The following is a 57274-nucleotide window of genomic DNA, read 5'->3' on the forward strand; positions in this document are numbered from 1 at the left end:
AAATGGCGATCAAGGACTTCCTCGAAAAGAATCAGAAGGGCCTTCGCGTCTCCCACCTGCTCCAGGCATGTGTGGACGAGTTCAAGGAGAACGAGGACCTGCCCAACACCACCAACCCGGACGACTGGGCCCGCATCTCCGGCAAGAAGGGCGAGCGGATCGTGTACATCCGTACGCTCGTCACCGGAAAGCAGGGCGCGGACACCGGACGCTCCATCGACACGGTGGCGAACACCGGTCAGTACCTGTAAAACGCGGGCGGCTGCGGGTGCCCCTCGGCGGGTACCCGCAGCCGACGCTTTTCGGGGCCACGGTTGGAGCAAGGCAATGACGCAAATGATCTCCCCACCAGCGCAAAGGCGTTCTAGGCTCTTTCGTACCGCCGAGTCGCGCAGTGCGGGGACGGGCACCGCACACGCAACCGAGCACCAGCGGTATCTGAGCGGCGTCCACGACCGAGGCCGCCGCCGGGCAAGGAGGGCCGCATGACCGTACGGCGAGTAATGGGCATCGAGACGGAGTACGGGATCTCCGTCCCCGGCCACCCCAACGCCAATGCCATGCTCACCTCGTCCCAGATCGTCAACGCCTACGCGGCGGCGATGCACCGGGCCCGCCGGGCCCGCTGGGACTTCGAGGAGGAGAATCCGCTGCGGGACGCGCGAGGCTTCGACCTCGCCCGCGAGGCCGCCGACTCCAGCCAGCTCACCGACGAGGACATCGGCCTGGCCAACGTCATCCTCACCAACGGGGCCCGGCTCTACGTCGACCACGCGCACCCCGAGTACAGCGCGCCCGAGGTCACCAACCCCCGGGACGCCGTCCTCTGGGACAAGGCCGGCGAGCGGATCATGGCCGAGGCGGCCGAACGGGCCGCCCAGCTTCCCGGGGCGCAGCCGATCCACCTCTACAAGAACAACACCGACAACAAGGGCGCCTCCTACGGCACGCACGAGAACTACCTGATGAAGCGGGAGACCCCCTTCTCGGACATCGTGCGCCATCTGACCCCGTTCTTCGTCTCCCGCCAGGTCTTCGCCGGCGCGGGCCGCGTCGGCATCGGCCAGGACGGCCACGAGCACGGCTTCCAGCTCAGTCAGCGCGCCGACTACTTCGAGGTCGAGGTGGGCCTCGAGACGACGCTGAAGCGCCCGATCATCAACACCCGCGACGAGCCGCACTCCGACGCCGAGAAGTACCGCCGGCTGCACGTGATCATCGGCGACGCGAACCTGTCCGAGATCTCGACGTATCTCAAGCTGGGCACGACGTCCCTGGTGCTGTCGATGATCGAGGACGGCTTCATCGCGGTCGACCTGGCCGTCGACCAGCCCGTACGCACCTTGCACCAGGTCTCGCACGACCCGTCCCTGAAGCGTCTGGTCACCCTGCGCAGTGGTCGCACGCTCACCGCGGTCCAGCTCCAGATGGAGTACTTCGAGCTGTCCCGCAAGTATGTGGAGGAGCGGTTCGGCGCGGACGCCGACGACCAGACGAAGGACATCCTGGCCAGGTGGGAGGACACCCTCAACCGTCTGGAGAACGACCCGATGAGCCTGGCCGGCGAGCTGGACTGGGTCGCCAAACGGGAGCTGATGGAGGGCTACCGGCGCCGGGACGACGTCGACTGGGACGCGCCCAGGCTGCACCTGGTCGACCTCCAGTACGCCGACGTACGCCCCGAGAAGGGCCTGTACAACCGCCTGGCGGCCCGCGGGCGCATGAAGCGGCTGCTGGACGAGGCCGAGGTCGAGCGGGCCCGCACGAAGCCGCCTGAGGACACCCGCGCGTACTTCCGCGGGCGGTGCCTGGAGCAGTACGCGGACGACGTGGCGGCGGCCTCCTGGGACTCGGTGATCTTCGACCTGCCGGGCCGGGACTCGCTCCAGCGGGTGCCGACGCTGGAACCGCTTCGCGGAACGCGTAATCACGTGAAGGAGCTGCTGGACCGCTGCCGCACGGCGGAAGACCTGGTCAGGGTCCTTTCCGGCGGCTGAGGGTACTCGAGCGGAGTCGGCCGGGCAGGGTGGAAAGTCCCGGGCCCGGGAATCATCGAGGTGGTCCCCGTACGTTGGAGCAACTGCGGGGCCATTGTCAGACCCGGCTTGTAGGGTCTGATCTTGACCGAGCAACTGTGTCGGGCGAACCGAGCGGGGTGAGGGTTATGGCGACCAAGGACACCGGCGGCGGGCAGCAGAAGGCCACGCGTTCCACCGAGGAGGTCGAGGAGCAGACGCAGGAAGCGCAGGCTTCCGAGGACCTCAAGGAGCGCCAGGAGAAGCTGAGCGACGACGTGGACTCCGTGCTGGACGAGATCGACGACGTTCTCGAGGAGAACGCCGAGGACTTCGTGCGGTCCTTCGTGCAAAAGGGCGGCGAGTAGGCCGCTGCTGCCTTCACTTCGAAGGTCGACAGGGCGGGTGTGAGGCGAACCGACGGTAGATGAGGCGTCGCGCGCGGTGCGGTGATTCCGCGCCGCGCGCGGTGTCCCCCGGGCCGTCGGACACGGCCTGCCGGGGCCCCTCCGGCCCTCGTTCTGCGGTTTCCGCAGAGTATGTGGATCACCGCCGAAGGGCGGGTAGGGTCCGTGGCGTACGTGCTCCAGCCGCAGCGCTGGGGCGGTTTCGAAGATCGGCCCGGCGGCGTACGGCGGGCTGCCGCTTATGTGGAAGGAATCGTGTGGAAGCCAACACTCGTGGCACCGGGCGTCTACCAGCTGCCTTCCTGACGCCTGGATCCTCTTCGTTCATGGACTTCCTCGGGGAGCACCAGCCGGAACTGCTCCCGGGCAACCGGCAGCTGCCGCCGGTGCAGGGCGTGGTCGAGGCGCCGCACGGCACGACGATCGTGGCCGTGACGTTCCCCGGCGGCGTCGTGCTGGCCGGCGACCGGCGGGCCACCATGGGCAACGTCATCGCGCAGCGGGACATCGAAAAGGTGTTCCCGGCCGACGAGTACTCGGCGGTGGGCATCGCCGGTACGGCGGGTCTGGCCGTGGAGATGGTGAAGCTGTTCCAGCTGGAGCTGGAGCACTTCGAGAAGGTCGAGGGCGCCCAGTTGTCGCTGGAGGGCAAGGCGAACCGGCTGTCGACGATGATCCGGTCGAACCTGGGCATGGCGATGCAGGGTCTGGCCGTGGTGCCGTTGTTCGCCGGGTATGACGTGGACCGCGGCAGGGGCCGGATCTTCTCCTACGACGTGACGGGCGGCCGGTCGGAGGAACAGGGCTTCGCGGCGACGGGTTCCGGCTCGATCTTCGCGCGCGGTGCCATGAAGAAGCTCTTCCGGGAGGACCTGAGCGAGGAGCAGGCCACCACACTGGTGGTACAGGCTCTGTACGACGCGGCAGACGACGACTCGGCGACCGGTGGTCCCGATGTCGCCCGCCGGATCTACCCGATCGTCACCGTGATCACCGAGGACGGCTTCCGCCGGCTGACCGAGGACGAGTCCTCCGAGATCGCCCGGTCGGTGCTGGAGCGGCGGCTGGAGCAGCCCGACGGTCCGCGCGCGGCGCTGCTGTAGCCGGCGCGGCGCGGTTGTTTTGTTGTCAGGTGATCCAGTGACTTCGACAGAAAGGGACGGATAACCGGTGTCGACGCCGTTCTATGTCTCACCCCAGCAGGCCATGGCCGACCGGGCGGAGTACGCCCGCAAGGGCATCGCCCGTGGCCGCAGCCTGGTCGTGCTGCAGTACGCCGACGGCATCGTGTTCGTCGGTGAGAATCCGTCCCGTGCGCTGCACAAGTTCAGCGAGATCTACGACCGGATCGGCTTCGCGGCCGCCGGCAAGTACAACGAGTACGAGAACCTGCGGATCGGCGGCGTGCGCTATGCCGACCTGCGGGGTTACACGTACGACCGTGAGGACGTGACGGCCCGCGGTCTGGCGAACGTCTACGCCCAGACGCTGGGCACCATCTTCTCCAGTGCCGGCGAGAAGCCGTACGAGGTGGAGCTGGTCGTCGCCGAGGTCGGGGAGACGCCCGAGGGCGACCAGATCTATCGGCTGCCGCACGACGGCTCGATCGTGGACGAGCACGGTTCGGTGGCGGTGGGCGGCAACGCCGAGCAGATCAGCGGGTTCCTGGACCAGCGGCACCGCGACGGCATGACGCTGGCGGAGGCGTTGCAGCTGGCCGTGCAGGCGCTGTCGCGGGACACCAACGGGAGCCAGCGGGAGATTCCGGCGGAGCGGCTGGAGGTCGCGGTGCTGGACCGGACGCGTCCGCAGAAGCGGAAGTTCAGGCGGATCGTGGGGCGTGAGCTGTCCCGGCTGCTGGAGGCCGGGGAGTCCAGCGCGTCTGCCGAGGCCGAGGCCGAGGCCGGGGAGGCAGGCGAGGAGTAGGACGCGGCCTGCTCGCCGCGTGCCTGTGGGTTCGGGCCGGGCGGTTGTGCGGTCTGTGCGGCGCCGTGGGTGGATGCCTGCGGCGCCTGTGCGGATGGGGTGGGGTGCGCGTCTCATGCCTGCGGCACCGCTGCGGGTGGTCGGGGGTGCGCGTAGCGCCTTGGGTGTGGGGGGTGGTTCGGGGCCGCGCCGGGGGGTGTCCGTCCTCGGAACGTCGCGGAATCGGTCTTTTACGGGGGTGCCCGTGTTGACGCGACAACCGCTGCGGGCGGACACCCCCCGACACGTCCCCTTCCCGCCGCGGGCGGCTGCGGGTAGCGCCCCGGCCGGTCGTCGCTTCCCGCCGTGGGCGACTGCGGGTGCGGGCCGCCCGGCCGCCGCGACGCCGGGTGCCGGTACACCGCCGGCGGTGTTTCGTGCGCGGGGGCGGTGCTCCTCGCGCCGGGCTGTGGGACGTCCGCCGCCCGGGTGGGCGGACGACGTCTCCGTTCAGCGGCTCGGTGGTGCCGTGGAGCCCCGTAGCACCAGCTCCACCGGGATGTCCCCGCCCTCGGGGGCGCGGCCGTCCAGGACGGCCAGGAGCGCCCGCATGCCCCGCTCGCCGAACAGCTCCGCGTCCAGGCGGACGGTGGTCAGCTCGGGGTCGATCGCCGTGGCGAGGGCGAGGTCGTCCAGGCCGGTGACGGACACGTCCTCGGGAATGCGCAGCCCGAGCCGGCGCAGTGCCTTGTACGCGCCGGCGGCCAGTTTGTCGTCGTCGCAGACCACCGCCGTCGGGAGCGGGCCGGAGTCCGTCAGCGCGGCCTCCACGGCCGTCCGCGCGCCGTCGATCGAGATGGGGGCGCGGACGGTCCGCAGGCCGGTGCCGGGGACGGCGGCCAGCCGGGCGGCCAGTTCCCGGGCGCGTACCTCGAACGTCCACGAGGCCACGTCCGCCGCGAGGTGGAGCACCCGGCGGTGGCCCAGGGACAGCAGATGATCGGCGACCTGGCGGATGCCGTCGGCGATGTCCAGGTTCACCGTGGCCGCGCCCAGGCTGCCCCCCGGGTCGCTGTCCAGCATGACCAGGGGGAGCTGGTCGCCGCGGATCGCGGTGAGCGCGTCGGCGGCCATGGAGGAGGCGATGACGCCGTCCAGGGCGGCCTGGGCCGAGGCGAAGGGGTCCCTGGCCGGGCCGATGCCTTCGGGGGAAGGGTAGAGGACGACGCCGAAGCCGTGTTCGGCGGCGACCCGTGCGGCGCCGGTGTAGACGCCGGCGAAGAACTCCGTGGTCAGGGCCGGGACCACCAGGAGGACGGTGCGGGTGCGGCCCAGGCGCAGGTTGCGGGCGGCGAGGTTGGGGCGGTAACCGAGGTCCGCCGCGGCCTGGCGGACGCGCTGGGCCGTCGTCTCCGAGACGCGTCCGCGCCACTTGTCGCCGAGGACCAGGGACACCGCGGCCTGGGAAACCCCGGCGGCCTGGGCGACGTCCCGGCTCGTCGGGCGTGTGCTGCCTCGTGCCACCGTGGGCCTGCTCTTTCGTCTGGACTGGTGAACAGCGGACATGGTACGTATGAGTGCGGTAGTTATACGTAAAACGTGGTGTCGGCGAGGGGAGTACGGGGTGGGCACGAGGTATTTCGAGATCCTCCGGGCGCGGCATGCCGTCCGGCTGCTCGCCGGCACGCTGGTGGGGCGATTGCCCAACGCCACCGCCGCCATCGCGATCGTGCTGTTCGTGCGGGCCGAGGGCGGGACGTACAGCCTGGCGGGGGCGCTCGCGGCCGTGTACGGCGTCGCCAACGCCGTGGGGCAGCCCGTGCTGGGGCGGCTGGTGGATCTGTACGGGCAGCCCCGGGTGCAGCTGCCCGCGGCCCTGGTGTCGGCCGCGGCGATGGCCGTCTTCGCGTTCTCGGGCGTCGAGCCGTTCGCGGCCGCCGTCGCGGCCGTGGCGCTCGCGGGACTCTTCACACCGCCGCTGGAGGGCGGTCTGCGGGCGTTGTGGCCCAGTGTCCTGCGCAAGGAGGACCAGGTGCACACGGCGTACGCCATGGACGCCGTGGCCCAGGAGGTGATGTTCACCGTCGGGCCGCTGCTGGTCACGGTGTGCGTGTCGGTGTGGTCGGAGCAGGGCGCGTTGCTGGTGCTGAACGTGGTGGGCGTGCTCGGCGCGCTGTCCGTGGTCATGTCGCCCCCCTCGCGCGCGTGGCGCTCCGCCCCGCGTGAGGCGCACTGGCTCGGCGCCCTGCGCTCGCCGGGGCTGCTTGCCCTGCTCGCCGCGTTCCTGTTCGTGGGGAGCGCGCTGGGCTCCATCACGGTGGCCGCCGTGCCCTACGCGGACGAGCACGGCGGGGACGTCGTCTACGGCTGGCTGATGGCCGCCCTGGGGCTCGGGGCGCTGATCGGCGGGACGGTGTACGGGGCCCGCCAGTGGACCGGTGAGCCCGCGCGGCGACTGCGTGTGCTGGTGGCCCTTCTGGCGGTGTGTTACCTGCCGCTGATGCTGATGCCGGGCGTGGTGGCGATGGTGCTGCTCACCGTGGTGGCGGGGCTGTTCCTGGCGCCCGCCATCGCCTGCGCGTTCGTCCTGGTCGACCGGCAGGCGCCGCGGGGCACGGTCACGGAGGCGTTCTCCTGGCTGGTGACGACCTTCACCGTGGGTGCGGCGGTGGGCACGGGACTGGCGGGGCCGGTCGTCGAGGCGGGCGGGGCGCTGTGGGGCTTCGCCGTGCCCGGTGCGGCGGGGGCCGTGTCGTTGCTGGTGCTGATGGCCACCGGGCGGGTCCTCGCAGCTCCCGCCGGGGGAGCGGTCGTTGCGGCTTCATCGGAAAATGATCCGAACCGTGCCGTCGAACCCCGTTTCAGTTCAGGGGATCGGGCGTAATGTTCACTCATGGACCGCCGCATTTTCGGGCTGGAGAACGAGTACGGCGTCACGTGCACGTTCAGGGGACAGCGCCGCCTGTCGCCTGACGAGGTGGCGCGGTACCTCTTCCGCCGTGTCGTGTCATGGGGCCGCAGCAGCAATGTCTTTCTGCGCAACGGCGCCCGCCTCTATCTCGACGTCGGGTCACATCCGGAATACGCGACACCCGAATGTGACAACGTGATCGAGCTCGTCACCCACGACAAGGCGGGCGAGCGCATTCTGGAAGGACTCCTGGTAGACGCGGAACGACGCCTGCACGAGGAGGGAATCGCGGGCGACGTCTACCTCTTCAAGAACAACACCGACTCGGCGGGCAACTCCTACGGCTGCCACGAGAACTACCTGGTGGCCCGGCACGGGGAGTTCTCGCGACTCGCGGACATCCTCATCCCGTTCCTGGTGACCAGGCAGCTGCTGTGCGGCGCCGGCAAGGTGCTGCAGACGCCGCGTGGCGCCGTGTACTGCGTCAGCCAGCGGGCCGAGCACATCTGGGAGGGCGTGTCCTCGGCGACCACCAGGTCCCGGCCGATCATCAACACCCGCGACGAGCCGCACGCCGACGCCGAGCGCTACCGCCGGCTGCACGTGATCGTCGGCGACTCGAACATGTCCGAGACGACCATGCTGCTCAAGGTCGGCGCCACCGACCTGGTGCTGCGCATGATCGAGGCGGGCACGGTGATGCGGGACCTCACGCTGGAGAACCCGATCCGGGCGATCCGCGAGGTCAGCCACGACATCACCGGCCGCCGCAAGGTCCGGCTGGCCAGCGGCCGCGAGGCCTCCGCCCTGGAGGTGCAGCGGGAGTACTACGAGAAGGCCGTGGACTTCTGCGAGCGCCGCGGCATCCGCAGCGGGACGGTCGAGCGGGTGCTGGAGCTGTGGGGCCGCACGCTGGAGGCGATCGAGACCGAGGACCTCGACCGCATCGACACCGAGATCGACTGGGTCATGAAGTACAAGCTCCTGGAGCGGTACCGGACCAAGCACAACATGACCATGTCGCACCCGCGGGTCGCGCAGATAGACCTCGCCTATCACGACATCCACCGGCGTCGTGGCCTGTACTACCTGCTCGAGAAGAAGGGCCAGGCGGCCCGGGTCTGCAACGACTTGAAGATCTTCGAGGGCAAGTCCGTTCCCCCGCAGACCACTCGGGCCCGGCTGCGCGGCGACTTCATCCGCCGGGCCCAGGAACAGCGCCGGGACTTCACCGTCGACTGGGTCCATCTCAAGCTCAACGACCAGGCCCAGCGCACGGTGTTGTGCAAGGACCCGTTCCGTTCCGTGGACGACCGGGTGGAGAAGCTGATCGCCGGAATGTGAGCCGGGCTCCGTCCGGGTGACGTGTGGCACGCGCACCCGCACGTGGTTCCGGAACGCCACACGGGCGCCGTACGTTTCCCGTACGGCGCCCTGCTCACGCGTAGAGTTGCGCGCACGCCATCACCGACGACCGACCGATAACGAGGCCCCCACCGTGCGCCGACGCTCACTCCTCATCGCCGTACCCGCCGGACTGGTCACGCTCGCCGCATGCGGCGACGAAGGGGCCGATTCGAGCAAGGCCAGCGACAGCGCCTCGCCCTCGGCGCCGACCACCTCCGCGCCGCCCGCGCCGAAGATCGTCGACGGTCCGCTGCCCGCGATCATGGCGGGCACCGGGTTCGACGAGAAGCCCACCGTCGCCAAGGGCAGCGGCGAGCCCTCGGACCAGCTCGCGGTGAAGACGGTGATCAACGGCAACGGCAAGACGGTCGCGGAGAACGACTTCGTGGTGGCGAACTACCTCGGCCAGATCTGGGCCAGCGCGAAGGTGTTCGACAGTTCCTACGACCGCGACCCGATCGTCATCCAGCTCGCCCAGGGCAGCATCATCGACGGCTGGCGGTACGCGCTCGCGGGCAGGAAGACCGGCAGCCGCGTCGAGTTCTCCGTGCCCCCGACCTGGGGCTACGGCGAGCAGGGCAACGAGCAGGCGGGCATCAAGGGCGACGACACCCTGGTGTTCGTCGTCGATGTGAAGGACACCTTCAACGCGAAGAGCTCGGCCAAGGGCGAGGAGGTCCCGCAGAACGACGCGGCCCTGCCCAAGGTGGGCACCAACACCGACGGCAAGGCGCCCTCCATCGAGCTGCCGAAGACCGCCGCGCCCAAGAAGCTCGTGGCGAACTACGTCATCGAGGGCGACGGTCCCGAGGTCGCCGCCCAGGACAGCGTCCTCGTGCAGTACAAGGGTGTGCTGTGGGACGGCGGCGAGGAGTTCGACTCGACGTACAAGCGCAAGCAGCTGGCCTCGTTCTCGCTCCAGCAGGTGGTCAAGGGCTGGTCGCAGGGCCTGACCGGCAAGAAGGTCGGCAGCCGCGTCCTCGTCGTCGTCCCGCCCGACCTGGGATACGGGGACAACCCGCCGCAGGGCAGCGGCATCGAGAAGGACTCCACCCTGGTCTTCGCCGTGGACATCCTGGCGAAGCTCTGACGCCCGGGGGATGAAACACTGACACGCGTTGCCTTTTCGCAGACAAGCAGGAGCTGAACACGTGAGCATCGACAAGCCCGAGATCGACTTCCCGGGCGGCGAGCCCCCGGCGGACCTGGAGATCAAGGACATCTGGGAGGGCGACGGCCCCGTGGCGCAGGCGGGTCAGACCGTCACCGTCCACTACGTGGGTGTCGCCTTCAGCACGGGCGAGGAGTTCGACGCCAGCTGGAACCGCGGCACTCCGTTCCGCTTCCCGCTGGGCGGCGGCCGGGTCATCGCGGGCTGGGACCAGGGCGTGCAGGGCATGAAGGTCGGCGGCCGCCGCCAGCTGACCATTCCGGCGCACCTCGCCTACGGGAACCAGAGCCCGACCCCGGCGATCAAGCCGGGCGAGACCCTGATCTTCGTGGTCGACCTGCTCGGAGTCTGAGCGGGAGCCTGAACGGGTCCGACCGGACCCGATCACCTGGGGCCCATGCCTGTCCGGGCATGGGCCCTCCGCTTTTGCCACGCCCTCGGGGGGCGGTACGGTCATCCGTTGTAAGCACCATAGGGAGAAGGGCGTCGATGGCCATTGCCAAGGCCGAGCGGCTGATGAACCTGGCGCTGTGCCTGCTGGGGACGCGGCGGCCGCTCAGCAAGCACGAGCTGCGCCAGTCCATCGAGGCCTATCTGGAAGCCGGGTCCGACGACTCCTTCAACCGCATGTTCGAGCGGGACAAGGACGACCTGCGCGAGCTCGGCCTGGTCATCGAGACCGTCGAGAACCTGGACGGCGAGGTGGGCTATCTCGCCCGCCGTGACAGCAACCGCCTGCCGCCCATCACCCTGGACGCCGAGGAGGCCGCCGCCCTGGGGCTGGCCGCCAAGGTCTGGCAGCAGGCCCGGCTGGCCGGCGCGGCCAGCGGCGCCCTGCAGAAGCTGCGCGCGGCCGGACTGCCCGAAGACGTCGATCCGTACGAGGCGCACGGCGCGCTGGAGCCGCGCATCCCGGTGCACGAGGCCGCCTTCGAACCGCTGATGCTGGCCTGCCGGGACCGCCGCCCGGTGATCTTCGACTACCGCAAGGCCACCGCCGCCCGCCCCGAGACCCGGCATGTCGAGCCATGGGCCCTGGAGTGCTGGCGCGGCCACTGGTACCTGGCGGGCTTCGACCGCGACCGCGGCGCGGAGCGCGTCTTCCGGCTGTCCCGGATCACCGGCAAGGTCCGCTCGCGCGCGGCGCGTTTCACCGCGCCCGTGCCGGACGTCGTCACCGTGCGTGAGACGGTCGCGAGCTGGGCGGGGGAGACCGCCGACCGCTCCGCGCTGATCCGGCTGCGCTCCGGGGCGGGGTACCCCCTTCGGGCGAAAGCCACCGTCGTGCGGGAACTCGGCGACGGCTGGGACGAGTTGGAGATTCCGTACGGGCACGGACTGGACGCCTGGCTGGTGGAGTTCGGGCCGGACGTGGTGGTCGTCGAGCCGGCCGAGCTGCGGGCCGACGTGGTGGACCGGCTGCGTGCCGTCGCCAAGGGCTGAGGGGGAGCGGACAACACAGTGGCAGGCAAACCGGTCAGGCCCGTGAACGCCATCGACCAGACCCGGCGGATGCTGTCGTTGGTGACGTATCTGCGTGAGCGCCCCGGCGCCCGGGTCGAGGACGTGGCGCGCGCCTTCGGCATCACCGAGGACGAGCTGGTCTCCGACCTCGACGTGCTGCCCATGTGCGGCACCAGCTTCCGCGGCGGGGACCTGCTCGACATCGACACCGACGGTGAGCGCATCTGGTGGCACAACCCGGCCGCGCTCGGGGCGGACGCGGCCGAACCGCTGCGACTCGCCGCCGACGAGGCGACCGCGCTGCTGGTCGCCGCCCGGGCCGTGGCGACCCTGCCGGGCCTGCGCGAGAGCGACCGGCAGGCGCTGCTGCGGGCGACGGCCAAGGTGGAGACCGCGGCCGGCGAGACGGCCGGCGCCAGCTCGCGCCTGTCCGTCACCTTCGAGTCCGAGGGCGGTGTCTTCGCCGACGTCGACCGTGCCATCTCCGAGCGCCGCCGCCTGTGGATCAGGTACTACTCGCCGGCCCGCGACGAGGTCACCGAGCGCGAGATCGACCCGATCCGCCTGGTCAGCGTCGGGCACACGTACGTGGAGGCCTGGTGCCGCCGTTCCGAGGCGCGGCGCACCTTCCGGCTCGACCGGGTCGCCGAGATCAAGATCCTGGACGAGCCGTCGGCCCCGCCGGAGATCGAGCTGCGGGACCTGTCGGAAGGGCTGGTGCAGCCCGCCGCCGAGGACCCCGAGGTCGTGGTGGAGGTCGGCCCGGGCGGCCGCTGGGTCGCCGAGTACTACCCGCACGACAGCGCGGAGGAGCTGCCGGACGGCGGGCTGCGCATCGCCCTGCGCACCCCCGACCCGGCGTCGCTCAGACGTCTTGCCCTGCGGCTGGGGCGTGACGGCCGGATCGTCGCCCCGCCCGCGCTCGCCGACAGCGCCCGCCAGGCGGCCCGGGAGGCGCTGGCGGCCTATGACGCGGCGGTCGAGCCGGCCGGTGCGGGACCGCGGGCGGAGACCCCGGTGGGGCATGTGGCGCATGCCGGGCAGGACGACAGGCAGGAGCGAGCGCTTTGAGCGAGTCGGCGGGATCCTCGGCGGCGGGCATGACGGTGGCGGCCGCGTTCTCCGGGATGAGAAGCGTGACCCCGGTCGTCTTCAGAGCGGGCTGCCCCGACTGCCGAGGCCGCTTCGAGCTCGCCGCGAGCGCGCTGCGGCTGGCCATCGGCGCCAGCAGCCGTACGACGTTCTACTCGTTCACCTGCCCCCAGTGCGGCGCGGCCGTCCGCAAGCCGGCGGGGGAGCGGATCGTGGAACTGCTCACGGGCGGCGGGGTCAGGACCCTGCGGCTGCACTCCACCGCCTAGGTCGTTTAGGTCCGGGTCCGCGGGACGGTCTAGGCTTCCCGTCATGTTCTGGCCGATGTTCGCGGTAGCCGTGGGGTTCCTGGGTCTCGCTGTTCTGGCGGTGTTCGCCGTGCGGGTGTTCGTCGAGGCACAGCGACTGGGCCGGCAGGTAAGCGACTCGGCCCACCGCATCAGCCGGGCGGCCGAGGACCTGGAGCGGGCGGCGGCGAGCGCGGCCCGGTCCGTGGACGCGCTGTGAGGAACGGCAACCTGTCACCCCGCCGCCGCGGCCGGGTACGCTGCTGAAGCGGCCCGGAGAACGAGGCCCGGGCACGGGCGGGAGTACGCACGGGATATGCACGGGGATTGCCTCACGTTTACCCCTGAGCGTTACGATCGCTGCACAACACGGTCGATCGGACGCATGTCCGACCGGTCGGACAGCGCCCCACCACAGCCGCCTCGGTGAGAAGGTAAAGACTTATGTTCGGAAAGCTCGGAGCCCCCGAGATCATTCTCATTCTCGTCGTCATCATCCTGCTGTTCGGCGCGAAGAAGCTTCCGGACATGGCGCGGTCGCTCGGCAAGTCCGCGCGCATTCTCAAGAGCGAGGCCAAGGCGATGAAGGAGGACAGCAAGTCCTCCGCCCCCGCCGACCCGCCGAACCCCGGCGAGCAGCCCCCGTCCCAGCGCACCATCCAGGCGGCCCCCGGCGATGTGACCAGCTCCCGCCCGGTCACCGAGCCGACGGACACGACCAAGCGTTGACGCAGGGCCGGTGACCTCCGGCCCGCCGCACGAGATGGGAACGTGGGTTGCTGAAGTCTGCCCGCAGCACGGAGAAGGACCCGGAGGGGCGGATGCCCCTGGCGGAGCACCTTCGTGAGCTGCGCAACCGGCTGGCGAAGGCGCTGCTGGCGATCGTCGTCGTCGCCGTGGTCGCAGCCTTCTTCTACAACGACATCATCAACTTCTTCACCAAGCCGATCCTCGATTCGGTCGGTTGCAAGGAGTCCTTCGAGGAGCTGGCGAAGGCGGCCGACGGCGAGAGCTGCGCCCGGATCACCATCAATGGTCTGCTGGCGCCCTTCACCCTGGCCCTGAAGGTGTCTTTGATGGCCGGCATCGTGCTGGCCTCCCCGATCTGGCTCTACCAGCTGTGGGCCTTCATCGCCCCAGGCCTGCACAAGCACGAGAAGAAGTACGCCTACGTCTTCGTCGGCACGGGCGTTCCGCTCTTCCTCGGCGGCGCCTACTTCGCCTACCTGGTGCTGCCCACCACCGCGAAGGTGCTGATCGAGTTCACCCCGTTCGGCGTCGACAACCTGCTGCCGCTGGACGAGCTGCTGGACCTCGTCACGCGCATGGTGGTCGTCTTCGGCCTCTCCTTCGAACTGCCGCTGCTGCTGGTGATGCTCAACTTCAGCGGGGTGCTGAGCGGCAAGCGGATGCTCGGCTGGTGGCGTGGGATGATCTTGGGCATCACCCTGTTCGCGGCCATCGCCACGCCGAGCACGGACCCGGTCTCCATGCTGGGACTGGCCGGACCGATCTGGTTGCTGTACTTCGCCGCCGTCGCCATCGCGCTGCTCAACGACCGTCGCAGGAGCCGCCGCGAGGCCCTCGGGCCCGCCGACGACGAGGCCTCCGAGCTGGACCTCGTCCCCGAGGACATCGGCGAGATCGAGCCCGTGACCACCAGCCGGGCGCTGCCGGAGCAGACCCGCACGGACCGGGTCAACGGCTACGACGACGTGACCTGAGGCCGCCAGCCGCTCTGCCCGCCCCGCGCGCACGGCGCCCGGGGCGGCGCGCTTTCCGCGCCGTGCCGGAGGGCCGCGGAGCCGTCCGGCAGTCGATCCGGATAATGATCGTCCTGTTGTCGGTGCGGCCCGGTACGCTCGAAAGCACGATGACAGAGGATCTCTCACCGGCCGAGCGGTACACGGCAGCCCGCAGGCGCGCTGCCGAGCAGGCCACCGCGCTCGCTTCCTTCCGCGAGATGTACGACTTCGGCCTCGACCCCTTCCAGATCGAGGCCTGCCAGGCGCTCGAGGCGGGGAAGGGTGTCCTGGTGGCCGCGCCCACCGGTTCCGGCAAGACGATCGTGGGCGAGTTCGCCGTCCACCTCGCCCTGCAACAGGGCAAGAAGTGCTTCTACACCACGCCGATCAAGGCACTGTCGAACCAGAAGTACGCCGACCTGTGCCGCCGCTACGGCACGGACAGGGTCGGCCTGCTCACCGGCGACAACAGCGTGAACTCCGGGGCGCCGGTGGTCGTGATGACCACCGAGGTGCTGCGCAACATGCTGTACGCCGGCTCGCAGACCCTGCTCGGCCTGGGCTACGTGGTCATGGACGAGGTGCACTACCTCTCCGACCGCTTCCGCGGTGCCGTCTGGGAAGAGGTGATCATCCACCTCCCCGAGTCGGTGACACTCGTGTCACTGTCGGCGACCGTGTCCAACGCCGAGGAGTTCGGTGACTGGCTCGACACCGTGCGTGGCGACACCGAGGTGATCGTCTCCGAGCACCGGCCCGTGCCGCTGTTCCAGCACGTGCTCGCCGGCTGGCGGATGTACGACCTGTTCGAGGAGGGCGAGGGCCACAAGAAGGCCGTCAATCCCGACCTGATGCGCATGGCGCGCATGGAGGCGAGCCGCCCGTCGTACCAGGACCGCAGGCGCGGCCGGTCGATGCGCGAGGCCGAGCGGGAGCGGGAGCGCCGGCAGCGTTCGCGTATCTGGACGCCCAGCCGGCCGGAGGTCATCGAGCGGCTCGACGCCGAGGCACTGCTGCCCGCGATCACCTTCATCTTCAGCCGCGCCGCCTGCGAGGCCGCCGTCGAGCAGTGCCTGTACGCGGGGCTCAGGCTCAACGACCAGGACGAGCGGGCCGAGGTCCGCGCCCTGGTCGAGGAGCGCACGGCCACCATCCCGTCCGAGGACCTGCACGTCCTGGGCTACTACGAGTGGCTGGAGGGCCTGGAACGGGGCATAGCGGCCCACCACGCGGGCATGCTGCCGACCTTCAAGGAGGTCGTCGAGGAACTGTTCGTGCGCGGCCTGGTGAAGGCGGTCTTCGCGACCGAGACCCTCGCCCTCGGCATCAACATGCCGGCCCGCTCGGTGGTCCTGGAGAAGCTCGTCAAGTGGAACGGCGAGCAGCACGCCGACATCACCCCCGGTGAGTTCACGCAGCTCACCGGACGGGCAGGGCGCCGCGGCATCGACATCGAGGGCCACGCGGTGGTGCTGTGGCAGCGCGGCATGAACCCCGAACACCTCGCGGGACTGGCCGGCACGCGCACGTACCCGCTGCGCTCCAGCTTCAAGCCGTCGTACAACATGGCGGTCAACCTGGTGGAGCAGTTCGGGCGGCACCGCTCGCGCGAGCTGCTGGAGACCTCCTTCGCGCAGTTCCAGGCCGACCGGTCCGTCGTCGGGATCTCCCGGCAGGTGCAGCGCAACGAGGAGGGCCTGGAGGGCTACAAGGCCTCCATGACCTGCCACCTCGGCGACTTCGAGGAGTACGCGCGGCTGCGCCGCGAGCTGAAGGACCGCGAGACGGAGCTGGCGCGGCAGGGCGCGACCCAGCGGCGTGCCGAGGCCGCCGTCGCCCTGGAGCGGCTCAAGCCCGGCGACGTCATCCACGTTCCCACCGGCAAGTACGCGGGCCTGGCCCTGGTGCTGGACCCGGGCCTGCCCGCCGGGAGATCCAACGGCCACCGCGGCTTCGAGCACCACGACGGCCCGCGTCCGCTGGTGCTGACCGCCGAGCGCCAGGTCAAGCGGCTGGCGTCGATGGACTTCCCGGTGCCCGTGGAGCCGCTGGAGCGGATGCGGATCCCGAAGTCCTTCAACCCGCGCTCCCCGCAGTCCCGGCGCGACCTCGCCTCCGCGCTGCGCACCAAGGCCGGGCACATCCCGGCCGAGCGGCACCGCAAACGGCGCTCCCAGGCGGCCGACGACCGGGAGATCGCCCGGCTGCGCAAGGCCATCCGCGCCCACCCCTGCCACGGCTGCAGCGACCGTGAGGACCACGCCCGCTGGGCCGAGCGCTACCACCGGCTACTGCGCGACACCTCGCAGCTGGAGCGCCGCATCGAGGGCCGCACGAACACCATCGCGCGCACCTTCGACCGCATCGTCGCCCTGCTCACCGAGCTGGACTATCTGCGCGCCGACGAGGTCACCGAGCACGGCAAGCGGCTCGCCCGGCTCTACGGCGAACTGGACCTGCTGGCCAGCGAATGCCTGCGCGAGCGGGTATGGGAGGGGCTCGCTCCCGCCGAACTCGCCGCCTGTGTCTCGGCGCTGGTGTTCGAGTCCCGGGTCGCCGACGACGCGATGGCGCCCAAGCTGCCCTCCGGCAAGGCGAAGGCCTCCCTCGGTGAGATGGTGCGCATCTGGGGCCGGCTGGACGCCCTGGAGGAGGAGTTCCGGATCAGCCAGACCGAGGGCGTCGGGCAGCGGGAACCGGATCTCGGCTTCGCCTGGGCCGCGTACATGTGGGCGTCCGGCAAGGGCCTGGACGAGGTGCTGCGCGAGGCGGAGATGCCGGCTGGCGACTTCGTGCGCTGGTGCAAGCAGGTCATCGACGTGCTGGGCCAGATCGCCGCGGCCGCCCCGGCGGAGGGGTCGACGGTCCCGAAGAACGCGCGCAAGGCGGTCGAGGGGCTGCGGCGCGGCGTGGTGGCCTACTCGTCGGTCGGCTAGGACGGGCCGGCGGCCCGCTGATCGATCCGCCGGTTGATGTCTTCCCGGGCGCCCGAGCTGAGTTGCTCGGGCGCCCGCGTCATGTCCGGGCCCGCCGGTTCACTCGTTACGGTGAGTGACTTTCGTACGTTCATGCGCAGATACTTTACGTGTTCGAGCCGCTTCAAAGCGTGCAAATGGACCCGAGGTTACCCCCTCCCCGGTGCCCGTTTCAGGTGCTTGCTGAATATGACACGGCGATGATCCGCTCGGACTAAGCTCGCCCGCAGCGCGCCGAGTTGAGGTGAATTCGCGCGCTTGTTCCCAATACCCAGAACAGTCCCATCAATCCCATGACATACCCCCGTGCAAGCTCCCCCATCCCCAGCCGACTCCTTTTCAGAGGGCCTACATGGTGAGTGTTGCTTCCCCTCCCGACAGCCGTGAACTCCCCTACCTACGCGTGCTGTTGCTCCCGGCGATAGTGATGGCCGCGGTGACCGGGGCCGCCGTCGCCGTGGTGACCGAACCGGCCCGGATCGCCGTCGGCATCTGCGGCGCCGTCGCCACGCTCCTGGTGACCGCCACGGCCGCCGAGGCCGTGCGCCGCGGCCGGGCCCTGCGCGCCCTGCGGACCGACCACGCCCGTCACACCGCGTATCTGGAGCGGCGGATCGCCGGCCACGACGCGGAACTGATCCGCCTCGGCCGGGACATCCTGCCCTCCGCACTCGCCTACATGCGCCAGGGCAACCACCCACGGGACGTGATGACACGCCTGGGGCTGCTCGACCCCTCGTTCACCACCCTCGGCGAGCCACAGCTCGCGCTGCTGCGCCGGGTCCTGGACATCATCGACCACGAGGACACCGCGCTGGAGGCCTCGCAGCGGTCCTTCGTCGACATCGCCCGCCGGGTCCAGGCCATCGTCCACCAGCAGGCCAACGAACTCCGCGAGATGGAGGAGGACCACGGCCGCAACCCCGAGGTCTTCGACGACCTGCTGCGCATCGACCACGGCAACGCGCTGATCGGCCGGCTCGCCGACTCCATCGCCGTCATCGGCGGCGGCCGGCCCGGACGGCAGTGGCCCTCCCCGGTGGCCCTCTACAGCGTGCTGCGCGGCGCCATGTCCCGGATCCTGGAGTACCGGCGCATCGACCTGTCCTCCATCGCCAAGGTCAACATCAAGGGCACCTCGGTCGAGCCGGTCATCCACGCCGCGGCGGAGCTGCTGGACAACGCCACCCGCTACTCGCCGCCGAACACCAAGGTGCACGTCACCGCCACCGAGGTGCAGACCGGCGTCGCCATCGAGATCGAGGACGCCGGCGTCAACCTCAGCGAGGACGCCCGCCTGCGGATCGAGGGCATGCTGGAGAGCGCCAAGGCGGGCACCGACCTGGCGGAGATCAGCGGTAACCCCCGTCTGGGCCTGGCCGTCGTCGGCCGACTGTGCTCGGCGTTCAACATGCAGGTCTCGCTGCGGGCCTCCGCGTACGGCGGAGTGCGCGCCATCCTCGTCGTGCCGAGCGAGATGATGACCACCGAGCCCGGCGTCGGACTCGCCCACGGCATCGGGGCGACCTCGCTGCCCTCCCCGGGCCCCGACGCGCTCCCGGGTCCCCAGCGCCGGCCGAAGAAGCGCCGCCCGACCAGCCCGAAGATCCCCGACTCGGTCTCCTTGGAGGACGACGTCCCCGAGGTCACCGAGTGGACGGCGGGCGGCCTGCCGCAGCGCCGCAGCCGGGTCAAGATGCCGCTCAGCCAGCGGCTCGCCGAACAGGCCAAATGGGAACGGGAGGACGCCGAGCGCGAGGCCCGCCAGGCCGCCGAACGCGCCCGGAACGCCGCCTGGTCGACTCCGGAGCCCGAGCCGGAGAAGGAAGAGGACGAGACCCCGCCTGGACTGTGGGTCGAAGCCTTCTGGGAGGGCCTCAAGGGCGACCCGGACCCCAACGCATTCACCCAGCCGCCCAATGAGCCGGCCCACGCCCCGGCCGACGACGAGGGGGACCCCAAGTGATCCAGCAGCAAGGCAAGTTCGACTGGATGCTCAAGCAGCTCTACGACGGTGTCCCCGGCATCGAGATGATCGTGGTGCTGTCCGCCGACGGACTGCGTATCGCCCGCTACTCCGGCGACCCGGACGCCGCCGACCGCGTCGCCGCCGCCTGCGCGGGCCTGCAGAGCCTGGCCGGGGCCGTCGCCGAGGAGATCCCGACCAGCGACGGCAAGATGAAGCTGGTCATCATCGAGATCAACGGCGGCTACTTCTACCTGATGGCCGCGGGCGCCAACGCCTATCTGGCCGTACTCTCCGACATCCGCTGCGAGCCCGGCATGATGAGCAACCGCATGCGCGACCTGGTCGCCCGCATCGGTCCGCACCTGACCAGTCCGGCCCGGCGCAACGGGCAGACCGTATGACTCCTCCCCGGCGCCAACGGCGACAGCCCAGACCGGAGCCGCCCGCCCCGCCTCCGGCGGCAGACCCGCCGCCCAAGAAGGGCGAGAAGAAGAACCCCGAGCGGTTATACGTGATCGGCGACGGGGACGGCGAGCGTGCCGAGATCGATCTGGTGACGCTGATCGTGGCGCGTACCGACACCCCGCCGGCCTCCGCCACGCCGGAGCAGGCCGCCCTCCTCCGGCTGTGCGTCGCGCCCCTGTCCGTCGCGGAGCTGTCGGCCTACCTGAATCTGCCGTTCAGCGTGGTGACCATGCTGCTGACCGATCTGCTCACGGCAGAACTGGTCCAGGCGCGCGCCCCGATCGTCCGCCAGAAGGTCGCCGACCGTTCCCTCCTCGAAGCGGTGATGCATGGACTTCAAAGACTCTGACACGATTCCGGGCCCACGAGCGGAGGACCGGCTTCCGCACTCGGCCGAGGCCGCCGTGAAGATCGTCATCGTCGGCGGCTTCGGCGTCGGCAAGACCACCATGGTCGGCTCGGTCAGCGAGATCAGACCGCTGACCACCGAAGAGACCATGACCCAGGCCGGCATCGGCGTCGACGACAACTTCGGCTCCCCCACCAAGACGGCCACCACCGTCGCCATGGACTTCGGCCGCATCAGCATCACCGACCAGCTGGTGCTCTACCTCTTCGGCACACCCGGCCAGGAGCGTTTCTGGTTCCTGTGGAACGGGCTGTTCGAGGGCGCCCTCGGCGCGGTCGTGCTGGTGGACACCCGCCGGCTGGAGGTCAGCTTCGACGTGATGGGGCGGCTGGAGGAACGCGGCGTGCCGTTCGTGGTGGCCGTCAACACCTTCCCGGACGCTCCCCGGTATCCCCTCGCGGAGCTGCGCACGGCTCTCGATCTGTCCGAGGAGATCCCGATCTTCGAGTGCGACGTGCGCCGCCGGGCCTCCAGCCGGGACGCCCTGATGACCCTGATGCGTTTCCTGCACTCCCTCGCCATGACGGGCGCGCTCACCTGACCCGCGCCCCCCGACTCTGCTCAGCTCTCTCATCAGCTTCGGAGCGACCACTGTGACGGCTGAATCCCACTCCCTGACCCGACCGGGCGACCCCGCGCCCGGCCCACCCCCCGGCTGCCCCGCGCACGCCCTCGGCCCCGGCGGGCTGCACCGGCTGCACGAGGTGGAGGACCTGGACGAGCTGTACGTCAGGCTCCGGGCCGAACACGGCCCCGTGGCGCCCGTGCTGCTCCACGACGACGTGCCGGTGTGGGTGGTCCTGGGGCACGCCGAGAATCTGCACCTGGTGTCCACGCCCGCGAAGTTCACCCGGGACAGCCGGATCTGGACGCCGCTCAAGGAGGGCATGGTCAAGCCCGACCACCCGCTGATGCCGCACATCGCCTGGCAGCCCATCGCCTCGCATGCCGAGGGGGACGAGCACAAGCGGCTGCGCGGCGCGGTCACCGGCGCCATGTCCACGATCGACTACCGCGGCCTGCGCCGCCACATCCGGCGGCACAGCCAGATCCTCGTCAACAAGTTTTGCGAACAGGGCCGGGCCGACCTGGTCGGCCAGTTCGCGGAGCATCTGCCGATGGGCGTGATGTGCGAGATCCTCGGCATGTCGGGCGAGTACAACGACCGGCTGGTGGAGGCCGCCCGCGACGCGCTCAAGGGCACCGAGACGGCGATCGCCAGCCATGCGTACGTCATGGACGTCCTGGAGCGGCACACCGCCCGCCGCCGGGCCCGGCCCGACGAGGACTTCACCTCCCACCTCATCAACCACCCGGCACGGCTCACCGACGACGAGGTCCGGGAGCACCTGCGGCTGGTCCTCTTCGCCGCCTACGAGGCGACCGTCAACCTCATCTCCAACGTGCTGCGCGTGGTGCTCACCGATCCGCGGTTCCGGGCCCGGCTCAGCGGCGGCGAGATGACCGTGCCCGAGGCGGTCGAGCAGTCCCTGTGGGACGAGCCGCCGTTCAGCACCATCTTCGCCTACTTCGCCAAGCAGGACACGGAGTTGGGGGGCCAGCGCATCCGCCGGGGCGACGGCCTGCTGCTGGGTATCGCGCCGGGCAACGTCGACCCGCGGATCCGGCCCGACCTCGCCGCCGGCATGCAGGGCAACCGCTCCCACCTCGCCTTCGGCGGCGGCCCGCACGAGTGCCCGGGCCAGGACATCGGCCGTGTCATCGCCGACGCGGGTGTGGACGCGCTGCTGATGCGGCTGCCGGATGTGCAGATCGACTGCGACGAGGAGGACCTGCGCTGGCGGTCCTCGATCGCGTCCCGGCACCTGGTGGAGCTGCCGGTGCGGTTCGAGCCCAAGGCGCAGCAGGAGGTGACGATGCCGCCGAGCCACTCCCCGGTCCCGATGCGGCAGAGCATCTGGCATGTCGGCGTGCCGCCGCTGCCGGACCCGTTGACGGTGCCGTCGCCGTCCGAGCCCGTCGCCGAGCCGTCCCTGTCTCCGTCCCTGCCGCCGGCCGAGCCGCCGGCCCCGGCGGAAGCCGAGCCGCCGGTGCCGGAAGCGGTACCGCGGCCTGCCTCCGGGCCGGACCGGCCGCGCGGGGCCTGGCAGCGCTTCCTGCGCTGGTGGCGCGGCTACTGACCCGCGGCCCAGGCGTCGTACGAGGTCCAGGCGGCCAGGGCACGGCCGCTGCGGAACCGGTGCTCCCGTCCCGTGACCGGGTCGGTGAACTCCAGCTCGCGGGCGAGTAGTTGCAGCGGGCGCCGGAAGTCACCGGCCGGTACGGGGGCGGTCACCTCGGGATAGAGCGGATCGCCGAGGATCGGCACGCCGAGGGCGCTCATGTGCACCCGCAGCTGATGGGTCTGCCCGGTGCGGGGCACCAGGCGGTACCGGCCCAGCGCGCCGGCCGGTCCCGTCCGCCGCTCGAGCAGTTCGATCCGGCTCTCGGCGTTCGGCTCGCCGGCTACCTCCCGGGCGGCGGGCACCCCGCGTTCCTTCACGATCCGGCTGCGTACCGTCCGGGGCAGGGCGAGGCCGGGGTCGTACGGGGCGACGGCCTCGTACTCCTTGCGGACCCGCCGGTCGCGGAACAGCGACTGGTAGGCGCCGCGCTCCTCGGGCCGGACCGTGAACAGCAGGAGCCCGGCGGTGAGCCGGTCGAGGCGGTGGGCGGCGGTGAGCGTGGGGATGCCCAGCTCCCGGCGCAGCCGTGCCAGCGCGGTCTCGGCGACATGGCTGCCGCGCGGCGTGGTGGCCAGGAAGTGCGGCTTGTCGGCGACGACGATGTGCTCGTCGCGGTGGACGACGTCGACCGGGAAGGGCACCGGCACCTCGGCGGGCAGCTCCCGGTGGAACCACACGCAGGCCCCCGGCAGGTACGGGGTGTCCGCCGCCACCGGCCGCCCGTCCGCGCCGACGATCAGCCCCGCGTCCAGCATCCCGGCGACGGCCCCCGGTGCCGCGCCGGTCAGCCGCTCCACCAGATGCTCGCCCACCGTCGCCCACGGTCCCTCGGCGGGCAGCCGCACCCGCACCGCGTCGACCCCGTCGCGCTGGGGGAGCGGCGAGGGAGGCGGAGGGGTACGACGGTGTCTCATCGCGAGCCAGAGTACGAGGAGGTGGACCGGGCCCGGTAACCGCGAGGCGCACGGCGTGCGACCGGTGCGGCGGAGGGACCGGCGGCAGCTCGCCGGGGGTCGCAGCGGGGCCCGGCGGCGCCGGCCGGAGGGCGCTGGACCACATCGGCCTCCACCGTCCGGACTGCGCCTGTAACTGCCGCGCGCGGTGCGCCGTGCGCCACGAGGCGTCCGCACGCGCGGGCGCGGCGAGACGGTGCCCGGGCATCGGTGACCGGCGCCGGGCGCCGGCTGCCGGGTGCCACTGGACGGCGGAGCGGTTGCCGGGTGCCGTTGTGCGGCGGTGCCGGGCGGTGGGTGCCGGGTGCCGGGTGCCGCTCCGTAGCGGTGGCGGGCGGTGGGTGCTGCTCCGAAGCGGTACCGGGTACCGGGCGCCTGGCGCCGGGTGCCGTTGTGCGGCGGAGGCGTGTGCCGGGGTGCCGCTCCGTAGCGGTGGCGGGTGCCGGGGTGCCGCTACGCGGCGGAGGCGGGGGCCCGGTGCTCCTGCTCCGCCTCGATACGGGCGTTCCACTCCCGCTTCGACGCCTGCCAGCCGTCCTCGTTGTGGCCGAGCCGCCAGTAGCCGGAGATGGACAGGTCCTCGCGCGCGATGCGGTGCTCCACCCGCAGCAGCCTGCGCAGCTCCTTCACGCAGCCCGCCTCGCCGTGCACGAACGCGTGCACCCGGCCCTCGGGGAACCGCAGGCTCCGTACGGCCTCCACCAGCGCCTGACCGACCGGGCGGCCCCCGCGATGCAGCCAGACGACCTCCACCGCGGAGTCGATCTTCTGCTCCTCCTCGGGGCCGGCCACCTCCACGAAGGCGAAGGCCCGGGCTCCCTCCGGCAGGGCCTCCAGGGACCGGGCGATCGCGGGCAGCGCGCTCTCGTCACCGGCGAGCAGATGCCAGTCGGCGGAGGGGTCGGGGGCGTAGGCGCCGCCGGGGCCCAGAAAGCGCACGGTCTCGCCCGGCCGGGCGCGCAGCGCCCAGGGGCCGGCCAGGCCCTCGTCACCGTGCACCACGAAGTCCAGGGTCAGTTCCCGGTGCTCGGGGTCCCACTGGCGCACGGTGTACGTCCGGGTCACCGGCCACTGTTCGCGCGGGAACTCCTCGCGGATCCGCTCCATGTCGAACGGCTCCGGGTAACTGGCGCCCCCGGAGGGGAAGAGGAGCTTGACGTAGTGGTCGGTGCAGGTGTCCGCCGAGAAGCCGGCGAGTCCCTCGCCGCCGAGGACCACGCGCTGCATGCGCGGGGTCAGCCGTTCGGTGCGGAGCACCCGCGCCGAGTACGGCTTCCGCGGCTTGCGTCCCGGTCGGTCTGCCATGACGGCCTCCCTGTCCCTGAGTTAGGCTCACCTGAGTTAGGTTTACCTAAGTTAGCACCTCCCGGTCGCTCGGTGCTCCGCGGACACGAACGGACTCGCCGGCGCGAGCGGGACTCGAGGTGCCGGTGGTTCCCGCGCGTCGGAGAGACGCGAAGGCGCACCGTACGCGTTCCCGTGGCCCGGGTCCTGATGCCACCGCGCGGTCGATGTCCGTGCCCGGCGGCACGTTCACGCGGTGAGCGTCGCCAGCAGCCGCTCCAGCGATCCGCCCAGGCCCCAGCGGGCGGCCAGCTCCTCCAGGGCGGCCCGGTCGCGCGGTGCCCGCGGCAGCGCGGTGTCGACGTCGGGCAGCGGGACGTCGTCGGCGACGCGGACGACCTTGGGGGCGACCGCGAGGTAGGGCCGGGCCTCGGTCAGGCGCTTGCGCTGGGTGGGGGTGAGCTTCGCGCGCGGGTCGTCGACCGCGGCCAGGATGCCGGCCAGGTCGCCGAACTCGGCCAGCAGCTTGGCCGCCGTCTTCTCGCCGACGCCGGCGACCCCGGGCAGGCCGTCGCTGGGGTCGCCGCGCAGCAGCGCCAGATCCGCGTAGCCGCGTCCGTCGACCCCGTACTTCTCCCGCAGCACCGCCTCGTCGGTGAGCTGGAGGGTGCCGACGCCCTTGAGCGGGTAGAGCACCCGCACACCGCGGGCGTCGTCGACCAGCTGGTACAGGTCGCGGTCCCCGGTGACGATGTCGACCGGGCCGGCGGCCCGCGCCGTGTAGGTGCCGATCACGTCGTCGGCCTCGTAACCGGGCACCCCGACACGGGCGATGCCGAGCGCGTCGAGGACGGACTCGATGACCGGCACCTGCGGGGACAGCGTGTCGGGCACCTCCTCCTCGTCGGGTCCCGCCTCGTGCTCCTCGGCGACGCGGTGCGCCTTGTACGAGGGGATCAGCTCGACCCGCCAGTGCGGGCGCCAGTCGGCGTCCATGCAGGCCACCAGCTGGTCCGGGTGGTGGTCCTTGACGAGGCGGTCGATGAAGTCGAGCAGTCCGCGCACGGCGTTCACAGGCGAGCCGTCGGGAGCCTTCACGGACTCCGGGACGCCGAAGTAGGCGCGGAAGTAGAGGGAGGCGGTGTCGAGAAGCATCAGTCGTCCGGTCACCTTCCGCATCATGCCGCAGGCCGGAAGCCCGCACCGTGAAGACCGTGTGAAGCGGATCACTGTTGTGTTTGCCCGAGAGGGATCGGGGGAGGAGCGCTGCCGGATCGAAGCTGGTTGAAAACTTCAACTGTTAGCCAGTCTTCGCTTTCCTGTTTCTGTCCCCGAGACAAGAGGTCAGCGTGTCAGCGAGGCTAGAAGCCGAACATCTGTACAAGGTGTTCGGCAGAAAACCGGGCCAGGCAGTCGAGCGACTGCGCAAGGGAGCCGACCGGGAGGAACTGCGCGCGGACGGCACCACGGCCGCCGTGATCGACGCCTCCTTCACCGTGGAGCCCGGCGAGATATTCGTCGTCATGGGCCTGTCGGGGTCCGGCAAGTCCACGCTGCTGCGCATGCTCAACGGCCTGCTGGAGCCGACCGCGGGTCACGTCCGCTTCGGCGGCGAGGACCTGACCGAGCTGGGCGAGCGCCGGCTGCGCGAGGTCCGCTCCAAGAAGATCAGCATGGTCTTCCAGCACTTCGCCCTGTTCCCGCACCGCAACGTCCGTGACAACGCCGCCTACGGCCTGGAAGTGCAGGGCGTGCCCCGCGCCGAGCGCGAACGCCGCGCCGACGAGGCGCTCGCCCTGTGCGGCCTGGCCGGCTGGGAGAAGTCCTGGCCGGACGAGCTGTCCGGCGGCATGCAGCAGCGCGTCGGCCTGGCCCGCGCGCTGGCCACCGACGCCGACCTGCTGCTGATGGACGAGTCCTTCAGCGCGCTCGACCCGCTGATCCGCCGTGACATGCAGGACCAGCTGCTGGAGCTGCAGAAGACCCTGAAGAAGACGATCGTCTTCATCACCCACGACCTCAACGAGGCCATGCGCCTGGGCGACCGCATCGCCGTCATGCGCGACGGCCGGATCGTGCAGATCGGCACCGCGCAGGACATCCTCATGCGGCCCGCCAACGAGTACGTCGCCTCCTTCACCCAGGACGTCGACCGCTCCCGGGTGCTCACCGCCGGTGCCGTCATGGACACCCCCGTCAGCGGCGACGAGGCCGACTGCGGCTGCGAGACCGCGACACCCGACACGCCGTTCACCGAGCTGTGCGCCATCAGCGCGCGCGTGCCGCACCCCGTGGCGGTGCTCGACGGCGCCGACACGCTCGTGGGCGTCGTGCCCCGGCAGCGGCTGGTGGGCTTCATCGGCGACGAGCAGGCGGCCCCCGGAGCCTGCGACGCCCCGAAGGACAAGGGCGGCGAGAAGGTGATGGCCCGTGCCTAGGATTCCGCTCGGCGACTGGGTGAACAGCACCGTCGACTGGCTGCTCGACAACGTTTCCTGGCTCTTCACGTTCTGCAAGAGCGTCTTCACCGGCGCCTACGACGGCATCAACACCGTCCTCCAGGCGCCCGAGCCGCTGCTGCTCGCCGGCATCTTCGCGGTGCTGGCGTTCTGGCTGCGCGGCACCCTCGCCGGTGTCCTCTCCTTCGCCGGATTCGCCTTCATCGACTCCCTCGGGCTGTGGGAGGACGCGATGGTGACGCTGGCGCTGCTGCTGGTCGCCACGATCATCGCGTTGGCGGTCTCGGTGCCGGTGGGCATCTGGGCGGCCCGCTCCGACCGGGTCAGCGCGCTGGTCCGGCCGGTCCTGGACTTCATGCAGACCCTGCCGGCGATGATCTACCTGATCCCGGCGATCCTGTTCTTCGGCACCGGCTCCGCCCCGGGCATCGTCGCCACCCTGATCTTCGCGCTCGCCCCGGGCGTGCGCATGACCGAACTGGGCATCCGCCAGGTCGACAAGGAGCTGGTCGAGGCCGCCGAGGCGTTCGGCACCACTCCGCGCAACACCCTGCTGCGCGTCCAGCTCCCGCTGGCGCTGCCCACCGTGATGGCGGGCGTCAACCAGGTCATCATGCTCGGTCTGTCCATGGCCGCGATCGCCGGCATGGTCGGCACCGGCGGCCTCGGCGGAGCGGTCATGGAGTCCATCGGCCAGCTGAACGTGGGCCTCGGCTCCGAGGCCGGCGTCGCCATCGTGATCCTGGCGATCTACCTGGACCGGATGACCAGCGCCCTGGGCACCGAGGTGTCCCCGCTGGGCCGCCGTGCCGCCGCCAAGGCCCGCGCCGCCAAGAACCTGAAGATCTGGTCCTACCGTCCCCGTCCGCAGGTCGCCGTGATCGGTGTCGTGGTCCTCGGCCTGGTGGCCGGCGGCATGGGCATGTTCGGTGGTCCCGGTGACGCCGGGAAGACCGCCGGCGGCAAGAACGTCGGCCAGGGCAAGAAGATCAGCATCGGCTACATCCCGTGGGACGAGGGCGTCGCCTCCACCTTCCTGTGGAAGGAGATGCTGGAGCAGCGCGGCTACGAGGTGGAGGTCGAGCAGTTCGAGGCCGGGCCGCTGTACACCGCGCTGGCGCAGGGCGACATCGACTTCCAGACCGACTCCTGGCTGCCGACGACCCACGCGCAGTACTGGAAGAAGTACGGCGAGCAGCTCGACGACCTCGGCTCCTGGTACGGCCCGACCTCCCTGGAGCTGACCGTCCCCGCCTACATGAAGGACGTCGACTCGCTGGCGGACCTCAAGGGCAAGGCCGACCTCTTCGGCGGCAAGATCACCGGCATCGAGCCCAGCGCCGGTGAGATGGCCCTGCTGAAGAGCAAGATCCTCAAGGAGTACGGCCTCGACAAGGAGTACAAGGTCGTCGACAGCTCCACGCCGGCGATGCTGGCCGAGCTGAAGCGGGCCTACAGCAAGCAGGAGCCGATCGTCGTCACGCTCTGGTCGCCGCACTGGGCGTACAACGACTACGAGCTCAAGAAGCTGAAGGGCCCCAAGGGGGCCTGGGGCGAGGGCGACGGCGTGCATACGCTGTCCCGCAAGGGCTTCGCCGACGAGAACCCCACCGTCGGCACCTGGCTGAAGAACTTCTCCATGACCGAGCAGCAGCTCACCGGTCTGGAAGCCGAGATCAACAAGGCCGGCAAGGGCATGCAGCAGGAGGCCGTCCGCGGCTGGCTGAAGGACAACCCCGGCCTGGTCGACAAGTGGGCCCCGGTCAAGGGCGGCTCCGGCGCCACCCCGGCGGAGGCCAAGCGCCCGCTGGACGTGGCCTGGTTCCCCTGGGACGAGGACATCGCCGTCACCTACCTGTGGAAGAACGTCCTGGAGCGGCGCGGCTACCGGCTGAACCTCAAGCAGATGGACGTCGGCCCGGTCTACACCGGCCTCGCCTCCGGTGACATCGACCTCAACTTCGACGCCTGGCTGCCGCACGCCCAGAAGAACTACTGGGAGAAGAGCAAGGACGACCTCACGGACCTGGGCAGCTGGTACGAGCCGACCTCCCTGGAGATCGCCGTGCCCTCGTACGTCAAGGACGTCAAGTCCATGGCGGACCTCAAGGGCAAGGCCGACCTCTTCGACGGGAAGATCATCGGCATCGAGCCGGGCACCGGTGAGATGGATCTGCTGAAGAACAGCGTCCTGCCCGCCTACGGCCTCCAGGACGAGTACGAGGTCGTCGACGGCTCCACGCCGGCGATGCTGGCCGAGCTCAAGCGTGCCTACGCCAAGAAGAAGCCGATCGCGGTCACCCTGTGGTCGCCCCACTGGGCCTACGCCGAGTACGAGCTGACCAAGGTCGCGGACCCCAAGAAGTCCTGGGGCGAGAACAACAAGATCCACACGATCGCCAGCAAGAAGTTCCCCGAGCAGTACCCGCAGCTCACCGAGTGGATCAAGAACTTCTCCATGAGCGAGGAGGAGCTGGCCACTCTGGAGGCGGAGATCAAGAACCGCGGCCAGGGCAAGGAGGAGGCGGCGGTCGCCGCCTGGCTGAAGGAGCGCCCTGAGGTGGCCGAGCGGATGACGGCCTCCTAGCCTCCAGCCTCCGACCGTCTCCGTCTCCGTCTCCGTCTCCGTCTCGGTCTCGGTCTCGGTCACCATCGAGGGTGGGCCCCGCGCGCTCCGGCCGCGGGGCCCACCCCTTTCGCGTCCGCCCCTTCGTACGCACCGCTTTCGCGCCCGCCCCTTCGTACGCGCCCCAGTCGTGTTCGTACGCGCCCCGTTCGTGCGCTCCGTCGGGCGACGGTAAGGATCCGGACAACCACGGAGCGCTGTGCCACCGCCCGAACCGTTTCCGGTGGGGGTATGGGAGACGGCCGGGGAACCCGGTAGGTTCGCAGACCCGGCACACCCGGGCGGGTCCGCGGACCGCGGCGGTGGCGCGAACCGTGAGGCCGAGGCCACCGCAGCGATTGCGTCGATGTGGCGGACGCGGGGAACGGTTTGCCGAACATGCGTAGGGTGCAGAGAACTCATCAGGACAACGGCGCCCGGGTTCGGGCACAGCGGCGGCGCGACGACGGGTGAAGGAGGGAGCCGGAGCGATGGGCGACCACAAAGAACAGCCCCTTCGGGTGGGCGCGGCCGTGCGGCGGCGGCGTCGCGCCCTGGAGCTCACCCTTGCCGTCGTGGCCGAGCGCAGCGGCCTGTCGGTGCCCTTCCTGAGCCAGGTCGAGAACGACCGGGCGCGGCCCAGCCCCGGCTCCCTGGAGCGGGTGGCCGACGCCCTGCGCACCACCGCCGTGGAGCTGCTCGCCGCCGCCGACCCCGCGTGCAGCGTGGACGTGGTGCGTGCCGAGGACGCAGGGGACGCCGAGGGCGCCGAAGGGCGGGAGCCGGCGTTCCAGCCCCGGGTGCGGTCGCTGGTCCGCGGCCATCACCAGATGCACGCCTCCGAGTTCACCGGGGACCACGACGCCGGCCGGGAACTTCAATACCGCAACGATCAGTTGATGTACGTGGCCGAGGGCGCGGTGGAGATCGAGGCCGAGGGCCGCGCCTACCGGCTGGGGCGCGGCGACACGCTGTACCTCACCGGCGGGGTGCGGCACCGCTGGCGGGCGACGGTGCCGGACACCCGGCTGCTCGTCGTCGCCGTCGCCGAGCACATCGAGGCCGTCCGCGACCGTCCGCACCGGTGAGCGGCCGGGTCCGGGTCGTCTCCCTGGTGCCGTCCCTGACCGAGGCCGTGGCCCGCACACTCCCCGGCGCCCTGGCCGGCGCGACGGACTGGTGCACGCATCCCGCGCACCTCGGCACCGGCGTCGTGCGGATCGGCGGCACCAAGAACCCGAGGACCGAGCGCATCCTCGCCCTCGCACCCGACCTGGTGATCGCCAACGAGGAGGAGAACCGCGCCGACGACCTCGCCGCCCTGCGCGCCGCGGGCGTCGAGGTGCTGGTCACCGAGGTGCGCACGGTGCCGCAGGCCTTCGCCGAGCTGTCCCGGGTGCTGACGGCCTGCGGTGCCGCCGCCCGGCCGCGCTGGCTGGACGAGGCGGAGCGGACCTGGGCCGCGCTGCCGCCGCCGGAGCGGCGCGTCACGGCCGTGGTGCCGATCTGGCGCCGCCCGTGGATGGTGCTGGGCCGCGACACCTTCGCCGGTGACGTCCTGGCCCGCCTCGGCGTGCACCAGCTGTACGCCGGTCACGCGGAGCGCTACCCGAAGGTCCCGGTCGAGGAGCTGCGAGCGGCCCGCCCGGACGTCGTCGTCCTCCCGGACGAGCCGTACCGCTTCGCCGCCGACGACGGCCCGGAGGCCTTCCCGGGCCTGCCCTGCGCCCTCGTCAGCGGCCGGCACCTCGCCTGGTACGGGCCGTCGCTGGCCGAGGCGCCGCGGGTGCTGGCCGAGGCGCTGCGAGCAGCGCGCCGCTGACCAGACCGCGCCCGGTGCGCACGGCCGCCACGGTCCAGGCGGCGACCAGGACGGCGTACAGCGCGGCGGCCAGCCCCTCGTAGACGACGAGCCCCGTGTGCCGGGCCAGCGACTCGGCGCCGGTGACACAGGTGCCCACCGGGAACGTGAACGACCACCAGGTCATCGAGAAGCGCATGCCGTGCCGGCGGGCCCGGACGACGTGCGCGGTGGCGAGGCACAGCCACAGCAGAGCGAAGCCCATCACGGGGACGCCGTAGAGCACGGCGAGGACGCCGAAGCCACGGTCGTACGAGGCCGGTACGACGCCGGGGGCGACGTCCGCGAACTGCCCGACGGCGGTGGTGGACTGTCCGAGCGGGCCCAGCACCAGGAACAGGGAGGGGGTCAGGGCGAGCGGCAGCGGTCCGCCCGTGACCAGCCGGGCGAAGACCAGCGGCAGCATCGCCAGGACGGCGAGCAGACTCATCCCGAACAGGGCCACACAGGCCACGAGCAGGGTCTGCCGCGGCTGCCCGGCCGGGAGATGCGGCACCAGCAGCGGTCCGACGGCGGCGGACACCATCGGCGCCACGAGCGGCAGCAGCCACACCGGCCCGGCCTGCGCCGGCTCGACCCGGTGGCGTACGGCCATCAGGTAGGGCACGGCGACGGCCGCCGCCAGTCCGATGGCCGTCCCGGCGGTGAACAGCACGGCACCGAGCCCGACCGCCGTGGGCAGGCCGAGCCAGTCCCGGCCGACGGTGAGCGTGCCGCCGCCGACCGCCGACAGGGCCATCGCCGGGCACCCGTAGAAGGGCGCCGCCGCCGGGTCGAGCAGATGGGCGCGGGCCTGGTCACGGTGGTGCCGCCAGTGCAGGGCGCGGGCGGCGAGCACGGCCACGAGCAGCACGAGGGAGAACGCCCAGACGGTGGTGCAGGCCGTGCGCAGGCCCGGGACGCGCGGGGGCAGCGCGGCTCCGGCGGTGGCGACGACGGAGGTGCCCATGACGCACGCGTACCAGTTGGGTCCGAGATGGCGGACGGCCGGGGCGCGGACCGGACGGACCGCGACACGGGGAAGGGGCTGGGCTGCGGTGACCATGGTCCTACGGTCGCCGGGCCGGAAACGCGCCACCAGGGATCATGCCTCTATGAGCACATAAACTGGAGTTATGACCAACGTGGAGGAGGCCGCAGCGGCCGGCCGGACGACCGCCGGGTCGCTGGCGCACCGGGTACCGGACCTGGGCGCCCTGGAACTGCTGCTCGCCGTGGCGCGGCTGGGCAGTCTCGGCGGGGCGGCCCGCGAGCTGGGCATCACCCAGCCCGCGGCCAGCAGCCGCATCCGCTCCATGGAGCGCCAGCTGGGCGTCGCCCTGGTGGACCGCTCGCCGCGCGGTTCCCGGCTCACCGACGCCGGTGCCCTGGTCACCGACTGGGCGCGGCGGATCGTGGAGGCGGCCGAGGCCTTCGACGCGGGTGCGCAGGCGCTGCGCGACCGCAGGGACTCGCGGCTGCGGGTGGCGGCCAGCATGACGATCGCCGAGTACCTGCTGCCGGGGTGGCTGCTCGCGCTGCGCGCCCAGCGGCCGGACACGGCGGTGTCACTGCTCGCCGGGAACTCGGCGGCGGTGGCCGAGCGGCTGCTGGCCGACGAGGCCGACCTGGGGTTCGTGGAGGGGGTGAGCGTGCCGGCCGGGCTGGACTCCGCGGTCATCGCCCACGACCGGCTGATCGTGGTGACAGCGCCGGGCCACCCCTGGGCCCGCCGGCGCCGGTCGCTGGCCGCGGCGGAGCTGGCGGCGACCCCGCTGATCCTGCGCGAGAAGGGCTCCGGCACCCGGCAGGTCCTGGACGCCGCGCTGGGCGGCCTGGCCCGCCCCCTGATCGAGCTGTCCTCGACCACCGCCGTGAAGGCCGCCGCGGTGAGCGGCGCGGGCCCCGCCGTCCTCAGCGAACTCGCCGTCGGCGAGGAGCTGTCGATGCGCCGCCTGGTCCGTGTCCCGGTGGCGGACGTCGCCCTCGCCCGCGAGCTCCGCGCCGTCTGGCCGACCGGCCACCGCCCGACGGGCCCGGCCCGGCAGCTGCTGTCGCTGACCCGGACTCAGGGCCCGTCCTGACCCCCGCCCGCCGCCTCCACCAGCGCCCGCATCACCCGCACGTCCTCGCCCATCTCCGGGTGCCACTGCACGCCCAGCACCCAGCACCCGGCGGACGGCAGTTCCAGGGCCTCCACCGTGCCGTCCGCCGCGTGCGCCGACGGGACCAGGCCGGTGCCGAGCCGGTCCACCGACTGGTGGTGGTAGGTCGGGACGAACGACTCCTCCGGCACGATGCCCGCGTACACCGTCCCCGGCACCGGCTTGACCGGGTGGCCGCCGAAGACCCCCACCGCTTCGGCGTGGCCCTCGATGTGCTGCACGAGCGTGCCGCCCAGGGCGACGTTCAGCAGCTGCATGCCCCGGCAGATGCCCAGCAGCGGCACCCGTGCCGCCAGTGCCGCGTCGATGAGCGCCAGCTCCCAGGCGTCCCGGGCCCGGGCGGGCGGGCCGGTGCGCGGGTCGGGTGCGGCGCCGTAACGGACCGGCTCCACGTCGGGGCCGCCGGCGATCACCACACCGTCGACCCCGGCCACGGCCGCCGCCGCGTGCTCCGGCGCGTCCGGCGGCAGCAGCGCGGCGAGTCCGCCGGCCCGCTGCACCAGCCGGGGGTACCCGGCGGGCACCAGTGCCGCCTCCAGCTCCCACACGCCCCAGCGCGCACCGGTCTCCAGATACGTACTGACGCCGATCAGCGGTCTGGCCACCCTGACCTCCTCCGTCCTGCCGAGTTCCTGCGATCCTGCCTCAGTCCCGCGCCAGCTCCGCCTCCGCCGCCGCCAGCGCGGCGAACTCCTCCTCCGGCGCCTTCGCCACCAGCCGCTTGCGGCTGTACAGACCGAAGTACGCCACGGCCACCGCGTACACCGCCAGCGCGATGAACGCCGCCGTCACGTCCACCAGGAACGTGGCCACCAGCGCGGAACAGGCCAGCACCAGCGCGACCGAGGAGGTCAGCACCCCGCCCGGCGTACGGTACGGCCGCTCCAGGCCGGGCTCCCGGCGGCGCAGCACGATGTGGGAGAGGGACATCAGCGCGTACGAGATCGTGGCGCCGAACACCGCCACGTTGAGCATCCGCGCCCCGTCACCGGTCCCGGCGGCCAGCGCGAAACCGATCGCGCCCGGCACCAGCAGGCCCAGGTACGGCGCCTTGCGGCTGCTGGTCAGCGACAGGAACCTCGGCAGATAGCCGGCGCGGGACAGCGCGAACAGCTGGCGCGAGCCCGCGTAGATCAGGGAGAAGAACGACGCCACCAGGCCGGCCAGACCCGCGTAGTTGACGACGCGGCTCAGCGCCGTGGCCTCCCCGTCCGGCTGGAGCGCCTCGACCAGGGGGTTGCCCGCCTCCTGGATCGCCGCCGAGCCCCGGGCGCCCGCCGCGGCGAAGAACGTCATCAGGGCCAGCAGCACCAGGATGCCCATCGACCAGCGGATGGCGCGGGGCAGCGTACGGGCCGGCTCCCTGGTCTCCTCGGCCGCGAGCGGCACACCCTCCACGCCCAGGAAGAACCACATCCCGAACGGGAACGCGGCCCAGATGCCCAGCAGGCCCATCGGCAGCCAGGAGTTCGCCCCGAACGCGTCCGGGTCCACCGGGATGTCGTCCAGCCCCGACGCGTCGAACTCCGCGAAGGCGCCGACCGCGAAGACCAGCAGCGCGGCGACCGCGATGCCGGTGACGGCGAAGCTGAAGCGCAGCGCCTCGCCCACGCCCCACAGGTGGATGCCGATGAAGATCACGAAGCAGGCCAGGTAGACCGGCCAGCCCGACTCCAGGCCGAACAGGCCCAGCGACTCCACGTAGTCGCCGATGAAGATGGCGATGGCGGCGGGCGCCAGGACGTACTCGATGAGGATCGCCGTGCCGGTCAGGAACCCGCCCCAGGGGCCGAGCGCCCGGCGCGCGAAGCCGTAGCCGCCGCCCGCCGTGGGCAGGATCGACGACAGCTCGGCCAGCGCGAAGACCATGCAGGTGTACATCAGGCCCATGAGGACCATGGCGATCGCGAGGCCGCCGAAGCCGCCCTCGGCGAGGCCGAAGTTCCAGCCCGAGTAGTCGCCGGAGACGACGTAGGCGACGCCGAGGCCGGTCAGCAGCAGCCAGCCGGCGCTGCCCCGGCGCAGGGCCCTGCGTTCGAGATAGTCGTCCGCCTCGCCGGCGGAGCGCTGCTTGGTGGAATCCACGGTCATGGCACGACTCCCCACGGGGCGGAACCTCAATGGAATGGCCCCATACCTTTGCGGTGCCGGGGGTGGGAAATCAAGACCCGTGCGGTAACGTCCCCGTTAACCCGCGGGTCCCCGTCCGGCGTCAGGTGAGGAAGCCGCGCAGCAGCGCCGCCGTTCCCGCGCAGTGCTCGCGCGTCATCTCCCGCGCCCCGTCGGTGTCCCCGTCGAGCACGGCCTCCACCAGCGCTGTGTGCTGGCGCTGCGAGTGCTCCAGGTTGCGCACCAGCAGCGGGATGCAGTCCAGCAGGTCGTTGACCTTCGCGCGGACGGCCGCGTACTGGGCGGTGAGCGTCGGGGAGCCGGACAGCTCGGCCAGGGTGAGGTGGAGCAGGGTGTCCAGGCGGCGGTAGTCGGTCAGCGGCGCGTCGTGCGTGCGCGCCAGCGCCTCACGCAGCCGCTCGGCCTGCTCGCCGGTCAGCCCGTGCCCGGCGCACAGCTCCGCCGCGCCCACCTCCAGCACCTCGCGGAAGCGCAGCGTGTCCTCGACGTCCACGTCCCGCAGCCGGCGCCGCAGCTCCTCCTCGCCGGGCGTCTCGGTGCGCGGCAGCACGAACGTGCCGCCGTAGCGCCCGCGCCGGGCCTCGACCAGTCCCTGGTCCTGGAGCACCTTCAGCACCTCGCGCAGGGTCACCCGGCTGATGCCGAGCCGCTCGGCCAGCTCGCGCTCCGACGGCAGCCGCCCGCCGCCCGGCACCAGCCCGAGCCGCACCACCTGGAGGATCTGCTCCAGGGCCTCCTCGAAGCCGTTGCCCGCCCGCACCGGCCGCAGCACCGGGGTGAGCCGGTCCCCGGCGCCGGCCGCCCGGTCCCCGCCCTTGGCACCCGCCTCGACCGTCACGCGCTCCGCGTCCGCCTGCGACATGCAGCCGCACCCCCTTCCCAAGCAATGGTTCTCGGCAATACCTTATGGCTCCCGGCTGACCGAAGCAGCCCGAAGGAGGCCCTCCCGTGGCAGACCGCACACCCCCGCTCGGCGTCGAGGAGCTGCACGCCCTCGTCGCGGGCGGCGAGATCGACACTGTCGTCCTGGCCTTCCCCGACATGCAGGGGCGGCTCCAGGGCAAGCGGTTCGCCGCCCGCTTCTTCCTCGACGAGGTGCTCCACCACGGCACCGAGGGCTGCAACTACCTCCTCGCCGTGGACGCCGAGATGAACACCGTCGACGGCTACGAGATGTCCTCCTGGGACCGGGGCTACGGCGACTTCGCCATGCACCCCGACCTCACCACCCTGCGCCGGGTGCCCTGGAACGAGGGCACCGCCCTGGTCGTCGCCGACCTCGCCTGGGACGACGGCTCCCCGGTCGTGGCCGCGCCCCGCCAGATCCTGCGCCGCCAGCTGGAGCGCCTCGCCGAGCTGGGGCTCACCGCGCAGGTCGGCACCGAGCTGGAGTTCATCGTCTTCAAGGACACCTACGAACAGGCCTGGGACGCCGGCTACCGCGGCCTCACCCCGGCCAACCAGTACAACGTCGACTACTCGGTGCTCGGCACCGGCCGCATCGAGCCCCTGCTGCGCCGCATCCGCAACGAGATGGCCGCCGCCGGCCTCACCGTCGAGTCCGCCAAGGGCGAGTGCAACCCCGGCCAGCACGAGATCGCCTTCCGCTACGACGAGGCCCTGGTCACCTGCGACCAGCACGCGATCTACAAGACCGGGTCCAAGGAGATCGCCGCGCAGGAGGGCGTCTCCCTGACCTTCATGGCCAAGTACGACGCGCGCGAGGGCAACTCCTGCCACATCCACCTGTCCCTCGCGGACGAGCACGGCCGGAACGCCATGCCGGGCGACGGGGCGGGCGGCATGTCCGAGCTGATGCGGCACTTCCTCGCCGGCCAGCTCGTCGCGCTGCGGGACTTCTCCCTGCTCTACGCCCCCAACATCAACTCGTACAAGCGCTTCCAGCCGGGGTCGTTCGCCCCGACGGCCGTCGCCTGGGGCCACGACAACCGCACCTGCGCGCTGCGCGTGGTCGGCCACGGCCGCTCGCTGCGCTTCGAGAACCGGCTGCCCGGCGGCGACGTCAACCCGCACCTCGCGGTCGCCGGCATGGTGGCCGCCGGCCTGTACGGCGTCGAGCACCGGCTCGAACTGCCCGATCCCTGCCCGGGCAACGCCTACACCGCCGACTTCGAGCACGTCCCCACCACGCTGCGCGAGGCCGCCGAACTGTGGGAGAACAGCCCCGTCGCCAAGGCCGCCTTCGGCGACGAGGTCGTCGCGCACTACCGCAACATGGCCCGCGTCGAGCTGGACGCCTTCGACGCCGCGGTCACCGACTGGGAGCTGCGCCGCTCCTTCGAACGCATGTGAGGCCTTCTTGTCGCACGAGCTGTCGCACGAGCTGTCATCCGAGCCGTCCCACGAGCTGTCCGTCCTGAACCCGGCGACCGAGGAGGTCGTCGCCACCGTCCCCGGCGCCACCGCGGCCGACGTCGACAGAGCCGTCGTACGAGCCGGGCGGGCCCAGGCCGCCTGGGCCGCCCTCGCGCCCGGCGACCGCGCCCGGCTGCTGCGCCGCTTCGCCGCCACGGTCGACGCACACCTGGAGGAACTGGCCCTGCTGGAGGTCCGCGAGGCCGGTCACACCCTCGGCAACGCCCGCTGGGAGGCGGGCAACGTGCGCGACCTGCTCGACTACGCGGCCGGGGGAGTGGAGCGGCTCACCGGCCGCCAGATCCCGGTCCCCGGCGGCCTCGACGTCACCATCCTCGAACCGCTCGGCGTCGTCGGCGTCATCGCGCCCTGGAACTTCCCCATGCCGATCGCCGCCTGGGGCACCGCCCCGGCCCTCGCGGCGGGCAACGCGGCGCTCCTCAAGCCCGCCGAGACCACCCCGCTGACCGCGCTGCGCCTGGCCGAACTCGCCCTCGACGCCGGGCTGCCGGAGGGCCTGTTCCAGGTGCTGCCCGGGCACGGCCGGGTGGCGGGCAACGCGCTGGTCGAGCACCCGGGCGTCGCGAAGATCGTCTTCACGGGGTCGACGGCGGTGGGCAAACAGGTGCTGGCCAAGGGCTCGGCCACCCTCAAGCGCGTCACCCTGGAACTCGGCGGCAAGAGCCCCAACATCGTCTTCGCCGACGCCGACATCGAGGCCGCCGCGGCCGCCGCCCCCATGTCCTTCCTCGACAACTCCGGCCAGGACTGCTGCGCCCGCACCCGCGTCCTCGTCCAGCGCACCGTCTACGACCGGTTCCTGGAGCTGCTCGCCCCCGCCGTCGAGGCGGTGCGGGTCGGCGACCCGGCCGACGAACAGACGCAGATGGGCCCGCTGATCTCCCGGACCCAGCTGGAGCGCGTCCGCTCCTACGTCCCCGAGGGCGCCCAGGGCATCCGCGGCAAGGCGCCGGAAGGGCCCGGCTTCTGGTTCCCGCCCACTGTCCTGACCGGCGTCGAGCCGCACGCGCGCGTGGCCGTCGAGGAGGTCTTCGGCCCCGTTGCCGTGGTGCTGCCGTTCGACGACGAGGCCGACGCGGTCCGCCTGGCCAACGCCACCGACTACGGCCTCGCCGGCTCCCTGTGGACCCGGGACGTCGGCCGGGCGCTGCGCGTCTCGGGGGCCGTCCGGGCCGGCAACCTGTCCGTCAACTCCCACGCCAGCGTCCGCTACTGGACCCCGTTCGGCGGGTTCAAGCAGTCCGGCATCGGCCGTGAGCTGGGCCCGGACGCGCTGGCCGCCTTCACCGAAACCAAGAACGTCTTCATCAGCACGGAGGCCTGACCGCTCATGACCGAGGACATCATCTGCCGCCGCCTGGCCGGCCGTACCGCCGTCGTCACCGGAGCCGGCAGCGGCATCGGGCTCGCCGCCGTCCGCCGGCTCGCCTCCGAGGGCGCGCACGTGGTCTGCGGCGACGTCGACGAGACGCGCGGCAAGGCCGCGGCCGAGGAGACCGGCGGGACCTTCGTCCAGGTCGACGTCACCGACCCCGAGCAGGTGGAGGCGCTGTTCCGGACGGCGTACGACACCTACGGCAGCGTCGACGTCGCCTTCAACAACGCCGGGATCTCCCCGCCCGACGACGACTCCATCCTGGAGACCGGCCTGGACGCCTGGAAGCGCGTCCAGGAGGTCAACCTCACCTCCGTCTACCTGTGCTGCAAGGCCGCCATCCCCTACATGCGGCGCCAGGGCCGGGGCTCCATCATCAACACGGCGTCGTTCGTGGCCCGGATGGGAGCGGCCACCAGCCAGATCTCGTACACCGCCTCCAAAGGGGGCGTTCTCGCCATGTCGCGGGAACTGGGCGTGCAGTTCGCGCGGGAGGGCATCCGCGTCAACGCGCTCTGCCCCGGACCGGTCAACACCCCCCTCCTCCAGGAACTCTTCGCCAAGGACCCCGAGCGGGCCGCCCGCCGCCTCGTCCACATCCCGCTCGGCCGGTTCGCCGAGGCCGAGGAGATCGCCGCCGCCGTCGCCTTCCTGGCCAGCGACGACTCCTCGTTCGTCAACGCCACCGACTTCCTGGTGGACGGCGGGATTTCCGGGGCGTACGTCACGCCGCTGTAGCCGTCGCCTTACAGTTCCCGCATGAGCATGACGCCCCCGCCCGGCTGGTACCGCGATCCGTCGGCCCCGCACCAGGAACGCTGGTGGGACGGCAGGGCCTGGACCGAGCACCGGCGCGCACCGGAGCTCACCGGGCAGCCGGTGCCGCCGCCTCCGCAGCCGACCGTGCCGCTCTACACGGGAGGCCCGGTGCCGTCCCCCGACGGCACCGGGCGGGGCAAGGCCGTCGCCCTGACCGTCGCCGCGGCCGTCCTGGTCGCGGCGATCGTCACCGGAGCCTTCGCGCTCGGCGAGGACGACGGCGGCGGCCCGGACGCCGAGCCCCTGCCCACCGCGACGCTCACCACCGGCACGGCACCGGCGAGCGAGGCGCCCACCGCCTCGCCGTCCGCCTCCGAACCCTCCGCCGACGACCCGGCCGTCGTGGAGGACCAGCTCAACGGCATCACCTTCCCGCTGCCGACCGGCTGGGTCCGGCCGAAGTACGTCACCGAGGACGACGTCATGATGACCACCGACGGCACCTACGAATGCCCCGGCGACGGCGGCGTGTGCCGGCACGGCATGGTCATCTCCCGCACGGTGACGGTGAACGACGAGACCTCTCCGAAGGTGCTCGCCGAACAGGACATCGAGGACGCGGCCGAGGACGCCTACGACCGCGACCTGCTCGACAGCAAGCCCTTCGGCGGCATGGAGTCGCACGAGGTCGTGAAGTCCGGGCCGGTCGCGGTGGCCGGTCGCGCCGGGTACTTCGTCCGCTGGCGGGTGAAGACCGCCAAGGGCCCCGGCGGCTACGTCCAGTCCCTGGTCTTCCCGTCCAGCGTCGGCACCGGCTCGCCGATCGTCGTCCGCTACGTCTTCGACGCCGGGGAGGACGGCCCGCCGCTCAGCGACATGGACGAGATCACCAAGGGCATCCGCCCGGTCGGCGACGCGGACACCGGCGGGGGCGTGGGCAACAGTCTCGGGCCGACACCCTAGAGGAAGGTGCGGCCCTCACCGCGGTACGTCGGCACGGTCGCCGTCACCGCGTCGCCCTCGACCAGGTGCAGCGCGTCGAACCGCTCGCACAGCTCACCGGCCTTGGCGTGCCGGAACCACACCTTGTCGCCGATGAGCAGGTCGTCGGCGGCGGACCCGAGCAGCGGAGTCTGCACCTCGCCGGCGCCCTCCTGCGGGTCGTAGCGCAGTCCGTCGGGCAGGTACGGCACCGGCGACCGGTCGGACCCGGCCACACCGGAGGCGGGGTAGCCCCCGCCGAGCACGGTCACGACCCCCACGCCCGGGCGGCGTACCACGGGCTGGGCGAACAGGGCGGCCGGACGGCCCCGGAACGACGTGTAGTGGTCGAACAACCGCGGCACGTACAGCCCCGACCCGGCGGCGACCTCCGTGACCGCGTCCTCCGCGGCGGTGTGCTGCACACTGCCCGTGCCGCCGCCGTTGACGAACTCCAGGTCCGGCACCAGCGCCCGCACCGCCCGCACCACCGCGGCGCGCCGCTCCGCCAGCTCCCGGCGGGCCGCGGCCTGCATCAGCCGGATCGCGCGCGACCGGACCGGCCGCCCCGCCACCGCGTCCCCGACCCCGGCGACATGGCCCTCGTACGCCATGATCCCCACCATCCGGAACCCCGGCCGCCGGGCCACCGACCGGGCCAGGTCGGCGACTTCGGCGGGAGAGTGCAGCGGCGAGCGGCGGGCCCCGACCCGCACCCGTCCGCCCAGCAGCCGCAGCGAGGTGTCCAACTCCAGGCAGACCCGGACCTCTTCCCGCCCGCCGTCGCGCGCGGCGTCGATCAGGTCCAGCTGCGCCGGGTCGTCGACCATGACGGTCACGGCGGTGGCCAGCTTGGGGTCCGCGGTCAGCTCGGCGTAACCGGCCCGGTCCGCCGACGGATACGCGAGCAGCACGTCGTCGACACCGGAGCGCGCCAGCCACAGGGATTCGGCCAGCGTGAACGACATGACGCCCGCGAAACCGTCCCGGGCCAGGACGCGTTCGAGCAGGGCCCGGCAGCGTACGGACTTGCTGGCGACCCGGACCGGCTTCCCGCCGGCCCGGCGGACCAGATCCTCCGCGTTGGCGTCGAAGGCCGCCAGGTCCACGATCGCCAGTGGTGCGTCGAGATGGGCGGTGGCCCGGTCGTAACGGGCCCGGTCGGCGGAGCGCGCAGTCATGGACGCAGCCTGCCAGAACGGATTACCGCAGGGTAGGGGGACGATCCGGGCCAATGCCACGGGGGCGCGGACTGGTTCCCCTTCGCGCCGGACCACGCCGTAGAGTGACGCGCACGCACGGTGGAACGCCCCGGGCAGCGGTCCGACGTCCGCGCCGGGATGGCGGTCCGTCCGTGCGGGTATGCGTGCCGGGACGGAGCGTGCACCGCGTACCGCGTCACGAGGAACGGCCCGGGCACGAGGAAACGGGGGGTGCATGAGCACGGAAGCGCCACGCACCCGCGCCTCCCTCCCCCCGCGCCCCGCGACCCCACCCCCGCCCCCCGGCACCCCGCCGGCGCCTCCGGCCCCCGGGCTTCCGGCCGCGCCGCCGGTCCCTGGGCGTCCGCCTACGTCGTCCGCCTCGGGGCTCCCGTCCACACCGCCGGTCTCTGGGTGCCCGTCTACGTCGTCCGCCTCCGCCTCCGGGATCGGGTCCGCGCCGTCCGCCGCCGGGACCTCGTTCCCGGGCGGGCACGCGTCTCGGCCAGGTGAGCCCTCGCCGTCGAGGTCCGGCGTGCCCGGCGGGTCTTCACCGTCGGGGCCTGGTGTGCCGGGCGGGTCTTCGCCGTCGGGGTCCGGTGTGTCCGGTGAGCGCTCGTCGTCGGGTCCCGGTGCGTCCGCTGAGCGTTCTTCGTCCGAGTCCGCCACCGGTCGGCCGTTTGCCGGTGACGCCCGCCCCCTGCGGGACGCGCCACCGGGCGAGCGACCGGCGGCACAGGAGGGTGCCTCCCCGGCCGGCCGGCCGCCGCGCCACCCCGGCCCGACGCCGTCCGGCCCCGTCGCCACCGGCCTCACGTCCCCGCCCCCGCCGCGCGCCTCCGCCCGCTTCCCGGACACGCCGCCGACCGTCGGCGTCGGCCCCGGCGCGCGGCGCGAGCGCGGCACGCCGGAGGAGCCGCCCGGCACGGCACCACCGGCCCGCCGGCCGGGCACCCCCGCGGAGACTCCGGCGGAGACGACGACCCGCCTGCGCCCGATCCCCGCGGACGCGCCCACCGACCCCGCCGACCCCGCCGTCCCCGCCGAGCCGGCCGCCTCCGCGCGGCGCCCGCGGGCAACCTTCGGCCAGGACCGGTCTCGCGCCGGGTCCGAGCCGTCCGGTCACCCCGGCGCCGGGCCTGCCCCGGACCGGCCCTCTGCCGTGTCCGGCCTCGACGGCGGTCGTCCGGGGGCATCGGCTGCTCGACTCTCCGCCCACGCGACTTCCGACCCGTCCGACCCGTCCAATCCGTCCAATCCGTCCGACCCGTCCGGTCGTCCGGGTGCCGTGCCCGCTGCCGGGCAGTCCCGTGCCGGGTCCGACCCGTCGGGTCGTCCGGGTGCCGTGCCCGCGCCCGGTCGGTCCCGCGACGGCGTCGAGGGGGACGGGCGTTTCGGTTTCCGGTCCGTCCCGGGCAGCCCTGTCACGGCCGCGTCGCCCGACCCGGCCCTCTCCTGGGGTGGTCCTACGGTGCCCGGCGGGGAGCCGGAGGAGTACGAGCGGGCCCGGCCACGGCGGGCGTCCGGTGGGCGGATGCGCGGGCAGGCCGTCGCCGCCGGCGTCTGTCTCGTGCTCGGGATGGGGCTCGTCGGCGGTGCCGTCGCCGGGAGCTGGCTCACCGGCGACTCCGGCGACGACGGCGCGCGCAGCGGCTTCACCGCGGCCGGGGACCTGTGGCACAGCGTGCCGGTCGACCGGCTCTTCCCACCCACCGTGGAGGGCCGCGGCGCCGGCCCCGGCGGTGCCGACCGCACTTGGACCCGGATCGCCGTGGCCCCCGACAGCGGCTGCGCAAACGCCTTCGACCCGCTGCTGCGCAAGGCCCTCGCCCCCGTCGGCTGCGCCCGCCTGCTCCGCGCCACCTACACCGACGCCACCCAGAGCTACGTCACCACCGTCGGCCTGCTGTTCACCAAGGCCGACGCCGCCGCCATGACCGAGCTGGCCCGCCGCTACGACCGGGAGGGCCTGCACCGCCGTACCGACCTCGTGCCGCTGCCGTACGCGGCCGAGGGCACCGTCGCCGCGGAGTTCGGCGCACCGCAGCGCGCCGCATGGACGGTCTCCGTCCTCACCGACGCCCCCGTCGTCGTCTACGCCGTCTCCGGCTGGGCCGACGGCCGCACCGTCGACGACCCGCAGCCCGCCGAGGAGGCCATGGCCTCCGGTGCCACCGCCGCCCCCGCCCAGGCCGGCCTCGGCCACGAGGCCCAGGGCCTCGCCGACCGGGTCGAACGCGGCCTGCGCAAGACCGCCGAGCCGGCCACGGAGCGGCCCTCGTGACAGCCCGTCGAGCCCGCGGAGCAGCCCTCGTGACAGCCGCCAAGACCCGCCGCCGCGCGGCGGTGAGCCTCCTCGTCGCCGCGGCCGTCGCCCTCGTCCCGGCCACCACCGCGCACGCCGACGGCATCCGCGCCCGGCAGTGGTCCCTGGAGGCCATGCGCACCGACGAGGCCTGGCGGACCACGCGCGGCGAGGGCGTCACCGTCGCCGTCCTCGACACCGGTGTCGACGCCGGCCACCCCGACCTCGCCGGCAACGTTCTCCCCGGTGAGGACCTGGTGGGCTTCGGTGCCGAGGAGGGCGACCGGGCCTGGGCCCGGCACGGCACCGCCATGGCCGGGATCATCGCCGGTCACGGACACGGCCCCGGCCGCACCGACGGCGTCCTGGGCATCGCCCCGGAGGCGAAGATCCTGCCCGTCCGCGTCATCCTGGAGGACGGCGACCCGGCCCGTGCCAAGGCCCGCAAGACCCGCGGCAACGCCCTCGCCGAGGGCATCCGCTGGGCCGCCGACCACGGCGCCGACGTCATCAACCTCTCCCTCGGCGACGACTCCGCCTCCGCCCACCCCGAGGCCGGCGAGGACGAGGCCATCCAGTACGCCCTCGACAAGGGCGTGGTCGTCGTCGCGTCGGCCGGCAACGGCGGCGAGAAGGGCGACCACGTCTCCTACCCGGCCGCCTACCCCGGCGTGATCGCCGCGACCGCCGTCGACCGCTACGGCACCCGCGCCTCCTTCTCCACCCGCCGCTGGTACGCCACGGTCAGCGCCCCCGGCGTCGACGTGATCATCGCCGACCCCGACCGCAAGTACTACGAGGGCTGGGGCACCAGTGCCGCCGCCGCCTACGTCTCCGGCGCCGCAGCCCTCGTCCGGGCGGCCCACCCCGACCTCACCCCGGCCCAGATCAAACGGCTGCTGGAGGACACCGCCCGCAACGCCCCGAAGGGCGGGCGGGACGACTCGCGCGGCTTCGGCTTCGTCGACCCCGCCGCCGCCATCGACGCGGCCGGCCGCCTGGAGCCGGAGGGCCTCACCTCGGCCGCGTACGGCGACAAGTACTTCGGGCCCGGCCCGGCCACCGACACCCCGGGCGGCGACGCCTCCGTCTGGGCCGCACCGCTCGCGGGCGGCGCCGGCGGCGTCCTGCTGGTCGCCTCCGTGGTGCTCTGGCGCGGCCGGCGCCGCCGCCTCGGCGAGTTCGACGAGTTCTAGCCCCTCCGGCCGCCGGTCGGCCACGGTCCGGCCCCCGATAGGGTCGGAGCCGTGGCGAACAAGAACATCCCCGACCCCGGCTTCTCCGACGACGACGGCTCCGCCGACCCCGCGCTGAGCGCGGCGCTCGCCGCCTGGGCCGAGGACCGCACCGCCGTCACGCCGGTGCTCCAGGCCCTGAAGGGCGCCCGGCTGCTCGTCCCCGTCGTCGCCGTGCTCGGCGAGGTGGAGGAGGACGAGAACGGGCTGCGCCGCGAGAAGACCAGCGACATGGCGGTGCCCACCCTCAAGGCGGCCGGCCGCACCGCCCTGCCGGCCTTCACCTCCACCGAATCCCTCGCCCGCTGGGACCCGGCGGCCCGCCCCGTGGCCGTACCCCTGCACCAGGCGCTGCAGGCGGCGGCGCACGAGAAGGCGGACACGGTCGTGCTGGATCTGGCCGGACCGGTGCCGTTCGAACTGACCGGGTCCGCGCTGCTGGCCCTGGCGGAGGGCCGGACCACCGCCGATCCGCTCGCCGACCCGGCCGTCGTCGAGGCCGTCCGCACGGCCGTGGCCGCCGAGCCGGCCGTGCTCCGCGCCCACCTCGGACCGGGGCGGGCCGATGGCATCCTCGCCCTCGTACTGGACCCGTCCGCCGCGCCCGCCGAGGCCGCCCGCGCCGTGGCCGCCCGCCTCGCCGCCGACGAGACGCTGAGGGCCCGCCTGGTGCGCGGCCTCGACCTGGCACTGCTGCCGACCGAGGCGACGCCACCGGGCGAGCCCCTGTACGAACGCGGATGAACCGGGACGGAGACGCACCCGATTCTGCGGACGAACTTGAGTCTGCGGACGAACCCGCACCCGGACCAACCCACACGCGGACGAACCCGCACCCGGACGAACCGGTCGGGAAGTCAGCCGAAGACCGGGCCCGTGTACTTCTCGCCCGGCCCCTGACCCGGCTCGTCCGGGACGAGGGACGCCTCGCGGAACGCCAGCTGGAGCGACTTCAGGCCGTCGCGCAGCGGCGCCGCGTGGAACGAGCTGATCTCGGTCGCGGTCGCGTCCAGCAGGCCGGCCAGCGCGTGCACCAGCTTGCGCGCCTCGTCCAGGTCCTTGTGCCGTTCCCCCTCCTCGGTCAGGCCGAGCTTCACCGCGGCGGCGCTCATCAGGTTGACGGCGACCGTCACGATCACCTCGACCGCCGGGACCTCGGCGATGTCTCGGGTCATGGCGTCGAAGTCGGGGTTCTCAGGAGGGGTCTCACTCATGCCGCACACGATAGGCGCAGGCCGGGCCGGGCCCCCACCTGGTGTCGGTTCGCCGTTCCCCCGGCGAACTGCTAATCTGGAACAACGACCGGTCGGACACGCGCGCCTCAGGGCGACGGGCCCGACCCACAAAGTGGAGGCTTTCGAACTCCCACCTTGCCGTCCCCAGGACGGCGGGTCACCGGTCAGGCGGCACCGCCCCCCGAGGCGGCGGCCGACCCGAAAGCGCGCCCCGCGATCCCCGCGGCGGTGCTCCGGTAGTTCGAGGAGCCCCGCCTGTGATCGTCCGGGGCATTTTTTCTGCTTCGGCGCGGTTAGGTCTAACAACACAGACGTTACGCGGCTGTCCGCCAGACCGTCGCGTGGTGCTACCGAGGAGGATCCATCAGCGCCGAGCCCCGCATCAACGACCGGATTCGCGTTCCCGAGGTGCGACTTGTCGGTCCCAGCGGCGAGCAGGTCGGGATTGTCCCGCTTGCCAAGGCCCTGGAGCTTGCGCAGGAGTACGACCTCGACCTCGTCGAGGTCGCGGCGAACGCCCGTCCGCCCGTGTGCAAGCTCATGGACTACGGGAAGTTCAAGTACGAGTCGGCCATGAAGGCCCGTGAAGCGCGCAAGAACCAGGCGCACACGGTCATCAAGGAGATGAAGCTCCGGCCGAAGATCGACCCGCACGACTATGACACCAAGAAGGGTCACGTCGTCCGGTTCCTCAAGCAGGGCGACAAGGTCAAGATCACGATCATGTTCCGTGGTCGCGAGCAGTCCCGGCCCGAGCTGGGCTACCGACTGCTCCAGCGGCTCGCGGAGGACGTCCAGGACCTCGGCTTCGTGGAGTCGAACCCGAAGCAGGACGGCCGCAACATGATCATGGTCCTCGGTCCGCACAAGAAGAAGACCGAGGCGATGGCCGAGGCCCGCCAGGCGCAGGAGGCCCGCAAGGCGTCCGCGAAGGCCAACCCCGGCCGCTCGCAGAACCCTGCGGACGCCGAGGAGTCGGCCGAGGAGCCTGCCGAGGCGTGATCCCCGGGACGTCAGTCCCAGGCATCAGTAACCGAAACAAGAGCGACGCTCCACCGTGCCCGGTTTCACGACCGGGCACCGGAGCGCCACCGACGAGGAGAGAACGGCGCTATGCCGAAGAACAAGTCGCACAGCGGTGCCAGTAAGCGCTTCAAGATCACCGGCTCCGGCAAGGTGCTCCGTGAGCGCTCCGGCAAGCGCCACCTGCTCGAGCACAAGTCGTCCCGCGTGACGCGTCGCCTCACCGGCAACGCCGAGATGGCCCCGGGCGACGCCAAGAAGATCAAGAAGCTTCTCGGCAAGTGACGCCCCGGCGCCTGATCGTCTGATCGCCGAGCGCCGTACGTCAGGACCGGGACCCAGTCGTTCTCGGGCCGTGTGAGTACCACCACGGCCCCGCTACAAGGAGTTAACAAGTGGCACGCGTCAAGCGGGCAGTCAACGCCCACAAGAAGCGCCGGGCGATCCTCGAGCAGGCCTCCGGCTACCGCGGTCAGCGCTCGCGCCTGTACCGCAAGGCCAAGGAGCAGGTCACCCACTCGCTGGTCTACAACTACAACGACCGCAAGAAGCGCAAGGGTGACTTCCGCCAGCTGTGGATCCAGCGCATCAACGCCGCTGCCCGCGCCAACGGCATTACGTACAACCGCTTCATCCAGGGTCTGAAGGCCGCCAACATCGAGGTGGACCGCAAGATCCTCGCCGAGCTGGCCGTCAACGACGCGGGCGCGTTCGCCGCCCTCGTCGAGGTCGCCCAGAAGGCGCTGCCGAGCGACGTCAACGCGCCGAAGGCTGCGTGACGCTGCGCCGGCTTCACGGCCGACGTGATGGAAGGACCCGCAGGCTTCCGGCTTGCGGGTCCTGCTGTTGGCGGACCGCGGCAGCCTTTTCGTCCGCGGGTCCGTCCTGGCCGGTCGCGCGGTTCCCCGCGCGCCCCTCGGCGCGGAACCCGGCGCCCCCCGGCGCCGATCCCCGCGCCGAGAAGACTGTGAAGGTGAAGAAGAGGATGCCCCCCGCCACCCCCGAGCCGATCTCCCCCCGCTCGCCCCGCGTCCTGGCCGCGCGGCGGCTGGCCAAGCGGAACTTCCGGGGCAAGGAGCGGCTGTTCCTGGCCGAGGGGCCACAGGCCGTGCGGGAGGCGGCGGCGTACGCGGACACGCTGGTCGAGCTGTTCGCCACCGTGGAGGCCGCCGAGCGCTACGCCGACATCATCGGTGCCGCCCGGGACGCCGGCGCCCGCGTCCACCTCGCCGCCGAGCAGGTGATCGCCGACATCTCCACCACCGTCACCCCGCAGGGCCTGGTCGGGGTCTGCCGGTTCCTGGACACGCCCTTCGAGGAGATCCTCGCCGCCCGCCCGAAGCTGGTCGCCGTCCTCGCCCACGTACGCGACCCCGGCAACGCCGGCACGGTGCTGCGGTGCGCCGACGCCGCCGGCGCGGAGGCCGTCGTCCTCACCGACGCCTCCGTCGACCTGTACAACCCCAAGGCCGTCCGGGCCTCCGTCGGCTCCCTCTTCCACCTGCCCGTCGCCGTCGGCGTCCCCGTCGAGCGGGCCGTCGCCGGGCTGCGCGAGACCGGCGTCCGGGTGCTCGCCGCCGACGGCGCGGGCGAGGACGACCTCGACGCCGAGCTGGACGCGGGCACCATGGGCGGGCCGACCGCGTGGGTCTTCGGCAATGAGGCCTGGGGGCTCCCGGAGGAGACCCGGGCCCTCGCCGACGCCGTCGTCCGGGTCCCGATCCACGGCCGGGCCGAGAGCCTGAACCTCGCGACCGCCGCCGCCGTATGTCTCTACGCGTCGGCGCGTGCACAGCGCGCCGCCGCAGGGTGCCGCTCCGTCACCAAGAGCTAGTAGGGTGGCCAGCTCGGGGCCCCTGCGCGGTCGAGAGGTGGGGTACGGGCATGAGCGTCGGCACGAGCAGCGCACCGGGAGCACGTCAGGCGCGGCGCCCGCCCACGCCCCGCCGGCCTGGTGATGTCGCCGACCTCGGACTCGACCCCGACCAGCTTCCCGACGGCCTGGTCGTCGCCGACGAGCACGGGCGGGTGATCTGCTTCAACACCGCCGCCGAGCGCATCACCGCCCGGCGCGCCGCCGACGCCCTCGGCCGGCGCCTGGAAGAGGCCCTGCCGTTAGAGGACCTCGAGGGACGGCGCTGGTGGCAGCTCACCGATCCCTACGGCGGTCTCGCCATCCGGGTCCGGCAGCCCGAGCGGAACCTGCTGTTGCCCGGCGGACGCGAGGTGCTGGTCTGCGCCCGCTACGTCCGCACCCGCCCCACCGGCCCGCTCCACCGCCTCGTCGTCACGCTGCGCGACACCGAGGCCCGCCGCCGCACCGAGCGCAGCCACGCCGAGCTGATCGCCACCGTCGCCCACGAGCTGCGCTCCCCGCTCACCTCCGTCAAGGGCTTCACGGCCACCCTGCTGGCCAAGTGGGAGCGGTTCACCGACGACCAGAAGCGGCTGATGCTGGAGACCGTCGACGCCGACGCCGACCGGGTCACCCGGCTCATCGCCGAGCTGCTCGACATCTCCCGCATCGACTCCGGACGGCTGGAGCTGCGCCGCCAGCCCGTCGACATCGGCGCCGCGGTCGGCCGCCACATCCAGGCATACGTCGCCGCCGGGCAGCCCGCCGACCGCTTCCTGCTCCGCCTCGCCCAGCCGCTGCCCGCGCTGTGGGCCGACCCCGACAAGATCGACCAGGTGCTCAGCAACCTCATCGAAAATGCCGTGCGGCACGGCGAGGGAACCGTCACCATCGACATCGCGGCCACGGCGTCACCCCGCGAGGGGGAGCACGGCGAGATCGCAGCCACGTCGGTCACGGTGAGCGACGAGGGGCCCGGCATCCCGGAGGAATCCATGAACCGCGTCTTCACCCGCTTCTGGCGGGGCAGCAAGCGCGGCGGCACCGGCCTCGGGCTCTACATCGTCAAGGGCATCGTCGAGGCCCACGGCGGCTCCATCACGGTCGGCCGCGCCCCCGGCGGCGGCGCCGAGTTCCGATTTACGTTGCCCGTGAGCACTCCGGCCTACCTGGCCTGAGGCCCGCGGGCTCATTCGCACACCCTCACCCCGTTAGACTCGGCCTTTGGCACCTTTGTGTCCTGCACACGGCCCACGCCTGGTGGCCAGTCGGTGACGGGGACGTCAGCCGGGGGGCACCTCCCAGCGGTAGCTGGGGGACAATCGGAAGCACGGGAAGAGATGTCGGCACCCAATAAGTCGTACGACCCTGTCGAGGTCGAGGCCTTGAAACCGGAAGAGATCGAGCGCATGCGGGACGAGGCGCTCGCCGCCTTCGCCGCCGCGGACTCCCTCGACGCGCTCCAGGAGGCCAAGGTCGCCCACACCGGCGGCACCTCCCCGCTGGCGCTGGCCAACCGCGAGATCGGCGCCCTGCCCCCGCACGCCAAGGCCGAGGCCGGCAAGCGCGTCGGCCAGGCCCGCGGAGCGGTGAACAAGGCCCTGGCCGCCCGCCAGGCCGAGCTGGAGGCCGAGCGCGACGCGCGCGTCCTGGTCGAGGAGGCCGTGGACGTCACGCTGCCCTACGACCGCGTCCCGGCCGGCGCCCGCCACCCGCTGACGACACTGTCGGAGCGGATCGAGGACATCTTCGTGGCCATGGGCTACGAGGTCGCCGAGGGCCCCGAGGTCGAGGCCGAGTGGTTCAACTTCGACGCCCTCAACATCGGCCCGGACCACCCGGCCCGCGGCGAGGCCGACACCTTCTTCGTCGAGGGCCCGGAGGGCGCCGAGTCCGGCGTCGTGCTGCGCACCCACACCTCGCCCGTGCAGATCCGCTCGCTGCTCGACCGCGAGCTGCCGGTCTACGTGATCTGCCCCGGCCGCGTGTACCGCACCGACGAGCTGGACGCCACGCACACCCCGGTCTTCCACCAGGTCGAGCTGCTCGCCGTCGACGAGGGCCTGACCATGGCGGACCTCAAGGGGACCCTGGACCACATGGTCCAGTCGCTGTTCGGCGAGGGCATGAAGACCCGGCTGCGGCCGAACTTCTTCCCCTTCACCGAGCCGTCCGCCGAGATGGACATGGTGTGCTACGTCTGCCGCGGCGCCTCCGTCGGCAACCCCGACCGCCCCTGCCGCACCTGCTCGTCCGAGGGCTGGATCGAGCTGGGCGGCTGCGGCATGGTCAACCCCCGCGTGCTGCGGGCCTGCGGTGTCGACCCGGAGAAGTACAGCGGCTTCGCCTTCGGGTTCGGCATCGAGCGGATGCTGATGTTCCGCCACAACGTCGAAGACATGCGAGACATGGTCGAGGGCGACGTCCGGTTCACCCGGCCGTTCGGGATGGAGATCTGATGCGGGTCCCGCTTTCTTGGCTGCGGGAGTACGTCGACCTGCCGGAGACGGAGACCGGTCGGGACGTGCAGGCCAAGCTGATTTCGGCCGGTCTGGAGGTCGAGACCGTCGAGCACCTCGGCGCCGACCTCAAGGGCCCGCTGGTCGTCGGCCAGGTGCTGACCATCGAGGAGCTGGAGGGCTTCAAGAAGCCGATCCGCTTCTGCACCGTCGACGTCGGCCGGGCCAACGGCACCGGCGAGCCGCAGGAGATCGTCTGCGGCGCCCGCAACTTCACCGTGGGCGACAAGGTCGTCGTCGTCCTGCCCGGCGCCACACTGCCGGGCGGTTTCTCGATCTCCGCGCGCAAGACCTACGGCAAGGTCTCGCACGGCATGATCTGCTCCAGCGACGAGCTGGGCATGGGCGACGACGGAAAGCACGGCATCATCGTGCTGCCGCCCGAGACCGAGGTCGGCAGGGACGCCATCGAGCTGCTGGAGCTGGTGGACGAGGTCCTGGACATCGCCGTCACCGCCAACCGCGGCGACTGCCTGTCCATCCGCGGCGTCGCCCGCGAGACCGCCATCGCCTACGGCCTGCCGCTGCGCGACCCGGCACTGCTCGACGTGCCCGGCCCGAACGCCTACGGCTACCCGGTGAAGATCGCCGACCCCACCGGCTGCGACCGCTTCACCGCCCGTACGGTCACCGGTCTCAGCCCCGAGGCGCGCTCCCCGATCTGGCTCCAGCGGCGCCTGCAGAAGGTCGGCATGCGCCCGATCTCGCTCGCCGTCGACGTCACCAACTACGTGATGATGGAGCTGGGCCAGCCGCTGCACGCCTACGACCGCAACCTGGTCCAGGGCACGATCGGCGTGCGCCGCGCGGAGGAGGGCGAGCAGATCGTCACCCTCGACGGCGTCACCCGCACCCTGCACGCCGAGGACCTGGTCATCACCGACGACCGCGGTCCGATCGGCCTCGCCGGCGTCATGGGCGGCGCCAACACCGAGATCGCGGACCACGACGCCGCCGAGAACGGGGCGACCGCGACGAGCGACGTGGTGATCGAGGCGGCCCACTTCGACCAGGTGTCCGTCGCGCGCACCGCCCGCCGCCACAAGCTGTCCTCCGAAGCCTCCCGCCGCTTCGAGCGCGGCGTCGACCCGCAGGCCGCGGCAGCCGCCGCGCAGCGCACCGTCGACCTGCTGGTGCTGCTCGCGGGCGGCACCGCCGAGGCCGGGGTCACCGAGGTCAGCGCGCCCTCCGCGCCGCGCACCATCACCCTGCCGGCCGACCACCCCGACAAGGTCGCGGGCGTGACCTACGGCCGCGAGACCGTCGTACGCCGCCTCCAGGAGGTGGGCTGCGACGTGTACGGGCAGGACGAGCTGATCGTCACCGTCCCGTCCTGGCGGCCCGACCTCACCGCCCCCAACGACCTCGCCGAGGAGGTCATCCGGCTGGAGGGTTACGAGAACCTGCCCTCCACCCTGCCGAAGCCGCCCGCCGGCTTCGGTCTGACCGGGCGCCAGCGGCTGCACCGCCGCGTCGGCCGGGCGCTGGCCGGTGCCGGTTACGTCGAGGCGCCGAACTACCCGTTCGTCTCCGAGCGGGTCTTCGACCAGCTCGGCCTGGAGGCCGACGACCCGGCCCGCCGCGTCGTGAAGCTGGTCAACCCGCTCAACGACGAGGAGCCCGCGCTGCGCACGACGCTGCTGCCGGGCCTGCTCGGCGCGCTGCGCCGCAACGACGGCCGCGGCGGCCACGACCTGGCGCTGTTCGAGACCGGCCTGGTCTTCCGGCCGCGCGAGGAGCAGCGGGTCGCCGCCGACCTGCCCGTCGACCGGCGCCCCAGCGAGGAGGACCTCGCCGCGCTGAACGCCGCGCTGCCCGACCAGCCGCGGCACGTCGCCGTCGTGCTGGCCGGCGCCCGCGAGCAGGCCGGCTGGTGGGGCAAGGGCCGCCCGGCCGACTGGGCCGACGCGGTCGAGGCCGCCCGGACCGTCGCCCGCGAGGCCGGCGCCGGGCTGATCGTCCGCAAGGGCCAGTACGGACCGTGGCACCCGGGCCGCTGCGCCGAGCTGGCGGTCACCGTCGACGGCACCGAGCGGGTCGTCGGCCACGCCGGCGAGCTGCACCCGCGCGTGCTCAAGGCCCTCGGCCTGCCCGCGCGCACCTGTGCGATGGAGCTGGACCTCGACGTCCTGGAGCGGGTCGGCGACGACACCCCGCAGGCGCCGGGCATCTCCACGTTCCCGGTCGCCACGCAGGACGTCGCCCTGGTGGTCGACGCGTTCGTGCCGGCCGCGGAGGTCGAGGCGGCGCTGCGCGAGGGCGCCGGCGAACTGCTGGAGGGCATCCGGCTGTTCGACGTGTACGAGAACGCCGAGCAGCTGGGCGAAGGGCGCAAGTCCCTGGCGTACGCGCTGCGCTTCCGGGCGGGTGACCGGACCCTGACGGTGGACGAGGCGTCGGCCGCGAGGGATGCGGCAGTCGCCCTTGCGGGTGAGCGTACGGGGGCCGTGCTGCGCGGATGAGCGCCGCGGGGGACTGCGTGGCCCGTCGGATGCCGGTTACCGGTGGTTGATTGCGCAGTTCCCCGCGCCCTTCCGGGCCCGTGGTGGTCACGTCACTCGTACGGGTGACGTTCCTTGGTGATCTGGCCCTTCCCGGCCATGCCTCGACAGAATCGGACCGGCCCTTAGGGGCCGGTCCGCGCTGTCTGGGCCTGACTGGGGGGCCAACGGCATGATCCACATCAGGGCCAGGGCTCCCCGCCGGGCGCTCGCGCTCGGGCTGCCCACCGTGTGGGGCGCCACGGCCATCACGTACAAGCTGGCCTGCCCGCTCGCCCAGCAGGACGGGCTCGGGGCCAGAATCGTCACCAGTGCCGTGTTCTTCGCGGTCGGCACCGGGCTGGTGCTGCACGTCCGGCGGACGCTGCTGCGCGAACTGCGGCAGGCCCGCCGGGTCGCGGGCGCCGCCCAGCGGGTGCTGCTGCCTCCGCTGCCACCGCACGTCGGCGGGCTGGACGTCGCAGCCGCCCAGCTCTCCGCCGACCCCGGTGCGCAGATCGGCGGCGACCTCTACGACGTCGTCGGCACCGAGCACGGCGTACGGGTGATCATGGGTGACGTCCGCGGGCACGGCCTCGGCGCCACCGGCACGGCCGCCGCCGTCCTCGGCAGCTTCCGCGAGGCCGTGCACGACGAACGGCACCTCAGCGGAGTGCTGCGCCGCCTGGAACGCGCCCACGCCCGGTATCTGCGCGAGGCGCCGGGACCGACCGCGGCCGAGGAGTTCGTCACCGTCCTGCTGCTGGAGATCCGGCCGGACGGTGCGGTGCGGGCGCTGAACTGCGGGCACCCATGGCCGTACCTGCTGCACGGCACCCGGGTCGAGCCGCTGGCCCGGGACGACCCCCTGCCTCCCCTCGGCCTCTTCCCGCTGCCCGCCGAACTGTCCGAGGTGCCCTGCGGGCAGCTGCTCCCCGGCGAGGCGCTCTTCCTCCACACGGACGGCGCGGAGGACGCCCGTGACGCGCGCGGCCGGTTCTTCCCGCTGCCCGAGGTCCTGGCAGACGCCGTACGCGAGGGGCCACCAGCACCGCGAGCCGTACTGGACCGGACCTTCACGGCGCTGCTGCACCACACGCACGGGGCCCCGCCCGACGACGTCGCCCTGCTGGTCCTGGGAGACGCCCACGCCCCTTCAGGGGCGCGGGGAACCGCGCGCCCGGCCACCACACACCCCCAGCCGACGAACCACCTGTAGTCCCCTCGTACACCCGGCGAGGCCCGCGCGGCCAGCTGCCGTCCGTCCAGCCACGGAGTGTCGGGCAGGCAACTGGACGGACGGCTCCAAACGGGCCACCGTACTGTACGAGGGGGAGCCGGCGGCCCGGCCGGCCTCTTGCGAGGCAATTCAGTCAACCGGTTCGGAACTCTCCGCAACAGCGCGCACACCCTGCGGATCCGGGCACTCCGTTCACACCCCGTGTGAAGAGGCACCCACTACGCTCTACGCCACCGAGCCTTCGGGGAGCACCCATGCAGCCCAACACTCTGCTCGACGCGATCCTGGACGAGGCCGGGATCTCGCACGCGGGCCTGGCCGCCCACGTCAACCAGGCGGGACGGGCGCGCGGGCTCGCGCTCAGATACGAACACACCGCCGTGGCACGGTGGTTGAAGGGTCAGCGGCCCCGCGGCCAGGTGCCCGACCTGATCTGCGAGGTGCTCGCCGCCCGGCTGCAGCGACCGGTCACCCTCGACGACATCGGCCTCGGCGTGCCCGGCGAGCCCGCCGCACCGCACACCGGCTCGCTGTCCGGGTTCGTCGAGCGCGCCACCGCGCTGTGGCGCTCCGACCAGCAGCAGCGCCCGCACATCCTGGGCGCCCCCGCCCTCACCGGCACGCCCGCCGTCATGCCGGTGTGGGAGTGGGAGAACCCTCCCGAGGACGTGGACGTCTCCCGCGGCGGCCGGCACCGGGTCACCCCCGCCGACCTGGAGATGCTGCGCGCCGCCCGGGCCCATTACGAGCAGATGTACCGCAAGGCCGGCGGCATCGCGACCCGCACCCGCATCGTCGGCTTCCTGAACGCGGAGGCCGCGCCG

At 72.3% G+C, this 57274-nt stretch carries 52 protein-coding genes (2 of these 52 only partly in view); 42 read left to right on the forward strand and 10 right to left on the reverse strand.

Annotated elements, in window-relative coordinates; all coding sequences use genetic code 11:
- The 5 genes from arc to prcA form a co-directional block, all read left to right on the forward strand.
- Positions 1-251, forward strand: partial view of a proteasome ATPase gene (gene arc, locus ACLGIH_RS27790; RefSeq protein ID WP_416528022.1) — the 3' portion only. It extends 1516 nt beyond the left edge of the window; the window shows 251 of its 1767 coding nt (coding positions 1517-1767); its start codon lies beyond the left edge, outside the window; its stop codon occupies positions 249-251.
- A gap of 234 nt (positions 252-485) precedes the next feature.
- On the forward strand, positions 486-1997 hold the full coding sequence (gene dop, locus ACLGIH_RS27795; protein ID WP_416528023.1) for a depupylase/deamidase Dop: 1512 nt from the start codon (positions 486-488) through the stop codon (positions 1995-1997).
- Positions 1998-2164: 167 nt separating this feature from the next.
- A complete protein-coding gene (locus tag ACLGIH_RS27800; protein ID WP_416528024.1) occupies positions 2165-2383 on the forward strand; it encodes a ubiquitin-like protein Pup in 219 nt (72 codons plus the stop codon).
- 296 nt (positions 2384-2679) lie between these two features.
- Positions 2680-3525 carry a proteasome subunit beta gene (gene prcB / locus ACLGIH_RS27805; RefSeq protein WP_416528025.1) on the forward strand — a complete coding sequence of 282 codons (846 nt, stop codon included), beginning with the start codon at positions 2680-2682 and terminating at the stop codon, positions 3523-3525.
- A gap of 67 nt (positions 3526-3592) precedes the next feature.
- Positions 3593-4348, forward strand: coding sequence for a proteasome subunit alpha (gene prcA / locus ACLGIH_RS27810; protein WP_416528026.1), 756 nt, complete (start codon positions 3593-3595; stop codon positions 4346-4348).
- A 489-nt stretch (positions 4349-4837) separates the two neighbouring features.
- Here the strand turns inward: prcA and ACLGIH_RS27815 are convergent, their stop codons facing one another.
- Entirely contained in the window at positions 4838-5851 is a 1014-nt protein-coding gene (locus ACLGIH_RS27815) for a LacI family DNA-binding transcriptional regulator (RefSeq protein ID WP_416528027.1), read from the reverse strand.
- A 100-nt stretch (positions 5852-5951) separates the two neighbouring features.
- Here ACLGIH_RS27815 and ACLGIH_RS27820 point away from each other — a divergent pair, with 100 nt between their 5' ends.
- The 16 genes from ACLGIH_RS27820 (at position 5952) to ACLGIH_RS27895 (ending at position 22363) form a co-directional block, all read left to right on the forward strand.
- The gene (locus ACLGIH_RS27820) at positions 5952-7211 is read left to right on the forward strand and encodes an MFS transporter (protein ID WP_416528028.1); all 1260 of its coding nucleotides are present in this window, start codon (positions 5952-5954) and stop codon (positions 7209-7211) included.
- A gap of 9 nt (positions 7212-7220) precedes the next feature.
- Positions 7221-8582, forward strand: a complete 1362-nt coding sequence (gene pafA / locus ACLGIH_RS27825) for a Pup--protein ligase (RefSeq protein WP_416528029.1) — start codon at positions 7221-7223, stop codon at positions 8580-8582.
- Positions 8583-8736: 154 nt separating this feature from the next.
- Complete coding sequence (locus tag ACLGIH_RS27830; protein ID WP_416528030.1) at positions 8737-9735, forward strand: FKBP-type peptidyl-prolyl cis-trans isomerase; 999 nt, start codon at positions 8737-8739, stop codon at positions 9733-9735.
- A gap of 61 nt (positions 9736-9796) precedes the next feature.
- Positions 9797-10168 (forward strand): FKBP-type peptidyl-prolyl cis-trans isomerase, encoded by a 372-nt coding sequence (locus ACLGIH_RS27835; protein ID WP_189880969.1) that lies wholly within the window; start codon positions 9797-9799, stop codon positions 10166-10168.
- Positions 10169-10305: 137 nt separating this feature from the next.
- Positions 10306-11259 carry a helix-turn-helix transcriptional regulator gene (locus ACLGIH_RS27840; protein WP_416528031.1) on the forward strand — a complete coding sequence of 318 codons (954 nt, stop codon included), beginning with the start codon at positions 10306-10308 and terminating at the stop codon, positions 11257-11259.
- Between the two features lie 18 nt (positions 11260-11277).
- On the forward strand, positions 11278-12351 hold the full coding sequence (locus ACLGIH_RS27845) for a helix-turn-helix transcriptional regulator (RefSeq protein WP_416528032.1): 1074 nt from the start codon (positions 11278-11280) through the stop codon (positions 12349-12351).
- Positions 12352-12380: 29 nt separating this feature from the next.
- The gene (locus tag ACLGIH_RS27850) at positions 12381-12641 is read left to right on the forward strand and encodes a hypothetical protein (protein ID WP_416529496.1); all 261 of its coding nucleotides are present in this window, start codon (positions 12381-12383) and stop codon (positions 12639-12641) included.
- Between the two features lie 43 nt (positions 12642-12684).
- Positions 12685-12879 carry a hypothetical protein gene (locus ACLGIH_RS27855; RefSeq protein ID WP_416528033.1) on the forward strand — a complete coding sequence of 65 codons (195 nt, stop codon included), beginning with the start codon at positions 12685-12687 and terminating at the stop codon, positions 12877-12879.
- A 224-nt stretch (positions 12880-13103) separates the two neighbouring features.
- Entirely contained in the window at positions 13104-13388 is a 285-nt protein-coding gene (gene tatA / locus ACLGIH_RS27860; RefSeq protein ID WP_416528034.1) for a Sec-independent protein translocase subunit TatA, read from the forward strand.
- A 47-nt stretch (positions 13389-13435) separates the two neighbouring features.
- Positions 13436-14383 carry a twin-arginine translocase subunit TatC gene (gene tatC / locus ACLGIH_RS27865; protein WP_416528035.1) on the forward strand — a complete coding sequence of 316 codons (948 nt, stop codon included), beginning with the start codon at positions 13436-13438 and terminating at the stop codon, positions 14381-14383.
- 104 nt (positions 14384-14487) lie between these two features.
- Positions 14488-17340, forward strand: a complete 2853-nt coding sequence (locus ACLGIH_RS27870) for a DEAD/DEAH box helicase (protein ID WP_416528036.1) — start codon at positions 14488-14490, stop codon at positions 17338-17340.
- Positions 17341-17731: 391 nt separating this feature from the next.
- Positions 17732-19345, forward strand: a complete 1614-nt coding sequence (locus tag ACLGIH_RS27875; RefSeq protein WP_416528037.1) for a sensor histidine kinase — start codon at positions 17732-17734, stop codon at positions 19343-19345.
- The gene (locus tag ACLGIH_RS27880) at positions 19342-19749 is read left to right on the forward strand and encodes a roadblock/LC7 domain-containing protein (protein ID WP_416528038.1); all 408 of its coding nucleotides are present in this window, start codon (positions 19342-19344) and stop codon (positions 19747-19749) included. The genes ACLGIH_RS27875 and ACLGIH_RS27880 overlap by 4 nt, the downstream gene beginning before the upstream one ends.
- Positions 19746-20162 (forward strand): DUF742 domain-containing protein, encoded by a 417-nt coding sequence (locus ACLGIH_RS27885; RefSeq protein ID WP_416528039.1) that lies wholly within the window; start codon positions 19746-19748, stop codon positions 20160-20162. The genes ACLGIH_RS27880 and ACLGIH_RS27885 overlap by 4 nt, the downstream gene beginning before the upstream one ends.
- The gene (locus tag ACLGIH_RS27890; protein ID WP_416528040.1) at positions 20143-20763 is read left to right on the forward strand and encodes a GTP-binding protein; all 621 of its coding nucleotides are present in this window, start codon (positions 20143-20145) and stop codon (positions 20761-20763) included. Before ACLGIH_RS27885 ends, ACLGIH_RS27890 begins: the two co-directional genes overlap by 20 nt.
- 52 nt (positions 20764-20815) lie before the next feature.
- Positions 20816-22363, forward strand: coding sequence for a cytochrome P450 (locus ACLGIH_RS27895; RefSeq protein ID WP_416528041.1), 1548 nt, complete (start codon positions 20816-20818; stop codon positions 22361-22363).
- Here ACLGIH_RS27895 and ACLGIH_RS27900 read toward each other — a convergent pair.
- The 3 genes from ACLGIH_RS27900 to ACLGIH_RS27910 form a co-directional block, all read right to left on the reverse strand.
- Entirely contained in the window at positions 22357-23322 is a 966-nt protein-coding gene (locus ACLGIH_RS27900) for an RluA family pseudouridine synthase (RefSeq protein ID WP_416528042.1), read from the reverse strand. The two genes, ACLGIH_RS27895 and ACLGIH_RS27900, sit on opposite strands and share 7 nt — an antisense overlap.
- Before the next feature lie 492 nt (positions 23323-23814).
- On the reverse strand, positions 23815-24666 hold the full coding sequence (locus tag ACLGIH_RS27905) for a siderophore-interacting protein (RefSeq protein WP_416528043.1): 852 nt from the start codon (positions 24664-24666) through the stop codon (positions 23815-23817).
- 228 nt (positions 24667-24894) lie between these two features.
- The gene (locus ACLGIH_RS27910; RefSeq protein WP_416529497.1) at positions 24895-25824 is read right to left on the reverse strand and encodes a 5'-3' exonuclease; all 930 of its coding nucleotides are present in this window, start codon (positions 25822-25824) and stop codon (positions 24895-24897) included.
- Positions 25825-25994: 170 nt separating this feature from the next.
- Here ACLGIH_RS27910 and ACLGIH_RS27915 point away from each other — a divergent pair, with 170 nt between their 5' ends.
- The 4 genes from ACLGIH_RS27915 (at position 25995) to ACLGIH_RS27930 (ending at position 31531) form a co-directional block, all read left to right on the forward strand.
- Complete coding sequence (locus tag ACLGIH_RS27915; protein ID WP_416528044.1) at positions 25995-27083, forward strand: quaternary amine ABC transporter ATP-binding protein; 1089 nt, start codon at positions 25995-25997, stop codon at positions 27081-27083.
- Positions 27076-29691 (forward strand): ABC transporter permease/substrate binding protein, encoded by a 2616-nt coding sequence (locus tag ACLGIH_RS27920; protein WP_416528045.1) that lies wholly within the window; start codon positions 27076-27078, stop codon positions 29689-29691. Before ACLGIH_RS27915 ends, ACLGIH_RS27920 begins: the two co-directional genes overlap by 8 nt.
- A 509-nt stretch (positions 29692-30200) precedes the next feature.
- Positions 30201-30797, forward strand: coding sequence for a helix-turn-helix domain-containing protein (locus tag ACLGIH_RS27925; protein WP_416528046.1), 597 nt, complete (start codon positions 30201-30203; stop codon positions 30795-30797).
- Entirely contained in the window at positions 30794-31531 is a 738-nt protein-coding gene (locus tag ACLGIH_RS27930) for a helical backbone metal receptor (RefSeq protein WP_416528047.1), read from the forward strand. Before ACLGIH_RS27925 ends, ACLGIH_RS27930 begins: the two co-directional genes overlap by 4 nt.
- Here the strand turns inward: ACLGIH_RS27930 and ACLGIH_RS27935 are convergent.
- On the reverse strand, positions 31443-32615 hold the full coding sequence (locus ACLGIH_RS27935) for a TDT family transporter (protein WP_416528048.1): 1173 nt from the start codon (positions 32613-32615) through the stop codon (positions 31443-31445). The two genes, ACLGIH_RS27930 and ACLGIH_RS27935, sit on opposite strands and share 89 nt — an antisense overlap.
- A 70-nt stretch (positions 32616-32685) precedes the next feature.
- Between ACLGIH_RS27935 and ACLGIH_RS27940 the strand changes: the two genes are divergently transcribed.
- Positions 32686-33633, forward strand: a complete 948-nt coding sequence (locus ACLGIH_RS27940) for a LysR family transcriptional regulator (RefSeq protein ID WP_416528049.1) — start codon at positions 32686-32688, stop codon at positions 33631-33633.
- On the opposite strand, the gene ACLGIH_RS27945 is transcribed toward ACLGIH_RS27940, so the two are convergent.
- From ACLGIH_RS27945 to ACLGIH_RS27955, 3 genes are all read right to left on the reverse strand, one after another.
- Positions 33618-34319, reverse strand: a complete 702-nt coding sequence (locus ACLGIH_RS27945; RefSeq protein ID WP_416528050.1) for a gamma-glutamyl-gamma-aminobutyrate hydrolase family protein — start codon at positions 34317-34319, stop codon at positions 33618-33620. The two genes, ACLGIH_RS27940 and ACLGIH_RS27945, sit on opposite strands and share 16 nt — an antisense overlap.
- 40 nt (positions 34320-34359) lie before the next feature.
- Positions 34360-35805, reverse strand: coding sequence for an ethanolamine permease (gene eat, locus ACLGIH_RS27950; RefSeq protein ID WP_416528051.1), 1446 nt, complete (start codon positions 35803-35805; stop codon positions 34360-34362).
- A 121-nt stretch (positions 35806-35926) separates the two neighbouring features.
- Positions 35927-36706, reverse strand: coding sequence for a FadR/GntR family transcriptional regulator (locus ACLGIH_RS27955; RefSeq protein ID WP_416528052.1), 780 nt, complete (start codon positions 36704-36706; stop codon positions 35927-35929).
- An 86-nt stretch (positions 36707-36792) separates the two neighbouring features.
- On the opposite strand from ACLGIH_RS27955, the gene ACLGIH_RS27960 reads away from it, so the two are divergent.
- The 4 genes from ACLGIH_RS27960 to ACLGIH_RS27975 are packed head-to-tail and all read left to right on the forward strand — an operon-like array spanning position 36793 to position 41338.
- Positions 36793-38157: a glutamine synthetase family protein gene (locus tag ACLGIH_RS27960; RefSeq protein ID WP_416528053.1), complete on the forward strand. Its 1365-nt coding sequence runs from the start codon at positions 36793-36795 to the stop codon at positions 38155-38157.
- A 7-nt stretch (positions 38158-38164) separates the two neighbouring features.
- A complete protein-coding gene (locus tag ACLGIH_RS27965) occupies positions 38165-39565 on the forward strand; it encodes an aldehyde dehydrogenase family protein (protein ID WP_416528054.1) in 1401 nt (466 codons plus the stop codon).
- A gap of 6 nt (positions 39566-39571) precedes the next feature.
- Entirely contained in the window at positions 39572-40354 is a 783-nt protein-coding gene (locus ACLGIH_RS27970; RefSeq protein ID WP_416528055.1) for a 3-oxoacyl-ACP reductase, read from the forward strand.
- A gap of 27 nt (positions 40355-40381) precedes the next feature.
- A complete protein-coding gene (locus ACLGIH_RS27975; protein ID WP_416529498.1) occupies positions 40382-41338 on the forward strand; it encodes a DUF2510 domain-containing protein in 957 nt (318 codons plus the stop codon).
- Here the strand turns inward: ACLGIH_RS27975 and ACLGIH_RS27980 are convergent.
- The gene (locus ACLGIH_RS27980) at positions 41335-42537 is read right to left on the reverse strand and encodes an amino acid deaminase/aldolase (RefSeq protein ID WP_416528056.1); all 1203 of its coding nucleotides are present in this window, start codon (positions 42535-42537) and stop codon (positions 41335-41337) included. The genes ACLGIH_RS27975 and ACLGIH_RS27980 overlap by 4 nt on opposite strands.
- A gap of 1492 nt (positions 42538-44029) precedes the next feature.
- Between ACLGIH_RS27980 and ACLGIH_RS27985 the strand changes: the two genes are divergently transcribed.
- From ACLGIH_RS27985 to ACLGIH_RS27995, 3 genes are read left to right on the forward strand one after another with little or no spacing between them, the layout of a single operon-like run.
- On the forward strand, positions 44030-44842 hold the full coding sequence (locus ACLGIH_RS27985; protein WP_416528057.1) for a hypothetical protein: 813 nt from the start codon (positions 44030-44032) through the stop codon (positions 44840-44842).
- Positions 44843-44871: 29 nt separating this feature from the next.
- Positions 44872-46059: a type VII secretion-associated serine protease mycosin gene (gene mycP, locus ACLGIH_RS27990; protein ID WP_416528058.1), complete on the forward strand. Its 1188-nt coding sequence runs from the start codon at positions 44872-44874 to the stop codon at positions 46057-46059.
- A 51-nt stretch (positions 46060-46110) separates the two neighbouring features.
- On the forward strand, positions 46111-46842 hold the full coding sequence (locus ACLGIH_RS27995) for an SseB family protein (RefSeq protein ID WP_416528059.1): 732 nt from the start codon (positions 46111-46113) through the stop codon (positions 46840-46842).
- Between the two features lie 113 nt (positions 46843-46955).
- Here the strand turns inward: ACLGIH_RS27995 and ACLGIH_RS28000 are convergent, their stop codons facing one another.
- Positions 46956-47312 (reverse strand): DUF1844 domain-containing protein, encoded by a 357-nt coding sequence (locus ACLGIH_RS28000; RefSeq protein WP_416528060.1) that lies wholly within the window; start codon positions 47310-47312, stop codon positions 46956-46958.
- A gap of 384 nt (positions 47313-47696) precedes the next feature.
- On the opposite strand from ACLGIH_RS28000, the gene infC reads away from it, so the two are divergent.
- The 9 genes from infC to ACLGIH_RS28045 all read left to right on the forward strand — a co-directional run.
- Positions 47697-48335: a translation initiation factor IF-3 gene (infC, locus tag ACLGIH_RS28005; RefSeq protein ID WP_416529499.1), complete on the forward strand. Its 639-nt coding sequence runs from the start codon at positions 47697-47699 to the stop codon at positions 48333-48335.
- A 111-nt stretch (positions 48336-48446) separates the two neighbouring features.
- Positions 48447-48641, forward strand: a complete 195-nt coding sequence (gene rpmI / locus ACLGIH_RS28010) for a 50S ribosomal protein L35 (RefSeq protein ID WP_030577024.1) — start codon at positions 48447-48449, stop codon at positions 48639-48641.
- A gap of 110 nt (positions 48642-48751) precedes the next feature.
- Positions 48752-49135: a 50S ribosomal protein L20 gene (gene rplT, locus ACLGIH_RS28015; RefSeq protein ID WP_019325184.1), complete on the forward strand. Its 384-nt coding sequence runs from the start codon at positions 48752-48754 to the stop codon at positions 49133-49135.
- 206 nt (positions 49136-49341) lie between these two features.
- On the forward strand, positions 49342-50190 hold the full coding sequence (locus ACLGIH_RS28020) for a TrmH family RNA methyltransferase (protein WP_416528061.1): 849 nt from the start codon (positions 49342-49344) through the stop codon (positions 50188-50190).
- A 50-nt stretch (positions 50191-50240) separates the two neighbouring features.
- Positions 50241-51389, forward strand: coding sequence for a sensor histidine kinase (locus tag ACLGIH_RS28025; protein ID WP_416528062.1), 1149 nt, complete (start codon positions 50241-50243; stop codon positions 51387-51389).
- 162 nt (positions 51390-51551) lie between these two features.
- Entirely contained in the window at positions 51552-52670 is a 1119-nt protein-coding gene (gene pheS / locus ACLGIH_RS28030) for a phenylalanine--tRNA ligase subunit alpha (protein WP_416528063.1), read from the forward strand.
- Positions 52670-55192, forward strand: coding sequence for a phenylalanine--tRNA ligase subunit beta (gene pheT / locus ACLGIH_RS28035; protein ID WP_416528064.1), 2523 nt, complete (start codon positions 52670-52672; stop codon positions 55190-55192). The genes pheS and pheT overlap by 1 nt, the downstream gene beginning before the upstream one ends.
- Before the next feature lie 211 nt (positions 55193-55403).
- Positions 55404-56429 carry a PP2C family protein-serine/threonine phosphatase gene (locus ACLGIH_RS28040; protein ID WP_416528065.1) on the forward strand — a complete coding sequence of 342 codons (1026 nt, stop codon included), beginning with the start codon at positions 55404-55406 and terminating at the stop codon, positions 56427-56429.
- Between the two features lie 275 nt (positions 56430-56704).
- Positions 56705-57274 carry the 5' end (the start) of an NsdA family TPR-like regulatory protein gene (locus tag ACLGIH_RS28045; protein WP_416528066.1) on the forward strand. The gene runs 771 nt beyond the window's last position, so 570 of the gene's 1341 nt are visible here — the first part of the coding sequence; its start codon is at positions 56705-56707; its stop codon lies beyond the right edge, outside the window.

This window comes from Streptomyces hamibioticus (genome assembly GCF_047946815.1).
Taxonomy (GTDB): domain Bacteria; phylum Actinomycetota; class Actinomycetes; order Streptomycetales; family Streptomycetaceae; genus Streptomyces.

What these genes read in the sequence shown, in the direction of transcription:
- dop (WP_416528023.1), top strand. Translation starts at nt 486, where the DNA reads ATGACCGTACGGCGAGTAATGGGCATCGAGACGGAGTACGGGATCTCC.
- ACLGIH_RS27800 (WP_416528024.1), top strand. Translation starts at nt 2,165, where the DNA reads ATGGCGACCAAGGACACCGGCGGCGGGCAGCAGAAGGCCACGCGTTCC.
- pafA (WP_416528029.1), top strand. Translation starts at nt 7,221, where the DNA reads ATGGACCGCCGCATTTTCGGGCTGGAGAACGAGTACGGCGTCACGTGC.
- ACLGIH_RS27840 (WP_416528031.1), top strand. Translation starts at nt 10,306, where the DNA reads ATGGCCATTGCCAAGGCCGAGCGGCTGATGAACCTGGCGCTGTGCCTG.
- ACLGIH_RS27850 (WP_416529496.1), top strand. Translation starts at nt 12,381, where the DNA reads ATGACGGTGGCGGCCGCGTTCTCCGGGATGAGAAGCGTGACCCCGGTC.
- ACLGIH_RS27855 (WP_416528033.1), top strand. Translation starts at nt 12,685, where the DNA reads ATGTTCTGGCCGATGTTCGCGGTAGCCGTGGGGTTCCTGGGTCTCGCT.
- tatA (WP_416528034.1), top strand. Translation starts at nt 13,104, where the DNA reads ATGTTCGGAAAGCTCGGAGCCCCCGAGATCATTCTCATTCTCGTCGTC.
- ACLGIH_RS27870 (WP_416528036.1), top strand. Translation starts at nt 14,488, where the DNA reads ATGATCGTCCTGTTGTCGGTGCGGCCCGGTACGCTCGAAAGCACGATG.
- ACLGIH_RS27875 (WP_416528037.1), top strand. Translation starts at nt 17,732, where the DNA reads ATGGTGAGTGTTGCTTCCCCTCCCGACAGCCGTGAACTCCCCTACCTA.
- ACLGIH_RS27885 (WP_416528039.1), top strand. Translation starts at nt 19,746, where the DNA reads ATGACTCCTCCCCGGCGCCAACGGCGACAGCCCAGACCGGAGCCGCCC.
- ACLGIH_RS27890 (WP_416528040.1), top strand. Translation starts at nt 20,143, where the DNA reads ATGGACTTCAAAGACTCTGACACGATTCCGGGCCCACGAGCGGAGGAC.
- ACLGIH_RS27900 (WP_416528042.1), bottom strand. Translation starts at nt 23,322, where the DNA reads ATGAGACACCGTCGTACCCCTCCGCCTCCCTCGCCGCTCCCCCAGCGC.
- ACLGIH_RS27905 (WP_416528043.1), bottom strand. Translation starts at nt 24,666, where the DNA reads ATGGCAGACCGACCGGGACGCAAGCCGCGGAAGCCGTACTCGGCGCGG.
- ACLGIH_RS27910 (WP_416529497.1), bottom strand. Translation starts at nt 25,824, where the DNA reads ATGCGGAAGGTGACCGGACGACTGATGCTTCTCGACACCGCCTCCCTC.
- ACLGIH_RS27925 (WP_416528046.1), top strand. Translation starts at nt 30,201, where the DNA reads ATGGGCGACCACAAAGAACAGCCCCTTCGGGTGGGCGCGGCCGTGCGG.
- ACLGIH_RS27935 (WP_416528048.1), bottom strand. Translation starts at nt 32,615, where the DNA reads ATGGTCACCGCAGCCCAGCCCCTTCCCCGTGTCGCGGTCCGTCCGGTC.
- ACLGIH_RS27940 (WP_416528049.1), top strand. Translation starts at nt 32,686, where the DNA reads ATGACCAACGTGGAGGAGGCCGCAGCGGCCGGCCGGACGACCGCCGGG.
- eat (WP_416528051.1), bottom strand. Translation starts at nt 35,805, where the DNA reads ATGACCGTGGATTCCACCAAGCAGCGCTCCGCCGGCGAGGCGGACGAC.
- ACLGIH_RS27955 (WP_416528052.1), bottom strand. Translation starts at nt 36,706, where the DNA reads ATGTCGCAGGCGGACGCGGAGCGCGTGACGGTCGAGGCGGGTGCCAAG.
- ACLGIH_RS27970 (WP_416528055.1), top strand. Translation starts at nt 39,572, where the DNA reads ATGACCGAGGACATCATCTGCCGCCGCCTGGCCGGCCGTACCGCCGTC.
- ACLGIH_RS27975 (WP_416529498.1), top strand. Translation starts at nt 40,382, where the DNA reads ATGACGCCCCCGCCCGGCTGGTACCGCGATCCGTCGGCCCCGCACCAG.
- ACLGIH_RS27980 (WP_416528056.1), bottom strand. Translation starts at nt 42,537, where the DNA reads ATGACTGCGCGCTCCGCCGACCGGGCCCGTTACGACCGGGCCACCGCC.
- ACLGIH_RS28000 (WP_416528060.1), bottom strand. Translation starts at nt 47,312, where the DNA reads ATGAGTGAGACCCCTCCTGAGAACCCCGACTTCGACGCCATGACCCGA.
- rpmI (WP_030577024.1), top strand. Translation starts at nt 48,447, where the DNA reads ATGCCGAAGAACAAGTCGCACAGCGGTGCCAGTAAGCGCTTCAAGATC.
- ACLGIH_RS28020 (WP_416528061.1), top strand. Translation starts at nt 49,342, where the DNA reads ATGCCCCCCGCCACCCCCGAGCCGATCTCCCCCCGCTCGCCCCGCGTC.
- ACLGIH_RS28025 (WP_416528062.1), top strand. Translation starts at nt 50,241, where the DNA reads ATGAGCGTCGGCACGAGCAGCGCACCGGGAGCACGTCAGGCGCGGCGC.
- pheS (WP_416528063.1), top strand. Translation starts at nt 51,552, where the DNA reads ATGTCGGCACCCAATAAGTCGTACGACCCTGTCGAGGTCGAGGCCTTG.
- pheT (WP_416528064.1), top strand. Translation starts at nt 52,670, where the DNA reads ATGCGGGTCCCGCTTTCTTGGCTGCGGGAGTACGTCGACCTGCCGGAG.
- ACLGIH_RS28040 (WP_416528065.1), top strand. Translation starts at nt 55,404, where the DNA reads ATGATCCACATCAGGGCCAGGGCTCCCCGCCGGGCGCTCGCGCTCGGG.